This window comes from Bradyrhizobium sp. Y36 (genome assembly GCF_002531575.1).
Classification (GTDB): domain Bacteria; phylum Pseudomonadota; class Alphaproteobacteria; order Rhizobiales; family Xanthobacteraceae; genus Bradyrhizobium.
This window is the reverse complement of sequence record NZ_NWTI01000009.1, coordinates 114,512-171,653: the sequence shown is the minus strand read 5'-3', so window position 1 is coordinate 171,653 and position 57,142 is coordinate 114,512. Positions and strand designations below refer to the sequence as shown.

Genomic DNA, 57,142 nt, shown 5'->3' with positions numbered 1-57,142 from the left:
GACGTGCCCGCGGCGCGCTGCGACCATTCCCGGCGCCGGCGCCGTGCGCGGAAAGCGCAGCCAGTTGGACGCCAGATTCAATTCCGGCACGACGCGCCCGAACACGCGCAAGGACGCGCCGCAGCCGCAGAATGACGACGGGCAACCGGCCGGACGGCCGCCGACGATGCGCTCACCGGAGACGCTGATCGTGGTGGCGGCGCTGCCGCCATCGGTCACCGTCATCTGCATCGAGCGATAGGGCTGCAGCGAAGACCTCTGCAGCGAAGCCTGCCCCAATGATGCCTGCTGCAACGAAGCCCTGGGAGCCCGCTCACGACCCATCTGCGAATTCGAGAAATCGCAGGGCATGGTGACGTTGCATTCGGGCGCGTGGAGGATGCGATAGGGCCGCGCTTCGGAAACGGCGGAGGTGGCGACAACGAGGACGCACGCAGAAACAACCTGTTTGATCATTGCAGGACTCTGAGTTGGAGGGTCCTGCCCCGCTGCGGAGAAACCAATATTGATTGACCGAAATGGGCCTAAAGGGCGGCAAAAAAGGGCATCCGCTGCCGCCCTCGACCGGGTGACGCGTAGTATTTCGTGTAGTACGCGGCTCCCTAAACCGCCGCGCGCACCGCCGTCATTGCATGATCGCAGCCGCAATCTTCTCCGCCGACATCAGCACCGGGAAGTTCGTGTTGGCGCAGGGCACCACGGGGAAGATCGAGGCGTCGACGACACGCAGGCCCTGGATGCCTTTGACGCGGCCTTGATTGTCGACCACCGCCATCGGATCGTCGGGCCGGCCCATGCGACATGAGCACGAGGCGTGCCAGACGCCGATGGTCGCCTTGCGCACGAAGGCTTCCAGTGCCTCGTCGTCGTTCATCACCTGATCGAAGGTGAAGCCCTCCACCACGAAATTGTCGATCATGTAGTGACGCAGCGCCGCCGGTCCGTCCATCAGCGTCGCGGCGATCTTGGTCAGGATCTTGTTCCTGGTGTTGACGACGCCGATCTTTCGGACCTTGTCGGTGTAGGCGGCCGGGAACGGCTTGTCCGTCACCTTCTTCACGATGTCGCTCATCTGAATGGCCGCCATCTTGCGGAAGCCGCTCATCAGGCGATCGAGATCGCGCCGGTCGGACAGCAGATTGAACTCGACGATGGGCTCCGCCGAGGGATCGCGCGAGGCCAGCTTGACCTGTCCGGTCTCCGAATAGGTCTTGTTGACGAAAGTCAGGAGCGAACCGATCTGCTCGCCGACCGCGTGCCAGGCCGACTTGGAGAGCAGCACGACGAACATGTCGCCCTTCGGCACGCCCGCAAGGCCCGACGAGTAGCGCAGGCCGAGCTGCATGTGGCGCCTGGTGTGCTCGTTCATGCGCGCGCCGCGGCGGACAAAGGACGAGAGCGAGATCGAAGGATGGTCCATCAGACGCTGGCCGACCCCCGGCAATCCCATCAGCACGGGAATTCCCAGGTCCTTGAGATGGCCGACCGGGCCGATGCCGGCGCGCAACAGATGCGCCGGCGAGTGGATTGCGCCGCTGGAGAGGATGATCTCGCGGCCGCGGAATTCCTGCTCGCGCCCGTTCACCACGGCCTTCACGCCGACGCATTGCGTGCCTTCGAACAGCAGCTCGCGGACTTGCGTGTTGGTGGAGATGGTGAGATTGGCGCGCTTGCGGGTGTCGCGATCGAGATAGCCCATCGCGGCCGAAACACGCTGCTCGGCCTGGTTGGAATGCGTCACTGGGAAGAAGCCATCGACGAACTCGCCGTTCTGGTCCGGCAGGTACTGATGGCCGGCCTGCTGGAAGGCATCGGCGAAAGCCTGAGAGTGCCTGGTCCAGTGCTCCCGGGGAATGCGGCGGACCGGGATCCTGCCGTCCTTGCCATGATAAGGACCGTCGAAATCGAGGTCGCGCTCGACCTTCTTGAAAAACGGCAGCACGTCGTTCCAGCGCCAGCCCTCGGCACCGCGCGCGTCCCATTCGTCGTAATCGGTCGGCGCGCCGCGATTGGCCATTTGGCCGTTGATCGAGGAGCCGCCGCCGAGCACGCGCGCCTGCTCGTATTTGCGCAAGGGCGGACGGGCTTCGTTTGGATTGTTGTGGCTGACGACCTGTGTCGTGACCTTGAGCTCGGTCCAGTGGAAGCGCGGATCGAAATAGGCCGTGCCCGGATAGCTGTCCCTGATCTCGGCCGGCTCGTTGCCGGGCGGCGTGTCCTGCCCGGCTTCGCACAGCAGGACCTTGTTGGCGCTCCTGGCGGAGAGCCGGTGAGCCAGCACGGACCCCGCCGAGCCGCCGCCCACGATAATGAAGTCATACACGATTGGCGTTTCCTGTTGTTCTTGTTGGCGGAGCTTAACGCGAGACCGCTTGGTCACGGAAGTGTTTTGGATTGTCTCGGTATTCGTGTCCCGGACGCGCTGCAGCGTGAAACGCTGCTGCGCAGAGCCGGGACCCAGGAGACTCCGCATTCGCCGTTGGATGGGCCCCGGCTCTGCAGCGCACCGCTGAAGACGCGCTGCGCTGCGTCCGGGGCACGAGGACCTTCATGCCTCACGGCCTGATCGAAAAGTTCTCCGGTGGCCCCACCTTGCGCAGCGGCTCGGCCAGACGCGCGAACTCGCACAGCAGCGAGCGCGTCTTGCGGGGATCGATGATCTCCTCGACCCAGAACTTTTCGGCCGAGCGGAACGGCGAGCGCAGCTTGTTGAGGCGCTCCTGGATCTCCTCCAGCTTGCCCGCTTTGTCCTCGGCCGCCTCGATGTCGGCACGGTAGGCCGCCTCGATGCCGCCTTCGAGCGGCAGCGAGCCCCAATAGGCCGACGGCCAGGCGTAGCGGATCGAGAAACGGTCGGCCGGCTGATGCACGACACCGGCGACACCGAACGCGTTGCGCAGGATCACGGTGCACCAGGGCACCGTGGTCTGGTTCACCGCGGCCATGACGCGGACACCATGGCGGATGGTCGCCGCCTTCTCGGCATCGAGGCCGATCATGAAGCCGGGGCAATCCATCAGATAGACGATCGGCAGATGGAAGGTCTCGGCGAAGTCGACCCAGCGCACCACCTTCTGGCAGGCATCCGCGGTCCATGAGCCGCCATAGTGAAAGCTGTCGCTGGCGAGCACCAACACCGCCCTGCCCTCGAGCCGGGCGAGACCGACAATGATCGGCTTGCCGAAATTCCTGGCGACCTCGAAGAACGAACCCTTGTCGACGACCGACTCGATGATCGGGCGCACCTTGTAGACCTGCTTGCGGTTGCGCGGCACCGCGTTCATCAGCGCTTCGTCGCCACGTTCAGGATTGTCGGTGCAGGGCAAGGACGGCGGCAGCTCGTAGACCGACGACGGCAGGTAGGACAGGAAACGCCGCGCGCAGGCAAAGGCCTCTTCCTCGGTGTCGACGGCATGATCGACCGCGCCGGCACGGGTCTGGATGTCGGCGCCGCCAAGCTCCTCCTTCGACAGGTCCTGCCCGAGCGCCTTCACCACCGGGGGTCCCGCGACGAACATCGCGGACTTTCGGGTCATGATCGAATAATGGCTGGCGGCAAGGCGCGCGGCACCCAGGCCCGCGACCGAGCCGAGGCCAAGTGCGACCACCGGCACGCGCGACAAATTCTCGGTCGTGAAGCGATACCAGCGCGTGCCGCCAATGCCGCCAGGCAGATTGGCCGCGCCCTTGGTCTCGATCGTCTTCACCGAGCCGCCGCCGCCGGAGCCTTCGATGATGCGGACGATGGGCAGACGGAAGTCATGCGCCATCTCCTCCGCCATCAGGGGCTTCGCCGAGATCGACGCATCCGCCGAACCGCCGCGCACCGTAAAATCGTCGCCGACGACCACGACGGTGCGGCCGTCGACGCGGGCGCGGCCGAACACGCAGTTCGCCGGCGTCAGCTTCTTCAGATCGCCGCTGGAATCGTACTCACCGATGCCGGAGACCGCACCGATCTCGTGAAAGCTGCCCTTGTCGATCAGCTTGTCGATGCGCTCCCGAACAGTCAGCCGGCCCTGGTCATGCTGTCGCTTGACCTTGTCAACGCCGCCCATCTCCCGCGCGAAGGCTTCGCGCCGGGCGAGCTCGTCGAGTTCCGGCTTCCAGTTCATTCACTCCCTCCGAATTGATCGGCTTGTTATTGTTATGCACGGCCATTGCGACCGGTTTACGCGAAATGCGATTGGCGAAGGCGTCGCTTTCGGCGCCCTCCATCAGGCTGCCGAGCGAGCGGCCGAGCGCGAGCATCGGCGGAGCAACCTCGTCATGCAGACGCTGCTCGTCATACATCGCCGACAGAAGGCCGATCGTGATGACGACGAAGGTCTGGTACTGCGGCGACCAGATCGGCACCGCCAGGCCATTGATGTGCGGGCTCCACAGGCCACAGGCCGTGACATAGCCGCGCTCGCGCAGCGACTGCCGATTGGCTTCGATGCGGGGCCGCAGGATCTTTGCAGCCTCGGGCGCTTCCCGCTCCATGTCGTTGATGAAGGCATCGCCGACTTCGGGCGCCAGCGCCGCCGTGTAGGCCGCGCCGGCCGCGGTCGAGGCCATCGAGATGCGGCTGCCGGTGCCCTCGTGCAGGCCGAGCGCGGAAGCCGAGCGCGCGAACTGGAGATAGACGAGATGGAAGCGATCGGGAACGACGAAACCGACCGTGCCCGGAAGCTGCTCGGCGACTTCCTGCAGCCGCTGGCGAATCATGCTGCGCAGCTGCGCGCCCTTCATCATCGAAGCGCTCATCGCCACCGCGCTCGGGCCGATGCGATACTTCTGGTCGCGCGGCAGATAGACCAGCTGGCCCATGCGCGTCAGCGTGTGCGTGAGCCGCGACACTGTCGAGCGCGGCAGACCGCAGCGATTGGAAATCTCGAGATTGCCGAGCCTGGCCTCGTGGCCCTCGAAGCATCGCAACACGTCGAACGCGCGCGACACCACCTGGATGACATCTCCCTCACCGGCATCGCCAGCGAGCACGCCTTGCCTACTCAACCGCTCGGATCGTCGTCCCATGTTCCCTACCGTATGTTCCGCTCTGCGGAATTAAATTCCACTTGCAGACGACGCTACCTCAGGCATTTTGCGACGACAACAAAAAGGCGATGGCATGCCAGAAATTAAGATCGTCACGGAAGTCGCCGGACGCATCTGCGCAACTCCCGTGCAAGTTGGAGGAACCGTCGCGGATGGCGATGACGTTGTGGTGGTCGAAGCCATGAAGATGGAGATACCGGTGCCCTCGCCTGCGAACGGCACGATCACATCACTTCTCGTGAATCTCGACGACGTCGTTGCGGAGGGACAGGCGATCGCGATCGTCGCGAACTGACTGCATTCTCCGCTGTTTCCGCGACAATCTGTCAGCGTCATTCCTCCATGCGTGGTACGGCGTTGCCATCGCTTGATGGCGATGACATGATCTCTTGCAAACAAAACGTTGTTTCAAACAAAGAAAGAAAACCCTCGCGGCAAAGCGAGGATCATTGGAGGGAAACATGCTTCGTGGGCTGTTCATGCTCGCGCCTGCCCTGGTTGCGGGCATTTCTTTTGCGTCTACACGCTACGCATCCGCCGAAGACATCAAGCTGCCGGCGACGTTGACCTTCACCGCCTATGACACCGGCACCGCCGGCTTCAACATCGCGGTCGGCGTCGGCAAGATGATGAAGGACAAGTTTGGCACAGACGTGCGCGTGCTCCCCGCAGGCAACGACGTGGCCCGCCTCGCGCCGCTGCGTTCCAAACGCGCGGCATCCGCGGCGATGGGATCGGGCACCTACTTCGCGCAGGAAGGCGTGTTCGAATTCGGGGCCAAGGAGTGGGGCCCGCAGCCGCTCCAGATCATGCTCTCGACCGTCGACTGCAACTGCGGCTCGCTTGGCGTTGCCGCCGACACCGGCGTGAAGGAGCTGAAGGACCTGAAAGGCAAGCGCGTCGGCTTCGTGGTCGGCTCGCCCGCGCTGAACCAGAACTCGCTCGCAGTGCTCGCCTTCGCCGGGCTGACGCAGAAGGACGTCAAGGCCGTCGAATTCGCAAGCTATGGCGCGATGTGGAAGGGCCTGATCAACAACGACGTCGACGCCGCCTTCGGCACCACCATCACCGGCCCCGCCAAGGAAGCCGAGACCTCGCCGCGCGGCCTGATCTGGCCGCCGCTGCCGGCCAAAGACAAAGAGGGCTGGGCGCGGATGCAGAAGGTCGGATCGTTCTTCTTCCCGCAAACCGCAACCTGCGGCGCCGGCATCTCGCCGGAGAAGCCGGTCGAGCTCGGCAATTACCCCTACCCGATCTTCGTGACCTACGCCTCGCAACCCGCCGACCAGGTCTATGCGATGACCAAGGCGATGATCGTCAACTACGACGCCTATAAGGACTCCGCGCCCGGCGCGGGCGGGCTCGCCGCCGACCGCCAGACCAAGAACTGGGTGGTGCCCGTGCATCCCGGTGCGGTGAAGGCACTGAAGGAAGCCGGGCAATGGAGCGATGCCCAGGAGGCGCACAACACCAAGCTGATCAAGCGGCAAGAGGTGCTCGGCGCCGCATGGACGGAGTACGGCAAGTCCAATCCGCCGTCGGACGACAAGGCCTTCCTCGACGGCTGGATGAAGGCGCGCGCAGCGGCACTCGCGAAAGCCGACATGCCGAATGGATTTGAGGATTAGAGCGCAATGCTGTTGGGCTCGATCGCTGCCCCGCCGGAAGCGCGCCCCCTCTCCCGCAAGCGGGAGAGGTCAGAGAGCCCGCGGGCCGACCGCTTCAAACAAGTGCCGTTCGCCTAGTCTGCGTTCAACAGCCCACGTCCGGGGTCGACGATGTCTTCTGCTTCCACCTCCACCGCCCCTCAAGACGAGCCCAAGAGGGTCGTGTTCGACGACCCGCATGGTGCGGCCGGCAACATGCAGGAAGCCGAGGTCACGCGCGTGCGCGCACTTCGTGGCGGATGGCGGTGGCTGCTGGTGGCCGCGACCGCGGCGACCATCCTGCTCTGCATCAACCAGCAATTCTCGCTGCGCTTCTTCATCGGCTACACCCAGCTCAACACGGAGTACTTCTATCTCCTGATCGCCCTGATGCTGCCGTTCACCTTCCTGATCTTCCCGGGCACCGAGCGCGCGCCGCTCGACCGCATTCCCTGGTATGATCTCGTCCTGTTCGTCGTCACCTTCGCGGCGGCGCTGCTGTTGATGTCGAACGTACGGAAGGCTGCCGAGGCCGGCTGGGAATTCGGCGGCGCGCCGAACAACGTGATCGCGGCGGGCCTCGTGATGTGGGTGATGCTGATGGAGGCGCTGCGCCGCACCGGCGGCTGGAGCCTGCTGCTCAGCGTGCTCCCCTTCACCGTCTATCCGCTGTTCGCGGAGGCCGGCTGGCTCGGGCCGTTCCGCGGCACGCAGTCGACGCTGGAGCAGGCGACCGCCTATCACGTGCTGTCGGGCGAGAGCCTGCTCGGTATTCCGATCCAGGCCTTTGCCGACACCGTGATCGGCTTCCTGGTGTTCGGCACCGCGCTGATGATGACCGGCGCCGGAAAATTCTTCATCAACCTCTCCTTCGCGATGTGCGGCACCTTCCGCGGCGGCGCGGCCAAGGTCTGCATCTTCGCCAGCGGCCTGCTCGGCATGATGTCGGGCTCGATCATCTCCAACGTGCTGACCGCCGGCACCATGACCATCCCGGTGATGAAGAAGAGCGGCTTCCGCGCCTCCTATGCCGGCGCGATCGAGGCCTGCGCCTCGACCGGCGCCGTGCTGGCGCCGCCGGTGATGGGCGCCACCGCCTTCGTGATCGCGCAGTTCCTCAATGTCAGCTACGCCGAGGTCGCCGTCGCCGCGATCATTCCCGCCGCGCTCTACTACATCGGCCTGTTCATGCAGGTCGATTCCTATGCCGCGCGCCACGGGCTGAAGGGCATTCCGCGCGCCGAGCTGCCGCGGATCATGGATACGATCAAGGACGGCTGGTACTACGTCTTCGTCATCGCGCTGCTGATCGTGATGCTGCTCTACTTCAAGCGCGAGAGCCACGCGCCGTTCTACGCCACCGCCCTGCTGCTGGTTCTCAACCAGCTCTTCTCCAGGGACACGCGCTGGACGTTTGCGACGATCGGAAAATTCCTCGAGGTCAACGGCCGTACCTTCGTCGAGCTGGTCGGCATCCTCGCCGGCTGCGGCCTCCTGATCGGCGCGTTCTCGATGACCGGGGTGGTGTCGAGCCTTGCCAACGACCTCTTGCACATCGCCGGCGACAATCCGTTCCTGTTGCTCGGCATGTGCGCGCTTACCAGCCTGATCCTCGGCCTCGGGCTGACGACGACGGCCTGCTACATCTTCCTCGCCATCCTGGTCGCGCCCGCGCTGGAGAAGCTCGGGCTGAACAAGATGGCGGTGCACATGTTCATCTTCTACTGGGGCATGCTGTCGTCGATCACGCCGCCGGTGGCGATCGCCTCCTTCGCCGCCGCAGGCATCGCCGGCTCGCCGGCGATGAAGACCGGCTGGGAATCGATGTGGGTCGGCAGCATCATCTACTTCATCCCGTTCTTCTTCGTGCTCAACCCGGCGCTGGTGCTGCAGGGACCGAGCCCCTATTTCGCCGGCCTCGGCCTGATGGGGCTGGCGGCGTTCGGCACGCTGTTCATCTGCGGCGGCATCCAGGGCTACCAGCCCTTCGTCGGCGACCTCCGCGGCGCGGGCGGCCTGGAATGGCCGATCCGCGTGCTGCTGGTGATCGGCGGCTTCGTGGTGGCGACCCCCGGCGGCGGAATCATGCCGCTGTCGCAGCTGCAGGTGACGCTGCTGGGCCTTGCCATCCTCGTGCCAACGGTCGTGATCGCGCTGCTCCTGGTCCGGCGGCAGACCTTGGTGCCGGACGGGTTGCGCGCCCCCTGATTGCGTTGCAGAAGAGAGGCGATGACACCGCTCTCGCCTCTCGCCGCCGCCTGGACCCGTTCGAAACCGCCCTTGCTGCGGTTTCTGGACAATTGCCTGAACGAATTCTCGGCAGAGACATCGGGCCACGTCGCCGACTACATTCCGGAGCTGAGCAAGGCAGATCCTGCCTATTTTGGCATCAGCCTCGCAACACTGGATGGCCACGTCTACGAGGTCGGCGACTCCAGGGTCCCCTTCACCATCCAGTCGATGTCAAAGCCGTTCGTGTTTGCGCTGGCACTGGACCTCCTGGGCGCAGGCCGGGTCGAGAGCGCAATCGGCGTCGAGCCCTCGGGCGATCCCTTCAATTCCATCCGGCTCAACTCCGAGAACCATCCATTCAATCCGATGGTCGATGCCGGCGCCATCGCCTGCACTGGCTTGATCTACGACAGCAAGGGCACCGACGCCTTCGAGCAGATCCGCCTCGCGCTCAGCCGCTTTGCCGGGCGCGACCTCGGCGTGGACGAGGCCGTCTACGCCTCGGAAAGCCAGACCGGCGATCGCAACCGTGCCATCGGCTATCTGCTCAAGACCAACGCGGTGATCTCCGACAACGTCGCGGCCGTGCTCGACGTCTATTTCCGGCAATGCGCGGTGCTGGTCACCGCGCGCGACATCGCGGTGATGGCGGCAACGCTCGCCAATCGCGGCGTCAATCCGGTCACGGGCGAGCAGGTACTGAGCGCATATGCGATCTCGCGCACGCTCTCGGTGATGACCTCCTCGGGCATGTACGACTATGCCGGCGAATGGATCTACCGGATCGGCATTCCCGCCAAGAGCGGCGTCGGCGGCGGCATCCTGGCCGCGCTCCCTGCCCGGCTCGGGCTCGGCAGCTATTCGCCCAAGCTCGACAAGCATGGCAACAGCGTGCGCGGCATCAAGGTCTGCGAGGCGCTGTCCTCGCATTACGACCTGCACATGCTCAATCGCAGCGACGATGCCCGCAACGCCGTGATCGCCGATTACGACATCGGCAAGAGCCCGTCGCGCCGCGTGCGCCGGGCGCAGGAACGGGAGATTTTGGCCGCGCACGAGCAGGAGGTGCGGGTCATAGAGCTGGTCGGCACCTTATCGCTGTCGGCGGTGGACTACGTCTCGCGGCGGCTGGCCGGACGGCCGCGGCCGCAGATCGTGGTGTTCGACCTGCACCGCGTCACCTCCACCACCCGCGCAGGCGCCCGGCTGATCGCCGAAGCGTTCGAGGAGCTCGCCGCGCTGAACGTCACCGTCGTGATTTCAGGCGTCAGGCGTGCATCAAAGGAGTGGGACTCTTTGCGGGAATGGACCGCGGAGCTGAAGAACGTCCGCGACTTCTATCTGCTCGACACCGCGATCGAATGGGCCGAAGACCAGATCGTCTATCGCTATGGCGGCTCGATCGACTTTCACGAGACCACCGAGCTGGCCGAGCAGCCGCTGCTCGAGGGCATGAGCGACGAAGAGCTGACCGACCTCGCCTCGATCTGCACGATCAGGACCTTTCAGTCCGGCGAGAAGATCCTCACCAGCGGCGATCCCGCCGACGCCCTGTTCTTCCTGCGCAGCGGTGCGGTGCACGTCACCTTGCCCGACGGCGTACGCCTGGCAACGCTCACCGCCGGCATGGCCTTTGGCGAAATGGCGCTGCTGGAGTCGACGCGCTCAGCCGACGTGTTTGCAGACATGGCAGCGACCGCCTACGAAGTGCCGCTGAAGGCGTTCGATCGCTTTCGCAAGCAGCATCCACGCGCCAGCGAGCGCGTCATGCGCAACCTCGCGCAGCTCCTCGCCGACCGCCTGATCGTCGCCAATGCCAAGGTGGATATTCTGACGTCGACGTGAGCGCGTCAGCGGCTCGCCGCCTCGCTCAGCCGCCGCTTGATCTTCGCCGCGCTCTTGTCGAGCAGCTCTGACGGCTGCTGGCCGGTCGCCGCGCACAGGCAGGCCCAGTAGTAGACGACATCGCCGAGTTCGTCGACGAGGCCGGCCTTGTCGAGCCAGTCGTCGCGCAGCAGCTTCTTGATGTGCTCGGCGACCTCCCCGGCCTCACCGGCGAGGCCGAGCCCGAGATAGGACAGCCGCTCGTTGGACGGACGCTCGTCGACCTTGGCAATAGTTGCGGCCCAGGCCGCGTATTCGTCGATCGTCATCGGCATCCCTCGCCGTGTCTTTGCGGTCAGCCCACCACGTCGGTGACCGGTTGGAGATCGATCTCGAACGTCTCCAGGAATTTCGAGGTCATGATGTAGAAACCGACCGAGAGCTGCAGCTCGACCAGCGCGGCCGGTGTCAGCTTCGACGCGATCGCCTTGAAGGTCGCATCCGTCGGCTTCCTCAGCTTCACGATCTCGTCGGTGAAGGCGAGCGCGGCGCGCTGCACCTCGTTGAAGCAGGTCGCGGCCTGCCAGTTCTCGAGCGCCTCGTTCTGCGCGTCGGTGACGCCGACATTCTTGCCGATACGCTTGTGCGCGACGATCTCGTACGGGGCCTCGCATAAGATGCCGGTGCGCGTGATCGCGAGTTCGCGGACAACAGGATCGAGCTCACCCTTGTGGCGGATCGCACCGCCCAAGCGGCAGTACTGCTCGAAATAGCTCGGCGAGTGCGCCATCATCCGGAAGATGTTGGCGTTGCGGTTCTTGTCGAGAATTTCGCGGGTGCGGTCGGATGCCTTGGACGGGTCGCTGTAGTTGATGCGGGCCATGATCTTCCTGAAGTTTTCCCTGAATTTTTGATGCTTTTTATCGTCGTCCGCGCAAGTTCCCAAAGACTCTATTCGTGCGCGGACGCAGGAGCAACATCATCGAGTCAAATTGCCGCCGCATTGCTGATCGACCCTGAGACAGTCGATATTCGCCGCGTGGGGACAAATCGCGGTGAGTACTCGCAAATGGGGTGTTCCGAGTGAAAACAATTGGCCGTCGGGTGCGCTAGCCGCACCACGATGAGTCACGCCCAAGTCTAGGGAGATAAAGGCATGAAGGAAGCCACCAAGGGGGCGGCCTCGGGAGCGCTCGCGCATATGCTGGCGGTGACGGCGATGCTCGTCATCGCCAGCATCTTGTTCTACGGGCGTTAGTTGGAGTTCTAGAGTTTTCGTCATTCCGGGGTGGCCCTCGCACAGGCCAGGCCCAGAATACCCGTTCCAGGCTCGGTCCCATGACCGCCCCCGAATGACGAATCCCGTTACCTTTCCTTCGTGAAGAACGGCACGAGTTTCCCGGCAAACGGCTCGAAGCTCACGACAACCGAATCGCCGATGGCCAGATCGTTGCCGCCGTGGGCCATCATGCGGAACCCTTCCGCGCAATCGACCAGCAGGATGTTGTAAGGCACGTGCGCCCTTGTCTCGGGCGTGGCGGCGCGGCAGACCAGCGAGGTGGCGTAGACCTTGCCCTTGCCGCTGGCGCGCTGCTCGCGCGGATCCGATTCGCCGCAAGCCGCGCAGAACGCCCGGTGGAAATACTGCACGTGCCCGCACGCGGTGCAGCTCTGGTAGGTGATGGCCTCGTTGCCCTTGGTCCAGTCGGCCAGACGCTCGCTCATCGCACCCGCTCCAGGAACATGCTCACGTGGGACGACAGCACGCCGCCGTCGCCATGCAGCAACGCGATGGAGGCATCGCGAACCTGTCTATTCGCTGCCCGTCCCGTCATCTGCAAATGCGCCTCGACCAGATGCGCCATGGCGCCGCCGACGCCGCAATGGCCGTAGCTGAGCAGCCCGCCATGGGTGTTCAGCGGCATGGCGCCATCGCGGCCGAAATGCCCCGCACGCACACGCGCGGCCGCCTCGCCGCGACCGGCGAGCCCGAGGTCTTCGAGCAGCATCGCGAGCGTGATGGTGAAGCTGTCGTAGATCGCGGCGTAGCGCACGTCGGAGATCGCAAGACCGGTCTGCTCCTTGGCGCGCGCGATGGAGATCTCGGCACCGAGCTCGCTCAAGCTCGGCGCGGCCGTGACGTGCTGATGGGTGTGGGCCTGCGCACAGCCGAGGATGCGGACGCCTGTCTCGCCGATCCGCTCGCGGCTGATGACGAAGGCCGCGCCGCCGTCGGACACCGGACAGCAGTCGAGCAGCTTCAGCGGCATCGCCACCGGCTTTGAGGCCATGACGTCGGCAATGCTGATAGGCTCGTGGAATTGCGCGCCGGGATGGCTACAGGCGTGCTCGCGCATCAGCACCGCGAACGCGGCGAGATCTTCTTCATTCACGCCGTATTCGTGCATGTAGCGCGTGGCGACGAGGCCGTAATAGGCGGGAATGGTCGGACCCAGCGGCACCTCGTAATCGGGATGGCCGACCTGCGCCAGCGCCTGGATCGAGGCGTCCCGGCTCTGCCCGGTCAGGCGGTTCTCGCCGGCGACGACGAGCATGTTGCGGCAGACGCCCGATACGACGAGATGATGGGCCAGCATCGTCATCGCAAGGCCCGTGGCGCCGCCGACCTGTACGGCATGGGCGTAGGACGGACGAATGCCAAAATGCTCGGCGAAGACGGTGGCGAGCATGATGTGCGGCGAGACGGTGGAGTAGCCGCAGAGGATGCCGTCGACCTCGCTCCGCTCAAGTCCGGCATCGTCGAGCGCGGCTTGCGCCGCCTTGCTCATCAGGTCGAGCGAGGATGAGCCTTCGTGCTTGCCGAACGGCGTGAGGCCGACGCCGGTGATGAAGCTCATCGGAATATCTCTCCGTCGTCATTCCGGGGCGCGACGAAGTCGCGAGCCCGGAATCCATAACCACGATCGGGAGTGTGGATTCCGGGCTCGCGCCAATGGGCGCGCCCCGGAATGACGGATGCGAGAGACGTCTTCATGATTGCTCCCCCTCCTCTGGCGCTGGTCGCGTGACGCCGTCGCGGACCATGGCGGCGATATCGTCCACGGAATATCCGATCTCCTCCAGAATCTCCGCACCGTGCTCGTTGAGACGCGGTGCGAGCCGCACCGGCTCGGCCGCGGTCTCCGACCAGCTCGCCGTCACCTTCATGCTGCGGATCGGGCCTTCGGTGGGATGATCGACGACCGGGAAGAAGCCGGTCGCCTCCAGATGCTCGTCGTGCAGGATGGAGCCGAGATCATGCATCGGCATCACAGGCACGTCGGCCTTGGTGAGCAGCTCGATCCACTCCGCCGTGGTGCGCGTCTCGAAGATGCGCGCGAGCTCGGCATAGACGACGTCGATATTGGCGGCGCGGCCGGCGAAGGTCGCGAACTTCGGATCCGCGCGGAGATCGTCGCGGCTAGTTGCCTTGAAGAAGTTCTCCCACTGCTTGTCGTTGTAGACGATGACGCTGAGATAGCCGTCCGAGGTCTTGTAAGGCCTGCGGTCGCGCGAGAGGTGGCGGGCATAGCCGCCCTTGTCGAGCGGCGGCTCATAGGTGAGCCCGCCCATGTGGTCGCCCATGACGAAGCCGGCCATGGTCTCGAACATCGGGATGTCCAGACGCTGGCCGCGGCCGGTGCGGTCGCGATGAACGAGACTGGCGCAGATCGCGCCGACCGCGGTGAGACCGACGATACGGTCGACCAAGGCGTTGGGCACGTAGCGCGGCACGCCGTCGCCGGTCTGCGCCATCAGTGCGGGGAGCGCGGTGGCGCCCTGGATCAGGTCGTCATAGGCGGGCTTTGCTGCATAGGGCCCGTCCTGGCCGAACCCGAACACGCCGGCATAGACGAGGCGCGGATTGACGGCGGAGACGACGTCATAGCCGAGCTGAAGCCGCGCCATCGCCTGAGGGCGGACGTTGTAGACGAGCACGTCGGCGTCCTTCAGCAGACGCAGCACGGCCTCGCGCCCGGCAGGCTTCTTCAGGTCGAGGCAGATCGAGCGCTTGCTGCGGTTGGTGTTGAGAAACACCGGACCCATGCCGGCATGGCGCATCGGGCCGATCAGGCGGGTGACGTCGCCGTCGAGCGATTCCACCTTGATGACGTCCGCGCCGTAATCGCCGAGCATCTGGGTCGCATAGGGCCCCATCAGCACGGTGGTCATGTCGACGACCTTGATGCCCTTCAGCGGCCCCATCGTTCGCTCCCGATTGCGCGGATGGCCAAGGTGCGGCTCCGCGATTTCGGTCCAGCTAAGGGCAGTGACGCCGCGCGCGCAAGGGCGGCCGGCGTATGGCCGCATGCACCGCGCGGCGATATCGGCCGCTATTTCTTCTGGCGGGATTCGCGGATCTTGAGGAGCCGGTCGAGCTCTTCGTTCTGCTGGCTGATCCGGTCGGCGATACGCGACTCGTTCTGTTCGCCCGAAGCAGCCGCGGCCTGCTCGATGAGCTGGCGGATATTGTCCTCGAGGATCGCGATACGATCGTTGAGTGCGTCCATCGACAGCGAGTCTTCGTAGTCAGTGCTCATGATGCTTTTCCGCCAATCAATCAGGAGCGTTAAGGTGGGCCAAGCGAGGCGGGCCCACCATGATCTAACGCAAGGAAGACGGTGGGCACGGCACGTTAGCGCCTTTGCCCACCCCGCTAGGCCTACTTCAACGGCTCCAGCACGGAGACGTAGTTCGCAACCGCAGCACCGCCCATGTTGAAGATGCCACCGAGCTTGGCGTTCTTGAGCTGCATGCCCTCGGGCGCCTGGCCGGCGAGCTGCATCGCGGTCATCACGTGCATGGACACGCCGGTGGCGCCGATCGGATGGCCCTTGGCCTTGAGGCCGCCGGACGGATTGACCGGCAGCTTGCCGTCCTTGAGCGTCCAGCCCTCCTTGATGGCGCGGGCACCCTGCCCCCTCGGCGTCAGGCCCATCGCTTCGTACTCGATCAACTCGGCCACGGTGAAGCAGTCATGGGTCTCGACGAAGGACAGATCGGAAAGCGTCACACCCGCCTGCTCCAGCGCACGCTGCCAGGCGACGGTGCAGCCCTCGAATTGCAGGATGTCGCGCTTGGACATCGGCAGGAAGTCCTGGGCGTGTGCGGTGGCGCGGAAGCCGATCGACTTGGCCATGCCCTTGGCGGTTTCGGCATCGGCCAGCACCAAAGCCGCGGCGCCATCCGAGACCAGCGAGCAGTCGGTGCGCTTCAGGGGGCCGGCGACGTAAGGGTTCTTCTCGCTCTCGGCCCGGCAGAAGTCGAAGCCAAAATCCTTGCGCATCTGGGCGAAGGGATTGGCGACGCCGTTCTTGTGGTTCTTGGCCGCGATCAGCGCCAGCGCATCGGACTGGTCGCCGTATTTCTGGAAATAGGAACTGGCGATCTTGCCGAACACGCCAGCAAAGCCGCCGACCGTGTCGCCATCCTCGGGAAGGTACGAGGCCTTGAGCAGGTTCTTGCCGATCTCGGGACCGGGGGTGCGGGTCATCTGCTCGACGCCGACGACCAGCACGATCTTGGCCGCTCCCGCGGCGATCGCGCGCAGGCCCTGGTGAACGGCGGCGGAGCCGGTGGCACAGGCGTTCTCGACCCGGGTGGCGGGCTTGAAGCGCAGCTTCGGGTCGGCCTGGAGCACCAGGGAGGCGGTAAAATCCTGCGGCGAGAAGCCGGCATTGAAATGGCCGAGCACGATCTCGTCGACATCGGACGCCGAAATGCCGGCATCGGCCATCGCCTCATTGGCGACGCGGGTGACGAGGCTTTCGACGGTTTCGGTGTCGAACTTGCCGAACGGCGTATGCGCCCATCCGACGATGCTGGCGGTCATGGTGATGTCTCCCTGGGGTCTTGTCCTGAGCTAAGTCTTAGCGCAGGGATGGCAAGACTTCACGCAGGTTTAAGGGCCTGAAGCGTGCGCTGGCAGATGGCAGTTATGCCGGCCCAGTTCCCGGCCCTGATCTCCGCCGTCGGGCACAGCCAGGAACCGCCAACCGCGACCACGTTGGGTTCGGCGAGCCAGGTTGCCGCATTGGCCTCGCCAACGCCGCCGGTCGGGCAGAACCGCACGTTCGGGAACGGCCCGCCCAGCGAGCGCAGGCCCTTGATGCCGCCGGCCTGCTCGGCCGGGAAGAATTTTGCCACGTCGAAGCCGTGGGACAGCGCCGTCATCAGCTCGGAGGCCGTGGCGATGCCCGGCGCGAACGGTAGGGAGCTATGCGCTGCGGCCTTCAGGAGATCGGGCGTCAGGCCCGGGCTGATGCCGAACGCGACGCCGAGCTTCTCGACCCGGGTGAAGTCGGCCGGATTGAGGATCGTGCCGATGCCGACGACCGCCTCGGGGACTTCGGCCATCACTGCCCTCGCCGCCTCGATCGCAACGGGGGTGCGCAGGGTCACCTCCAGCGTGCGGACACCGCCGGCGACCAGCGCGCGCGCCAGCGGCACGGCATCCTGGATGCGCTCGATGGTGAGGACCGGGATGACGGTCGCAGCCTTGAACAGCGCGACGAGGTGATTCTGTTGGGCGGCTGTGGGCATCTCGGGAATCTTTTCGTTTCAGTGCGTCGCTTGACTTGGTCGCTTCACTTGGTCGCCTGACGCGTCGGCGCCGACCGGTGCCGCTTCTTCGGCGGCATGGCATAGCCCGGAATGATGGCGCCAGCATAGCAGATCACGACGCTGGCGAGGCGATGCCCGGCCTGGGCCGCTTCGACCGGATCGGAGCCGGCGAGCCGGGCGGCGATATAGGCTGCGGCAAAGCTGTCGCCGGCCGCCGTGGTGTCGACGACGGGGTTGGTCATGGGTTCGGCGCGGACCTCGTGGGCCCCCCCGGGGAAGCGCAGCAGGCTCACGGGCTCGGCAAGGCGGAACACCAACTCCGGGGTCGGGATGCGCGCCATCAGCTGCTCGTGGCTCTCGCCGGGATAGAGCGCGAGCAGATCCTCGGTCGAGGTCAGCACGATGTCGGCGGCCGCAAAGGCCGCGGCGAACACCTCACGGGCGACGTCGCGATCCGGCCAGCCGCGTGCGCGAAAATTAGTATCGAACACGAAGCGGGTGCCGAGCAGGCGCGCGCGCTTGATCGCTGCGAACAGGCGATCGCGGCCGGCCTGATCGTAGATCGAGAGCGTGATCGCGGAGAGATAGACGATGTCGTAGCTCATCAGCGAGTTGAGTAGCTCGTCAGTCTCCGGCAGGCTCATCAGCTGCCGCGCCGCCGCGCTGTCGCGCCAGTGGAAGAACTGGCGCTCGCCCTTCGCATCCGTCTGGATCATGTAGAGGCCGGGCAGCTTGCCCGCGAGCCGCGCGACGCGCCGTGTACCGACGTTCTCCGCGTTCCAGGCGGCGATCATCTCATCGCTCAGGGCATCGTCCCCGAGCGCGGTGAGATAGTCGACCTTGACCTCGAGCCGCGCCAGATACACGGCGGTGTTGAGGGTGTCGCCGCCGAATCCACGCGAGTACAGCCCGCCCCCCTGCCCGGCAGACGCACCGCCTTGCGCCTGCCGAAGCTCGACCATGCACTCGCCGATGCAAGCAACGCTCGCCATCACCAGGGTCCGCTCTGCCGGAGATCAGGCGACGAAATTGCCGCCGAGCTCGTCTTCGATGTGAATGCGGATGATGTCGTCGAAGGTCTTCTCGGCGGTGGTGAAGCCGAGCTCGAGCGACCGCTTGGCGTTGAAATTGCGAGGCCAGCCGCCGACGATGCCGACGATGAAAGGATCAGGCTCGCGCTTGATGCGAGCCGCGACCTTCTCGCCCGCAACGCGCGTCAAGGCGGCGATCTGCTCGCCGACCGTCGCCGACAGGCCCGGCATGGTCAGGTTGCGGCGCGGGCCGACCTTTTCGAGGTCCATGGTGCCGGCATGGAGCAGGAAGCCGACCGCCGAGCGCGGCGTGGCGTGCCAGTGGCGAACGTCCTCCGACACCGGAAGGATCGCTTCCTTGCCGGCCAGCGGCTCGCGCAGGATGTTGGAGAAGAAGCCCGATGCCGCCTTATTGGGCAGGCCGGGACGGATGCAGATGGTCGGCAGACGGATGCCAATGCCGTCGAGGAAGCCGCGGCGGGAATAGTCGGCCAGCAGCAATTCGCCGATCGCCTTCTGCGTGCCGTAGCTGAGCAGCGGGGTGTGGAAGAACTCGTCGCCGATCGCATCCGGGAACGGCGCGCCGAACACCGCGATCGAGGACGTGAACACCACGCGCGGCTTGTAACCGCCGCCAACCAGACGGATGGCGTCGAGCAGCATCCGCGTGCCGTCGAGATTGATGCGGTAGCCCTTGTCGAAATCGAGCTCGGCTTCGCCCGAGACGATCGCGGCGAGATGGAAGATCACGTCGGGCCGACCGGCGATCAGCTTTTCGGCCGCGCCGGGGACTGCGAAATCGCCCGACACGGTCTCGACCGCGAAACCGGCCTTCTCCGGCTTCTTCGGCTCGACCACGTCGTGCATGGTGAGCTTGGTGATGTCGCTCTTGCCGAGCCGGCCGTCGCGCAGCAGCCGTTCGCAGAGTTTGCGGCCGACCATGCCGGCGGCGCCCAGAACCAGAATGTGCAAGAGCTCAACTCCTTCTTATTGGCCGGAACGCGCAGCCTCGACACGTTCCTCGGGCGCGCTCCCGTGGCAGCGCCCGCGACTATTCCTTCACGGCGCCTGTCATCGCGGACACATAATGCTCCACGAAGAAGGCGTAAAGGATGACGAGCGGCAGCGAGCCGGCCAGGGCTCCGGCCATCAGCGAGCCCCAGCGGTAGATGTCACCGTCCACGAACTCGTTGACGATCGCGACCGGCACCGTCTTGTTGCTGGTCGACTGCAGGAACGTCAACGCGTAGATGAACTCGTTCCAGCACAGCGTGAAGCAGAAGATGAAGGCCGAGATCAGCCCGGGGATCGCGAGCGGCAGCACGATCTTGATCAGGATCTGCCAGCGGCTCGCCCCGTCGATCAGCGCGCATTCCTCGAGCTCGAACGGGATGGTCTTGAAATAGCCCATCAAGAGCCAGGTCGAGAACGGGATCAGGATGGTCGGATAGGTCAGGATCAAGGCCAGCGGCGAGTCGAACAGGCCGTACTGGAACACGACGGTGGCGAGCGGGATGAACAGGATCGACGGCGGCACCAGATAGGCGAGGAAGATCAGCCCGCCGACGAGATTGGCCCCCTTGTAGCGCAAGCGCACGATGGCGTAGGCAGCCAACACCGACGCGATGATCGAGAGGATCGTGGCGCAGATCGCCACATACATCGTGTTCCAGAGCCAGTGCGGATAGTAGCTTTCGAACAGCAGCTTGTGGAAATGCTTGAAGGTCGGATTCCAGGTCCAGAACGGGTTGAACCTGTCGAGATCGAGCAACTGGTCGTCCGGCTTCACGGAGGTCAGCGCCATCCAGTAGAACGGAAACAGAAGGACGACGACGATGATCGTGAGCGGCAGGTAAAGGGTCACGAGCCGGCGCGGCACCGACTGCAGATAGCTCATGCCCTCGCTGTTATCGACGCGCGCTGACGTCGACAGGACAGCCTTGAGATCGACCTTCGAGGCAGGAAGATCAGTCATTGTTCTCTCCCTGTTGCCATTTCCGTCGCTGCAGGCCGAACCAGGACACCATGATCGCAGCGAGCAGGAACGGAATCATGGCACTGGATATCGCCGCGCCCTCCCCGAGTTGCCCGGCGATGATCGCACGCTGGTAGGACAGCGTCGCCATCAAATGGGTGGCGTTGACGGGGCCGCCGCGCGTCATCGCCCAGATCAGCTGGAAGTCGGTGAAGGTGAACAGCACCGAGAAGGTCATCACGACGGCGATGATCGGCGTCAGCAGCGGATAGGTGATGAAGCGGAAATTCTGCCAGCGCGTGGCGCCGTCGAGCGTTGCCGCTTCATAGAGCGAGGGCGACACCGTCTGCAGGCCCGCGAGCAGCGTGATCGCCACGAACGGCACGCCGCGCCAGATGTTGGCGAAGATCACGCAAATGCGCGCCCAGGTCGTGTCGCCGAGAAAGTTGATGTTCTGATTGATCAGGCCGAGATGCTTCAGCGACCAGGAGATGATGGAGAATTGCGAATCGAAGATCCACCAGAACGCCAGCGCCGAGAGCACCGTCGGCACGATGAAGGGGATCAGGACCATCGCGCGCAGCATCGCCTTGAACGGCATGTTCTCGTTCAGCAGCAGCGCGAGATAGAGTCCGATCGCGAATTTCAGGGCGCTGGCGACGAAGGTGTAGAGCAGCGTGTTGAACACCGACAGCCAGAAGATGGAATCGTCCCACAGCCACTCATAGTTCTCGGTGGCGACGAAGTGCCCGACCCTGCCGATGCGGGTGTCCGTGAAGGACAGCCAGATGCCGAGCCCCAGCGGATAGGCCAGGAAGAAGATCAGGAAGGCCATGGCCGGCACCATGAACCAGAAACCGAGCCAGTTACGATTGTGTTTGAGCCGGGTCCAGGCGTTATCCTCGCTCATCTGAGGCTTGGCCCGGGGAATTGCGACATCAGCCATGCCCGATATCCCTGATCGAAATGTTGGAGAGCGGGCGGCGGTACGGCCGCCCGCTCCGTGACGCTCAGCGATAGATGCGCTTCAGCTGGCGCTCGGCTTCCGCCATCGCGCCCTTCGCATCCTTGGTGCCGGTGCAGTAGTTGGCGAACATGTCGACGACGATGAAGTCGGCGATCGCAGTTGCCGCCTTTTCGCCGACCGTTCCGATACCGGCCGCCGGCAACGTACGCTTGGAGGCCTGAGAGAAGACCTCGTTCTTGGGATCGGCCTTCCAGATCGGCGCCGATTCATAGGCGTTCAGGGTCTGCGTCAGATAGCCCTGCGCGCCGTCCAGCCACTTCTCGTAGTTCTCCTTCTCCAGCATGAAGGCAATGAAGGCCTTTGCCGCATTCGGATATTTGGTGAAGTTGAAGGCGAGGATGGGCAGCGCCAGCTGCAGCTCGGTCGGCTTGCCGACCGGGCCGACCGGCCAGAGGGCGTGATAGGTGTCCTCGGCCAGCTCTTTCTTGCTGGCATCGGTCTTGGCGGCGACGTAGATCGAGATGCCGTTCGCCGTGCAATAGAGCTCACCGGCGAGGAAGGCCTTGTTGTTGGAGGAATCGTTCCAGGACGCGGTGCCCGGAATGAAGCTGTCGTACAGCGCCTTGCAATATTCCAGCGCCTTCGCCGTCTCCGGCGAGTTGATGATGATCTTGTCGTTCTGGTCGACCGTGTAGGCGCCGTGGCCCCACAGCACCCAGTGCAGCCACGAATTGCCGTCGCCCGAGGCATGACCGAGCGCGAAGCCGGCCGGCGTGTTGTTCGCCTTCAGGGCCTTGCACATCTCGAGGAAGCCGGGGAAATCCTTCGGGAATTCCTTGAACCCCGCCTTGTCGAGCGCCGACTTGCGGTACGTCATGTAACCGCCGTTGGTGGCGACGGGAATTCCGAGCCAGTCGTCGCCCTGCTTGCAGGTCTTGGCGGCCGCATCGGTCCAGCCGCCGTACTTCTTGCCGAGATAATCGGCAACGTCGTTCATCTTCAGCACTTTGGTCGGGAACAGCTGCGGCAGCGTGTGCAAGCCCCATGCGAGATCGAGTCCGGAGCCGGTGTTGGCCGCAACCGAGGCCTTCGGCTGCACGTCCTCGAAGGATTCGCTGAACACGTTCATCTCGGTGCCGGTGGCGGCCTTGAACGCGGCGACCATGGCGTTGAACGCATCGTCCTCGGCCGGCACGAAGCGCTTCCAGCGCATCACGGTCAGCTTGGCGCCGGGCTCCGCCTTCCAGGGCGAACTCTGTGCCCAGGCTTTGGCGAAATCGAACAGCGCCGGCCCGGTGAGCATGCCGGTCGCAGCCAATGCCGTGCCGCCTTGAAGCAGAGTCCGGCGGGTAAAGTCTTGCATGGTGTCCTCCCTGTGATGCTTTTTTATTGTCTTGACTTGGTCTTACGCTACGCGTTCAGGCGCTTTCCCGTCGTCTCGTCGAACAGATGCACCAGTGACGGCTCGGGCTTCAGCCGGATCTTTTCGCCCGGATTGAACTGGTGACGCTCGCGGAACACCGCGACGACCTGCTCGCCGCCGATCTTGGCGAACACTTGCGTCTCCGAGCCGGTCGGCTCCACCACGACGATCTCGGCTTCGGCGCCGTCGTCGGCGATGGTGAAATGCTCGGGCCGCACGCCGTAGACCGCGGGACGGCCGTCGGAGGCCGCAGGCGCGGTCTTGAGCGGCAGCTTGACGCCGTTCGGCCCCTCGAAGGTCGCAACGCCGTTGACCCGCACATGCCCCTTCAGGAAGTTCATCGCGGGCGAGCCGATGAAGCCGGCGACAAACTGGTTGTCGGGCTTGTCATAGAGCTCGAGCGGCGTGCCCATCTGCTCGACGATGCCGTCATGCATGACGACGATCTTGTCGGCCATGGTCATGGCTTCGATCTGATCGTGGGTGACGTAGACGGTCGTCGTCTTCAGCCGCTGGTGCAGCTCCTTGATCTCGGTGCGCATGGCGACGCGCAGCTTGGCGTCGAGGTTGGACAACGGCTCGTCGAAAAGGAACACTTGCGGGTCGCGCACGATGGCGCGGCCCATCGCGACGCGCTGGCGCTGACCGCCGGAGAGCTGGCGCGGATAGCGATCGAGCAGCGGCCCCAGCGCGAGAATCTCGGCGGCGCGCTTGACGCGCTTGTTGATTTCGTCGGCGCCCGCATTCCGCAGCTTCAGCGAAAAGCCCATGTTGTCGGCGACCGTCATGTGCGGATAGAGCGCGTAGTTCTGAAACACCATCGCAATGTCCCGCTCCTTGGGCTGGACATTGTTGACGACGCGGTCGCCGATCGAGATCGTGCCGGAGGTGATGTTCTCGAGACCAGCCAGCATGCGCAAAAGCGTCGACTTGCCGCAGCCGGAGGGGCCGACCAGGACGACGAACTGTCCATCCTCGATCGGTACGGTCACGCCGTGCAGGACTTCAAAATTGCCGAACGATTTCCGCACGTCGCGGATTTGCACAGACGACATCTAGCTCCCTCCTCGAAAGTCCACGGCGCCCCGAGCGCCGCGACCGTCTTGTTTTTTCAGACTTCGCCGAACGAAGCCCGATCTTAGCGGGCGCCATTGTCGGCAGTTTGTGCGGTTTTGGCAATTTGTCTTTGGTTAGTCGTTGCTGGTAGCGCTGTCAACGTTCCTTTGTTTGCGAGACTGACTGTGTTAAGAGCAACAAATGGGTCGAAAACGCACCAAGTCAGGCAAAATCCGGTTGGCGGAAGTCGCCGAGCTTGCCGGCGTCAGCCCGATCACGGCGTCCCGCTTCTTCCGCAATCCCGAGGCGCTTTCAGTCGCCAAGCGGACGCGGGTCGAGAGTGCGGCGAAAGAGCTCGGGTATGTGCCGAATCTTGCGGCACGCGCGCTGGCCTCGCAACGCACCGAGGTCATCGGTGTCCTGATCCCCTCTCTCACCAACAACGTGTTCTCGGACGTGCTGCGCGGCATCTACGACGCGTCCGAAGGCAGCCGCTACTCGATCCAGTTGTCCAACACGCGCTACAGCATTCTGCAGGAAGAAAAGCTGCTGCGGCTGTTTCTCGCGCAGAAGCCGGCGGGGCTGATCGTCACCGGCATCGACCAGACCGCGGAGTCGCGCGCGATGCTGGAGGCCGCCGACTGCCCGATCGTGCAGATCATGGAGATCGGCCCCGATCCGGTCGACATGATGATCGGCTTTTCGCACCATGATGCGGCCCGCGCAGCGGTTGCGCACCTGTTCGAACAGGGGCGCCGCAAGATCGGATTCGTCGGCGCGCGAATGGACCCGCGGGTGCAGCGGCGGCTGGACGGATATGTCTCCGCCATGAAGGACGCCGGACTGTTCGAGCAGCGCCTCGTCGTCACGACGGCGACGCCGACCTCGGTGACGCTCGGCGGCGCCCTGTTCACCGATCTCCTGGCGCGAGAGCCCGGCCTCGATGCGGTGTTCTGCGCCAATGACGACCTCGCGCTCGGCGTCCTGTTCGAATGCCGGCGCCGCGAGATCGCGGTCCCCGACCAGATCGCGATCGTCGGATTCAACGACCTCGAATTCATGGCCTCCGCCGTCCCCACCCTCACCAGCGTGCGCACCAACCGCTACGAGATGGGCAGGACGGCCGCCACCATGCTGATCGAGGCGATCGACGGACGGCGCCCCGAGCAGGCGGTGCTCGATCTCGGCTTCAAGGTGATCGAGCGGCAGAGCTCGACCTCGCGCCATTCGGACAGCAGGCCGTCCATTTCGGGCGCGGCCGCGGCGAACAAAATGGTAGCGTTACCAAGTAGCCATGACTAATATCGGGTTTGTGAGGAAACGACCCGCCAGCGGGCCAGCGATCCATCATTCGCGCCGTTCGGCATCGCACAAGCCGACGCCCCAGGACTGATGTAAGTGGACGGATGCCAGTGCGTTTGCATTGCAGGAGAAACCAATGACAAAAAAGCCAACCAATGGGCATGCCCCCGCCGGCAACGGCTCCCGCCGCCACCTTCGTTCGCAGGAATGGTTCAACAATCCGCATAATCCGGGCATGACCGCGCTCTACATGGAGCGCTACCTGAATTACGGCCTCACCCGCGCCGAGCTGCAGTCCGGCAAGCCGATCATCGGCATCGCCCAGACCGGCAACGACCTTTCTCCCTGCAACCGCCACCATCTCGAGCTCGCTCACCGCGTTCGCGAGGGCATCCGCGAAGCCGGCGGCATCGCCATGGAATTCCCGACCCATCCGATCCAGGAGACCGGCAAGCGCCCGACCGCGGCGCTCGACCGCAACCTCGCCTATCTCGGCCTGGTCGAGATCCTCTACGGCTATCCGCTCGACGGCGTCGTGCTCACCACCGGCTGCGACAAGACCACGCCGGCCTGCATGATGGCGGCGGCGACCGTCAACCTGCCCGCGATCGTGCTGTCGGGCGGCCCGATGCTGAACGGCTGGCACAATGGCGAGCGCACCGGCTCCGGCACCATCGTCTGGAAGTCGCGCGAGCGGCTTGCCGCGGGCGAGATCGACTATGAAGAGTTCATGGAGATCGTGGCCTCCTCGGCGCCCTCGGTCGGCCATTGCAACACAATGGGCACGGCCTCGACGATGAACGGGCTTGCCGAGGCGCTCGGCTTCTCGCTGCCGGGCTGCGCGGCGATCCCCGCGCCCTATCGCGAGCGCGGCCAGATCGCCTACGAGACGGGAAAGCGCATCGTCGAGATGGTGTGGGAAGACCTCAAGCCCTCGGACATCCTGACCCGCAAGGCGTTCGAGAACTGCATCGTGATCAATTCGGCGATCGGCGGCTCGACCAATGCGCCGATCCACATCAATGCCCTGGCCCGCCATATCGGCGTCGAGCTCTCGATCGAGGACTGGCAGAAGGTCGGCCACGACGTGCCGCTGCTGGTGAACATGCAGCCGGCGGGCTTCTATCTCGGCGAGGAATTCCACCGCGCCGGCGGCGTGCCGGCCGTGGTGCGCGAATTGATGAAGCACAAGCGCATCCATGAAGACGCCGTCACCGTCAATGGCCGCGGCATCGGCGAGAACTGCAAGGACGCGCCGGCCCCCGACAACGACGTGATCTGGACCTACGACAAGCCGCTGGTGAAGGACGCCGGCTTCCTGGTGCTGAAGGGCAATCTGTTCGATTCCGCGATCATGAAGACCTCGGTGATCTCCAAGGAATTCCGCGACCGCTATCTCAGCAACCCCAAGGACCTCAACGCCTTCGAGGGCCGCGCCATCGTGTTCGAGGGCCCGGAGGACTATCACGAGCGGATCGACGATGCCTCCCTCGACATCGACGAGCGCTGCGTGCTGTTCATTCGCGGCACCGGCCCGATCGGTTATCCCGGTGGCGCCGAGGTCGTGAACATGCAGCCGCCGGCGGCGCTGATCAAACGCGGCATCCTGTCCCTGCCCTGCATCGGCGACGGCCGCCAGTCCGGCACCTCGGGGTCGCCCTCGATCCTGAACGCCTCGCCGGAAGCGGCCGCCAATGGCGGTCTCGCGATCCTCAAGACCGGCGACAGGGTCCGCATCGACCTCAACAAGGGCAGCGCCAACATTCTGATCTCGGACGAGGAGCTGAAGAAGCGTCACGCCGAGCTGAAGGCCAGCGGCGGCTTCAAGCATCCCGAAAACCAGACGCCGTGGCAGGAGATCTACCGCAACACCGTCGGCCAGCAATCGACCGGCGCCTGCATGGAGCTCGCCACGCGCTACCAGAACGTCGCCGGCACGTTTGGCGTGGCGCGGGACAATCACTGATACTGTCATTCCGGGGTGCGACGAAGTCGCGAGCCCGGAATCCATTCATCAACCGACGCTGTGGCCCGATGGATTCCGGGTTCGCGCCAAGAGGCGCGCCCCGGAATGACGGGAGAAAATTCAAAGGAGAAACGACATGGCAAACCGCCTCAAGGGCAAACGCGCCGTGGTCACGGCGGCGGCCGCCGGCATCGGGCGCGCATGCGCCCTCGCATTCGCGCGTGAAGGCGCAACCGTCATCGCCACCGACATCAACGAAGCCGGCATCGCGGTCCTGACCAAGGAAGGCATCGCCGAGGTCGCCAAGCTCGACGTCCGCAACACCGCCGACGTCAACGCCTTCGCCAAGCGCGTCGGCAAGATCGACATCCTGCTCAACGCGGCCGGCTTCGTGCACCACGGCACCATCCTGGAGTGCTCGGAAGAGGACTTTGATTTCTCGTTCGACCTCAACGTCAAGTCGATGCACCGGACCATCAAGGCCTTCCTGCCCGACATGATCGCTGGCGGCGGCGGCAGCATCGTCAATATCTCGTCCTGCGCGGCCTTGAGGCCGCCGGCGAACCGCTACGTCTACAGCTCGTCGAAGGCGGCGGTGTCGCTGCTGTCACGTGCGGTCGCGCTCGACTTCATCACCAAGGGCATCCGCTGCAACTCGATCTGCCCCGGCACCGTCGAGACGCCCTCGATGCTCGACCGCGCCGCCGCGCAGGGGCCCCAGGGCAAGGACATGTTCATCTCCCGCCAGAAGATGGGCCGGCTCGGCACCGCCGAGGAGATTGCCGCCATGGCGGTCTATCTCGGCAGCGACGAAAGCGCCTTCACCACCGGCGTCGACCTCGTCGTCGACGGCGGCTACATGCTCTGACGCCAGGGACACCCGGCATGAACAAGATCGATCTCAACGGCCGCGTCGCCATCGTCACCGGCGGCGCGCAGGGCTTTGGCCGCGCCATCACCGAGCGCCTCACCGCCTCCGGCGCCAAGGTCGCGATCTGGGATTTTGACGCCGCGCTGGCCGAGAAGACGGCGAAGGAGATCGGCGGCGAGACCAAGGTCTTCAAGGTCGACGTCACCGACACCGCGGCCGTCGAAGAGGCCCGCGACGCGACGCTCAAGGCCTTCGGCAAGATCGACATCCTCGTCAACAATGCCGGCATCGCCGGCGTCAACAAGCCGGTCTGGGAGACCGACCTCGAGGAATGGCGGAAGGTTCTGCGCATCAATCTCGATGGTCCCTTCATCGTCTGCAAGGCCATCGTGCCCGCGATGCTCAAGCAGAAATACGGGCGGATCGTGAACATCGCCTCGATCGCCGGCAAGGAAGGCAATCCGAACGCGGCGCACTATTCGGCCTCCAAGGCCGGCCTGATCGCGCTGACGAAATCGCTCGGCAAGGAGCTCGCCGCGCATGACATCCTCGTCAACGCGGTGACGCCGGCGGCCGCCAAGACCGCGATCTTCGACCAGATGACGCAGCAGCATATCGACTTCATGCTGTCGAAGATCCCGAAGGGTCGCTTCGTCCTCGTCGAGGAGCTCGCCGCGATGGTGGCCTGGCTTGCGTCCGAGGACTGCGCCTTCTCGACCGGCGCGGTGTTCGACATCTCGGGCGGACGCGCAACCTATTGAGGACAGCATGATCCGGGAAGGTGGATGCCTGTGCGGCGCGGTGCGCTTCAAGGCGGAGGGCGAGCCGCTCAACGTCCGCGTCTGCCATTGCCGCCTCTGTCAGAAGGCGATGGGCTCGCCCTTCTTCGCCCGCGCGCAGTTCGACCAGCGCGCGCTGACCGTCGAAGGCGACACCGAGCGCTATGCCTCGTCCGAGGCGATCGACCGCGTGTTCTGCAAGCGCTGCGGCACGCGCCTGTTCGCGTGGCGGCGCAATGGCACGCTGGCGGGCGTGTCCCTCTCCGTTTTCGACGATCGCAACGCCTTCGCGCCGACCGAGCACATCTGGGTTTCGGAAAAGCCCGCCTGGCTGAAGCTCGACGACGGCCTGCCGCAGCATCAGGGGACGATCCCGGCGTGACGCCGGGCGCCGCGCGCCATTGCTCGCCGGTCGCCGGCAAATTGGCATTTCGGAACCCGCGACATTATCTAGCCCGGAAGCGTTGCTGCACCGCCGGTTGGCTGGGACGGCTGCAAGGCCGCAGACAAACCGGGACGGACGAGCCGTGAACATCTCCCTCTATGACGTTTCCATCTGGGTGCTGCCGCTGGTGCTCGCCATCACCCTTCATGAGGCAGCGCACGCCTTCGTCGCGGACCGGCTCGGGGACGACACGGCCTCGCAGCTCGGCCGCGTCAGTTTCAACCCCATCAGGCATATCGACCCGTTCGGCACCCTGATCCTGCCGGCGATGCTGCTGTTCGCACACTCGCCGTTCCTGTTCGGGTATGCCAAGCCGGTGCCGGTGAACTTCCGCAAGCTGAACAACCCCAAGCTCGACATGGTCTGGGTGGCGCTGGCGGGCCCCGTCACCAACATCCTGCTGGCGCTGGCGGCGGCCCTCGCCTTCCACGCGCTGCCGCTTGTCCCGGCAAGCTCGGCGAAATGGGTGGCCGACAACCTCAAGAATGCGCTCATCATCAACGCCATCCTGGCCGTCTTCAACATGATGCCGATTCCGCCGCTCGATGGCGGCCGCGTCGCGGTCGGGCTGCTGCCCCGCGCCGTCGCCATGCCGCTGGCCCGGCTCGAGCCGTTCGGGATGCTGATTCTGATCGGCCTGTTGATCCTGCTGCCCCTTGCAGGTTCCCAGTTCGGTCTAAATCTTGATGTTATTTCAGTAATACTGCGAACGTTGACCGGATATGTGATTCAGGCTGTTCTCTTCCTGACCGGCAATGCGTAGTTGAACAGAACACCCGAAGACACGCCGAAGGGCCAGAGGCCGACTTGGTCAAAGCTGCCGATATGCTCATCGCGCGACGCGCCGACACCCGCGCCCGCGCCGATTTTGCCACCTGGAAGATGATGGCCAAACTCAACGGGGCGTCCGCATTGCCCCCGGAATCCCAGGAATTCCTGGCGAGCTACCAGAACCTGCTGGCGCAGATGAGCGAAGGCGAGGCCACCGAGGCGACCATCGGCGCGATCTACAAGGCCTACTATGCCGAGATGGGCGGCGCTGGAACCCCGCCCGACGTCCGCCCCCGCCCGGCAGAGCCGGCAGCGGACAATGTTACCGCCTTCCGCCGCCCGGCACCGGCGCCAAAGAAGTCCGCCTCCTTCGGGGCGGCGGCATTCGCCGGATCCCAGAAACGGCCCCTGCCCGTGGCGTTGATCTTCGCCTGTCTGGTCGTGGTCTATGTCGGGATCAGGCTCTACTGGCGCTGAGCCGTCTTCTTCTTTTTCGCATCCGGCGGCGTGAAGATGATGTCGACGGTCCGCTCGAACCGGTCCTCGGTCAGTCCCGCGGGCGGCTGCGGGATGGGATCGGACTTGCGGACGATCGAGACCGCGGCCGCATCGTAGGCGGTGTCCCCTGAGGACTCCACGACATCCACCGACAGCACGTTGCCCTTCCGGTTGATCGCGAAGCTCACCTTGACCTTCTGGTTATTGGGCTGCTTGCCTTCCGGATTGACCTTGTGGGCCGCAAGGTGCGCGCTGATCTTGCGATTCCAGTCGGCTGTAATTCTCAGGATGTCCTTACCGAGCCCAATGACCGGCGCCAGGGCCTTCTCGGCCTCGCGCGCGTCTTCATCGAGCGTCTGCCGGGCCGTCGCAACCGACTTCGGCGATGCCTCGGCCGCGGGCGTTTCGATCGCCGCGATCTTGGGATCCTCGTCCTGCGGCTTCTTGGAGGTGTTCTCGGTGACCACCCGATCGGGATCCTCGACCTGCTGCGACTGATCCTTCGGCAGCTCGGTTTCCTTGGTCTCGGCCTTTTGCTCGGGGAGCGCCTGCTGCTCCTGCATCGCTTCGCTGTCGGGCCCCGGCGGCAGATCGGTATCCGGCGCCTTGGGCGACGCCATTTCCACGGCGAATTCGGCGCCGGCCGCACCCAGGCCGTCGCCGTCGTCGTCGGCCCGCAAATGAGCCAGCGCGAGCGCAGCCCCACCCAGATGCAGCACCAGCGCCGCAACCGCCGCGAGGATCCAGAGCTTCCGGGATGGTCTGAGTTCGTCCGACATAGCGTGCCTTCTCAAGGCTGAGCGGCGCCGGCCGCGGGCGTCCCCGGAGCGCCTTCCAGCGCCACCAGCTTCACCCGCGTATAGCCGCCCGAGCGCAGCAGCTCCATGACGCCCATCAATTCCCCATAAGGTACCGACTTGTCGGCACGCAGGAACACATATTTGTCCTTGCTCATGTCCGACAGGCCGTCGAGCGTCCCGATCAACTCGGCCCGGTGCACCGGGTTTTCCCCGAGGGCAAGCGTCAGATCGGGCTTGATGCTGAGATAGGTCGGCTTGTCCGGCTTCTTCTGCGGAGTCGCGCTCGACGTCGGCAGGTCAATCGGCAGATCGACCGTGGAGAGCGGGGCTGCGACCATGAAGATGATCAGCAGGACGAGGATGACGTCGATGAACGGCGTGACGTTGATGTCATGCGTTTCCGAGAAATCGTCGTCGTCGTCATTGTCTGCGAGCGAAACGGCCATGGTTCACTCCGCTGCGCGCGAATGCACGCTGCCGTGGCTGCGGTCGAGATCGCGCGAGAGCAACCGCCCCGCGGCACCCGAGGCGCGGCTGACGAGTTCGAGATAGCCCTTCGTCACGCGCGAGAAGTGGTTGTAGATGATGACGGCGGGAATGGCGGCGACGAGGCCGATCGCGGTGGCGAGCAGCGCCTCGGCGATGCCGGGCGCGACGACGGCGAGGTTCGTGGTCTGCGACTTCGAGATCCCGATGAAGCTGTTCATGATGCCCCAGACCGTGCCGAACAGGCCGACGAAGGGCGACGTGGAGCCGATGGTCGCAAGCACGCCCATGCCGATCCGGATGCGCCGCGCCTCGGCGCGCACGATCTCGGAAAAGCTGGAGGCCGCGCGCTCCTTGATGCCGGCGTCACTGGACAGGCCGGCCGACATGCGCGCCTCGCGCAGGGCCGCCGCCAGGAAGGACGGCAGGATGCCCTCCTTGGCGCCGAGTGCCATTTGCGCTTCGGCAAGCGAGCGCGTCTCCGCGACCTTCTTCAGAGCCGAACGAAGCCTGGTGGATGCGACCGACAGCTCGATCGACTTGGCGATGAAGACGGTCCAGGTCATCAGCGATGCGAAGGCGAGCCCAATCATCACCGCCTTCACGATGACGTCGGCCGACATGAACATCACCCAGGGCGACAATTCCTTCATGGCCGGCGCGACGCCGGTGGCCGCCTCGGTCTTTGCGGCCGCCGGGGCTGCGGACGGTGACGACGCAGGCGCGGTCGCGGTCGGGATCGCTGGCGACGTCGCCGAGGGAGCGGCTGCCGGAGCCGGGCTGGCCGCAGGCGGCGGAGCCACTTGCTGCGTCGCAGCCGCGGGCGGGTTTTCTGTCTGGGCCGAAACGGGGGATGCGAGCCAGGCGGCCGCCAGCATCGCGGCGGCGGCAAGGCTTGCTCTAGAGGTCATGGTCTTCATACTTCGGCCCAGTAGCGAATGAGATTGTGATAGATACCCGTCAATTTGACCGTTTCGGGATCGTCACGCCCGAGCCGGTCCACCAGCGCCTGTATCGCGGTGTCGAGGTCGAAGATCATGCTCCGGGCTTGATCGTCCCGTATCATGCTCTGCAGCCAGAAGAAAGACGCAACCCTCGTTCCCCTCGTCACGGGGGTGACGAGATGGAGGCTTGTCGAGGGATAAAGCACGCAGTCGCCGGCCGGCAACTTGACCTCGTGCGAGCCGTAGGTGTCCTCGATCACAAGTTCGCCACCATCGTACGCTTCCGGCTCGGCGAGGAACAGCGTCACCGACAGGTCTGTGCGGATGCGAAGACCGGTCAGCCGGTCGCCGCGGATCGCATTGTCGACATGCAGGCCGAAATGATGGCCACTGCTCGCCGCATAGCGGTTGAACAGCGGCGGGAAAATCTGCAGCGGGACCGCCGCCGCGATGAAGCGCGGGTTCGACGTCAGCGCCGAGATGATCCGGTTGCCGAGCTTTCGCGCGACCTCGCCGTCGGGCGGCAATTGCTCGTTGCGCTTGACCATGGCCGACTGCGCGCCGGCGGTGGAGCGGCCATCCTCCCATTCGCTGGCGTCCATGATGCGGCGGAAATCCGCCACATCGTCTTTGCTCAGGATGCCAGGCAGACACGTCAACATGATCAGAACTTCGCCGTCGTGACGATGTAGAAGGCCCGGCCCGGAGCGACCGCCACGAACGGCACTGCGCTGCGATAGAGCGTATCGTAGTACAGCTTGTTGGTGAGGTTCTGGGCGTAGAACTTCATGCTCCAGTTCTTGTCGATCTTCTTCTCCACGAACGCATCGAAGCGCCAATAACTCGGCAGTTCGTTGCCGGTATTGGCCGCGAAGGTGCCGCCATAGACCTTCGAGCGATACACCGCCTGCCCGCCGATCTCCCAGCCGTCGTCGAACTTGTACTTGGACAGCATGCTGAACGACTGATGGGCGACGTTGGCGAGCTGCAGGCCGATGTTGGAGGCGATGCCGCTTTGCGTGACCTTCGACTGCATCAGCACCAGGCCGCCGAAGATGCTCCAGCGATCCGTGATCTTGCCTTCGGCCTCGATGTCGATGCCCTGGATGCGGTAGGCCGCGCCCGAGGTGAGCAGGTTATTGACGGTCTCTCGCGCATTATCCTTGGTGGTCTGGAACAGCGCAGCGCTGACCAGCAGGTGACGGTCAGCCAGCTCCCATTTGGTGCCGATCTCTGCCGCCTTGTTGCGCTCGGGCCCGAGCAGGATCGTCGAGTTGGCGGGAACGCCACCGTAATCGGTGCCGGTAGCGTCGAGCTCCGAACCGAACGGATTGGCGGAGGTCGCATAAGCGGCATAGACACTGCCGATCGACATCGGCTTGTAGACGAGGCCGACGTTGTAATTGACGAGATCGGAGCTTTGCTTGAGGTAGGCCGAATTGGTGGATGAGCTCTGGCTGTAGCCATCGTAGCGCACGCCGCCGTTGAGGATGACCGTGTCCTGCCAATTCGCGGTATCCATCACATACACGCTGCTGGTGTTGACGCCATAGCGCGTCGGATTTCCAACCAGCGACGGCGTGCCGAACGGAATGTTGGTGTATTGCGGGGAGTAGAGAAGGACCCCCGTCACGGCACCGGAACTCGTGAAGGGGCTACCGGCCAGCTCCGACGCGAGGCCGGCATAGCGGTCGATCGAAATGTTCTCGTTCGAATATTCGACGCCGAACACAGCGGTGTGCTTGACCCCGCCGGTGTCGAGCTTGAACGTGGCCTCGTTCTGGTTGGCCCACACGTCCACGTTCTGGTACCGGCTCTGCGCGCTCGCCGTCGTGGTCCAGAGCATCGGGTCGGCGAAACTCGTGTTCGGGTTCTGCGGCAACGTGCCGATATAGTTGAGCAGCGAATGCTCGCCGCGCACCTTGCTGGTCAGCGTGATGGCCTCGTTGACCTTGTACTCGATCGTACCGGTGCCGAAATCCTGCCGCGCCGTCTGGAAGTCGCGGTTGAGGAAGCCATACCAGTTCTGACGCGGAATGCCGGCTGAGGTCACGGGCACGTTGCCCTGCTTGTAATAGGGCACGCCGAAATCAGGATAGCCGCTGAGGTCGGTGTGGACGTAGTTGGTCGTGATCTTGATGTCGCTGGTCGGGGTGTATTTGGTCGAGATGAAGCTGCCCCAGCGATTGTCGGTCACGTAATTGCGTCCGGCGACGTTGGCGTCCTGGAACAGACCGCCGGTGCGAACCGAGAAGGTGGGATCGATGACCTGGTTGACGTCGAGCGTGACGCGCTTTGTGTAGTCGGTCCCGAACTCGGTATCCATGCGCTGGAAATTGCGATCGCCGGCCTGCTTGGTGACGATGTTGATGGCGCCGCCGGCGGTGCCGCGGCCGGCATAGGAAGACGCGGGACCGCGCAGAATCTCGATCTGCTCGGTGAAGAAGTTCTCGCGGATGGAGACGGCGGGATCGCGGATGCCGTCGATGAACACGTCGTTGCGCGCGTCGAAGCCGCGAATGAAGAAGCGGTCGCCGAACGCGTTGCCGCCCTCGCCCGAGCCCAGTGTCACGCCCGCGGTCGAGCGTCCGATCTCCTTCAGCGTCGTGGCGTTCTTGTCCTCAAGCACTTCCTTGCTGAGCACCGTGATGGTCTTGGGCGTGTTCAGCATCTTCTCGGGAAACTTGCCCGAGGCCTGGACGTGATCGACCTTGTAGGGCGCGGCCGGATCGGCATAGGGGCTGCCGTCGGGAGCACCTGACGGCGTGGTCGGTGCCGCCTGCTGCGCCGCCTGATCACGCTGCGCGGCACGACGAATCGCGTTGCGGGCGCGGACCTGCTCCGGCGAAGGCTTCGATGCTGTCGGACGCGGCCGCTCGACAGGCGCGTCGACCGTCACCGGCGGCAGGTTCGACTGCTGCGCCTGCGCGCCGCTCGACACCGACGCCACCGCCATCAAGCCCGCAACTGCAGACGCCTTCTTGCCGGAAACGCCCGCGAACTTTTCATCCAACAGATCGAATGCTGCGACCGAACGCAACGACTTCGGTGCGACCACCTGCCCCATTACCAAACGCCCCATCTTTATGTTCGCTCATTCCCTTCGGCGAACGATGAGATGTTGGTATCGGCGGCAAAATAATGGGTCAATGCGAGCAGCTCGCAAGAACCCTTGAATCGATCCAGATCAAAACAATTCTAAACTGTAGTTTGAAACCGTTCTAAACTTAGATTGGACTCGTTCTAAAACAACACCGCGCAAGCGATGCAATCGCAGCCCACCTCGCAGCTTCAATCGCTGCTCGGCGGCTTCATCAACGAAAACAATTCATCGACGGTTTTCTGCGCGATGGCGCGCACGCGATCGGTCGAGTCCATGCCGGCGATGTTGACGCCGTTCACCACGGCTTTGATCTCGTCTCGAAAGTCGGTGAGGAAGCGCAAGGGATCGCGTTGCTCGTTGGCCACGCGCGCGATCAATCCCGTGATCAGAATCTGACACGCGATCAGCTTGCCGTTCAATTCGTCCATCCTGCGCTCCCTGTGTGGCGGCGCCGATATGAACGATGCGGAAATTCCTGACAACCGAAACAGCCTCCACGCAATTTAGAACCATTCTTCACACCGGCACCGGACGGCGGTTCGGCACGGCTGCGGGCGGGCCGAGCTCACCGTCTGCGAGTGCCGCACAAGACTTGCGCGCCGGTCGCATCGCCGGGAAAATGCAGCACTGCACACCGCCGCGTCACGACATTGCCCAGGCGGTGCAAAGCTTTCCAATTGTTTAGGATTCTCAACGGATAGTGCTGTTTACACTGGAACTTGGCGTGTATTATACAAACGCGCTGGAACCCCGCGATTGCCCTGATAATTCGTGATGCGAGGGCACAAGAGCCGACACGAGACAACATGAAAAAGTCCCGGCCGATCCTCTGGCTTCTGACCGTCGCGGCCGTGGCCACGGCGGGTTACTATGGGTGGCAGACATTCGGGCATGGCGCGGGCAAAGCCCAGACCGCCCAGAAAGGCCCGACCCGGCCGGCCGCCGTCCCGGTGAGCGTTTCGCCGGTCCAGAAGGTCGACTTTCCGGTCTACCTGACCGGTCTCGGCACGGTTCAAGGTTTCAACACCGTACAAGTCCGGACCCGCGTGGACGGCCAGATCGACAAGCTCGCCTTCAAGGAAGGCCAGATCGTCCAGCAGGGCGAGCTTCTGGTCTCGATCGATCCCCGTCCCTATCAAGCCGCGCTCGACCAGGCCAAGGCCAAGAAGGCGCAGGACGAGGCCAGTCTCGCCAACGCCAATCTCGAACTCCAGCGCGCCATGAAGCTCGGCGAATTCGCGACCGCACAGCGGGTCGATACCCAGCGCTCGACCGTCGCCCAGCTGACCGCCCAGATCGCCGCCGACGAGGCCGCGATCGCCAACGCCCAGACCCAGCTCGACTACACGCAGATCAAGGCGCCGATCACCGGCGTCGCGGGGCTTCGGCAGGTCGACGTCGGCAACATCGTCAACGCCTCGACGCAGACCGGCATCGTGACGATCTCGCAGGTCGAGCCGATCGCCGTGATCTTCACGGCGCCGGAAGATCAGCTTCCCTATATCAGCGAAGGCCAGAAGAGCGGCGCGCTCAAGGTGATCGCTTTCACCACCGACGGCAAGAAGACGCTGGCCGAGGGCAAGCTCGCGGTCATCAACAACCAGGTCGACACGAGCAGCGGGACGATCCGGCTGAAAGCGGTGTTCGACAACAAGGAGCACACGCTGTGGCCGGGTCAATCGGTCTCGACGCGGCTTCTGGTGCGGACGCTGAAGGACGCGACTGTGGTTCCCGATGACGCCGTCCAGCATTCCACCAACGGCCTCTACGCCTATACCGTCAATCAGGACAACAAGGCCGAGGTGCACAAGGTCAAGGTCAGCTACGCCATCGATGGACATTCGGTTATCGAAGAAGGGCTGAGCCCCGGTCAGCAGGTGATCACCGGCGGCCAGTTCAAGGTGCAACCCGGAAGCCTCGTCTCGACGGCGGTGGCAAGCTCCAACCCGGCCCAGAACAAGGTACGACAGGAATGACCGAGGGCGGGATTTCGGCACCTTTCATCCGTTATCCCATCGGCACCTCGCTGCTGATGGCCGGCATCCTTTTCGTCGGTCTCGTCGCCTATCCCCTGCTCCCGGTCGCACCGCTGCCGCAGGTCGACTTCCCGACCATCCAGATCACCGCCAATCTGCCAGGCGGCAGCCCCGAGACGATGGCCTCGTCCGTGGCCCAGCCGCTGGAGCGCCAGTTCGCCCAGATTCCCGGCATCGCCCAGATGACCTCGACGAGCTATCTCGGCACCGCCTCGATCACCATCCAGTTCGACCTCAACCGCAGCATCGACGGCGCCGCCAACGACGTGCAGGGCGCCATCAACGCCGCCAGCGGCCAGTTGCCGAAGAATCTGCCTTCGCCGCCGACCTATCGCAAGGTCAACCCCGCCGACGCGCCGATCCTGTTGCTGTCGGCGACATCGGAGACACTGCCTTTGACCAGCGTCAGCGACGCGGTCGACGCCCAGCTTGCCCAGCAGATCAGCCAGCTGTCCGGTGTGGCGCAGGTCTTCATCGGCGGCCAGCAGAAGCCCTCCATTCGCGTCCAGGTCGATCCGGCGAAACTGGTCGCCAAGGGCCTGTCGATGGAGGACGTCCGCAGCCAGATCGCGATCACCACGGTCGACAGTCCCAAGGGCAATATCGACGGCGAGAAGCGCGCCTACACGATCTACGCCAACGACCAGCTCACGCACGCAAAGGACTGGAACGACGTCATCATCGCCTATCGCAACGGCGCTCCGTTGCGAATCCGCGACATCGGCCAGGCGGTGAGCGCCGCTGAGGATGCCAAGCAGGCCGCCTGGGCCAACGGCAAGCGCGGCGTGTTCCTGGTGATCTTCAAGCAACCAGGCGCCAACGTCATCGAGACCGTCGACAGGATCAAGGCGACCCTGCCACGCCTGGTGGCGGCGATCCCGCCCGCGATCAAGATCGAGCTCATCAGCGACCGCACCACGACGATCCGCGCCGCGGTCGAGGACGTCCAGTTCACGCTGCTTTTGACCATCGCCCTCGTGGTCATGGTCATCTTCATCTTCCTGCGCAGCTTCTGGGCCACCGTCATTCCCACCATCACGGTTCCGCTGGCGCTATTGGGCGCCTGCGCCCTGATGTGGGTCGCCGGCTATTCGCTCGACAATCTGTCGCTGATGGCACTCACCATCGCGGTCGGATTTGTCGTCGACGACGCCATCGTGATGCTCGAGAACATCACGCGCTACATCGAGGAAGGCGAGGCGCCGATGGCGGCGGCCTTCCGCGGCTCGAAGGAGATCGGCTTCACCATCGTGTCGATCAGCATCTCGCTGGTTGCGGTGCTGATCCCGCTCCTGTTGATGGGCGGCATCATCGGACGCCTGTTCCGCGAATTCGCCGTCGTGCTGGCGATGACCATCTTCGTCTCGATGTTCGTGTCGCTGACCCTGACGCCGATGATGGCCTCGCGCTTCCTGCGCGCCCATGGCGAGGTCAACCACGGCAGGTTCTACCAGTGGAGCGAGCGCGCCTTCGATGGAATGCTGCGCGGCTATGAATACGTTCTGGATCATGCCCTGGCCTGGCGGCGCACCACGCTTACGATCTTCTTCGCCACGCTCGGACTGTCGATCTACCTGTTCGTCCTGATCCCGAAGGGCTTCTTCCCGCAGCAGGACGTCGGCCTGATCACGGCGACTTCGGAAGCCTCGCAGGACATTTCGTTCAAGGAGATGACCCGGCGTCAGGAACAGCTCGGCAAGATCATCCTCGCCGATCCCGACGTTGCCAGCGTTGCCATGTCGATCGGCGGCAGCGGCCGCGCCGGCAACAACGGCAACATCTTCATCACGCTGAAGCCGCGCGACAAGCGCGAGGCCTCCGCCCAGCAGATCATCGCGCGACTGCGTCCCCAGTTCGACAAGGTCGAGGGCGCCCGCCTCTACATGCAGGCGGCCCAGGACGTGCGGCTCGGCGGCCGGCCGACGCGCACGCAGTTCGAATTCACGCTGCAGGACGCCAATCTGGAAGAGCTCAACGAATGGGCTCCCAAGATCCTCGCCAAGATGCAGACGCTGCCGGAGCTGCGCGACGTCGCGACCGACCAGCAGACCCAGGGCACCACCGTCCAGCTCAAGATCAACCGCGATACCGCCTCGCGCTACGGCATCCAGCCGCAGCTGATCGACGACACCCTGTATGACGCCTTCGGACAGCGGCAGGTCACGCAGTATTTCACCCAACTCAACACCTACAAGGTGATCCTCGAGATCCTGCCGGAGATGCAGGGCAATCTCGACAGCCTCAACAAGCTCTATCTCAAATCGCCGCTGACGGGCGATCAGGTGCCGCTGTCGACGTTCGCGACCTGGACCACCGATCCGGTCCGCCCGCTCTCGATCAGCCATCAGGGCCAGTTCCCGGCGATCACGATCAGCTTCAACCTCGGCCAGGGTGTCGCGCTCGGCCAGGCGACCGAGGCCGTGCAGAAGGCGATGGCCGATTTGGGCGCGCCGCCGACGCTGAACTCGAGCTTCCAGGGCACCGCGCAGGCGTTCCAGCAGTCGCTCGGCACCGTGCCGCTGCTGATCCTCGCCGCGCTCGTCGTGGTCTACCTGATCCTCGGCATCCTCTACGAGAGCTACATCCATCCGATCACGATTCTGTCGACGCTGCCCTCGGCCGGCGTCGGCGCGCTTCTGATCCTGATGGCGGCCGGCTTCGACTTCAGCCTGATTGCGCTGATCGGCATCATCCTGTTGATCGGCATCGTGAAGAAGAACGGCATCATGATGGTCGACTTCGCCATCGCCGCCGAACGCGACGAGCACAAGACGCCGGCGGAATCGATCCGCCAGGCCGCGCTGTTGCGCTTCCGGCCGATCATGATGACGACGATGGCCGCGCTGCTCGGCGGCGTGCCGCTGATGCTCGGTCACGGCACCGGCGCCGAGATCCGCCAGCCGCTCGGCTACGCCATGGTCGGCGGCCTGATCGTCAGCCAGGCGCTGACCCTGTTCACCACGCCCGTCGTCTATCTCTATCTCGACGAGCTCAACAACTGGTTCTCGGGCTGGGGCCGATCGGATGACGGCGAAGGCGGCGAGGCCGTCGAGCACGGCGGCGTCAAGCAAGCCGCCGAGTAAGCTTGCACCGCGCCTCCCGCAACGCTACAGCGGGACCCCGGTTCATGCCAACGCGGTTTCGCCATGCTCATGCAATCCAGACTTGTCGCCCTCGCCGCTGCCCTCCTGTTATCCTTGGGCGCCGCGCATGCCCAGCAGGGCGCCAAGAAGAACGCCGCCCCTGCCCCGGCAGCACAACCCGCGCCGGCCCCGACGCAGCCACAGGCTGACGGCGCGCAGGCGCATCAGCCCGGCTGGGTCGTCCGCTGCACCAGCGTGAGCCGCGATGCGCCGCTCGAATGCGCGATGGAGCAGAATGCGGTGCTGACCAAGACCGGCCAGACCGTCGTCCTGATCAACATCCGCATCGCGCCCGACACCCGCACGCCGATCGCGCTGTTGCAATTGCCGCTCGGCCTCAACCTTCCCGTCGGCGCCAAGCTTCAGGTCGACGAGGGCAAGACGGTCGACCTGCAGATCCAGACCTGCGAGAATCGCGGCTGCTACGCCTCGACACCGATCGCGGCGGACCTGCTCGGTGCCTTGCGCTCGGGCAAGCAGCTGAAGGTCTCCTTCCAGAACATGGCCAAGGAGACGATTGCGATCCCGATGCCGCTCGGCGATTTCGCGGCGGCCTACGACAAGATCAAGTAACAGGCACACTGTCATCGCCCGCCTTTTGCGCAATTGCGCACGGGGCGGGCGATCCTGTAGTCCAGAGGCGGCGGTGATTGGACCGAGAGGCCGCGGCGTACTGGATGCCGCGCCTTCCGCTACTGCCGCGCCATCTGCGCGTTGCCGACGGCCTCGCCGTCGAGCTTCTGATCGCTGTGCATGGTGACAGTCACGCGCCGCAGCTTTCCCCTGAACTCGAACGGCGCCTCGTAATGTGACACGGGACTGCCGCGGTCGCGGCCGATGTCGAGACCGGACCACGAGATCAGCGTGTGGAAGCCGAGCTGGGTCTGCAGCGACCCCGCCCGCTCGCCATCGATCAGCAGCGTGTACTCGGAAACGCCGGTGCGCGCGCCCTTGGCCGGCGGCTCCTTGCGCACGAGACGTTCGACATGCACGCCGAGCCGGCGCGCACCGGAGGGCACCTTGCGGTCCGACCGCACGACCTGATGGCTGCCGCCGATGTTGAGATCGTGGACGAGATGGCCGTCCTTGACATAGAGGCTGTAACCCGAGGTCGCATCGCCATGCGAGATCAGCACGCCGTCTGCGCCCTCCTCGTCGATCTCGACATCCGCCTCGATCGTATAGCTGCGGCTGCGCACGTCGGGCGCGACGTCGGTCGGCACATGGCCCATGCCGGCGTGGAAAACGAAGCGGTGCCGCGCACCGTGGAAGCGCGCGGCATTCTCGGCAAAGCGCGGCCCGAAGCGGTCGTCGAGCGGCAGTACCTTGTGCTTCTCGGCCTCGTCCCACCACATCGCGATCATCCGGCCAAGGCGCTCCGGCTCCGTGGCCGCAAGGTCGTTGGTCTCGGAGAAATCCGCGTCCAGATGGAACAGCTCCCATTTGTCGTTCTCGAACGGCGTCCCCGACGGATGAAAGGCGACCGCCTTCCACCCGGCGTGCCAGAGACCGCGATGGCCGAACATCTCGAAATATTGCGGCGAGCCTTTTGACGGCGCGGCCGCATCCGGGATCGAGCGCGCAAAGCTCTCGCCTTCGAGCGGCATCTGCGCACAGCCCGCAATCGTGCCCGGAGGCTCGATGCCGATCAATTCGAGCAGCGTCGGCGTGAGATCGCAGGCATGCACGAACTGGTGCCGCAACTCGCCCTTGGCCGCGATGCGCCTCGGCCAGTTGATGACGAAGGGATCGCGGATGCCGCCGCCATGGGTGTTCTGCTTGTAGCGCCGCAGCGGCGTGTTCGAGGCCATCGCCCAGCCATGCGGGAAATTGCTGTGGGTGTCGGGGCCGCCGATGTCGTCGATGCGGGCGAGCTTTTCGGCGATCGGCTCCGGCTTGAAATTGAACGGCCCCATCGCATTGACGAAGCCGAGCGGCCCGCCCTCCTGGCTCGCGCCATTGTCGGACATGACGATGATCACCGTGTTGTCGCGGATCCCGGCGGTGTCGAGGAAGGCAACGAGACGCGCCAGATGGCGGTCGGAATGGTCGAGCATGCCGGCGAAGGCCGCCTGCAGGCGTGTGAACACACGGCGCTCGTCGGCCGAGTGCTCCTCCCAGGCCTTCACGCCATCGTTGCGTGCGGGCATCCGTGTGTCCTGCGGCACCAGGCCCGTCGCCTTCTGGCGCGCAAGGCGCTGCTCCCGCTCGACATCCCAGCCGTGCGCGAAGGCGGCGTCATAGCTCCTGATGATCTCGGCCGGCGCCTGATGCGGCGCGTGGCAGGCGCCCAGCGCGACCCAGGTCAGCCAGGGCACGTCAGGCCGATCGGCAAGGTGATCGCCGATGAAGCGGATCGACTGGTCGATCAGATCCTCGGTGAGGTGATAGCCGTCGGCATAGGTCCCGGGGGGATCAACATGCGTGTTGTCCGAGACGAGCTCGGGCGCGTACTGGTCGGTCTCGGCGTCGAGGAAGCCGTAGAAGCGATCGAAGCCGCGCCCGAGCGGCCAGCCGTCGAACGGACCGGTGGCGCCGCTCTCAGTCAGCGGCGTGACGTGCCATTTGCCGACCATGTAGTTGCGATAGCCATGCCCGCGCAGCATCTCGGCCAGCGTCCCCGCCTCGCGCGCGATCTTGCCGCGATAGCCGGGGTAACCGGAATCGAAATTGGCAAGACACCCGACCCCGACGGAATGATGGTTGCGCCCCGTGAGCAGCGCGGCGCGCGTCGTCGAGCACATTGCGGTGGTGTGGAAACCGGAATAGCGCAGGCCTTCCGCGGCGAGCTTGTCGATGGTCGGCGTCCTGATCGCCGAGCCGTAGCAGCCGAAATCGGAGAAGCCGACGTCGTCGAACAGCACGATGAGGACGTTCGGCGCGCCCGCGGGCGGCGTCGGCGCCTCCGGCCACCAGGGTTTTGACTGCGCAACCGTCTTGCCGATGCTGCCGCCGAACGGCATGGCGCTGCCTGCGCTCATCTGATCCTCCCTGCCGGACCCCATGCTTGTTTCGGCGCCCGCGGTTGACCCGTGGCGCGTCCGGCTCTAAATTATAATCAGAATTATGATTATGATTTTTGGCGGATGCAAGCCCAGATGCGCCCACCGTCCCACCCGCCGGAGCTTCGCGATTTCGATCTGCCGGGCGTCGCCCCGTCCCGGCAAAAGCGTAGCCGGGAAACGACGCTGGCGCTGCTGCGCGCCGGCGCGGAAATGCTGCGAACGCGCAGCCTTGCGGAGCTCTCGATCGAGGCGCTGTGCACTGAAGTCGGCGCCACCGTCGGCGCCTTCTACAGCCGCTTCGAGAGCAAGGAGACCTATTTCAACGCGCTGATGGCGCTGGCCGCGCGTGATGGCGAGCAGCGGCTGGACGCGATCAGGCGACCGTCAGGAGATGCAAGCCTCGACCAGCTCTGCCCTATCATCGTCGGCGGCATCATCGCCTGGATGCGCAGCCACGAGGGCGTGCTGCGCGCCGCGCTTCAGCACGACGACACCCGCCCGGACAAATGGACGCCGTTCAAGGCGCTCGCGCAGGCCACCACCGCGCGCGCCACCCCTCTCCTGCTCCCGGCCATGGGCAAGGGCCGCAAGGCGGCAAAGACCCGCACCATCGCCTTCGGCTTCCAGATCGTGCTGGGCACGCTGGTGAACGCGATTCTCAACGATCCCGGTCCGCTACAGCTTTCGTCGAAAGAGATGGAGACGCGGCTCGCCGGCTGCCTGTTGCTGCTGCTGAAGGCCGAGCTATGACAGACCTTCCTCGCGAAGGATCTGCTCCGCTTCCGCGTCTCCGAGTGCAGCGGCTTTTCTGACCCAAAAGATGGCGCGTTCGCTGTCTTTCGGGGCTCCGTTGAAGCCATGAAGACAATTCACGATCATCTCGCGGATGGTCGCCAAATGGCCCGCCTCTGCGGCTCGTTCCTTCAGAGCCAAGGATCTGAAATATCTCTCCTTGGCCGTCCCGGCCCCGAGCCCCCTTCGTAAGGCTCCGGCAAGGAAGAGCAGTGTCTCGAAATCGTCCGCGGCAATCGATGCCTCGGCTCGTTCCATCCACGCCAGGCTGGAGGCCGAATCCCCCTTATCATCAAGATGTTCAGCCATCTCGATCATGGCCATGACCGAGCCCTTCCCGATGAACTGCTCAAGATAGGCGACGCCCTCGCTCTCCTCACCCTGCTTCAAAAGACATCTGGCAGTCCCGACATCGAAGCCGAGCGCGTCTGAGAACACGATGCAGTCTCCTAGTCGCCTCGCGAGCTGCGCAAGCTATCATTATTCGCTGCCGCCTGTCGCTGTTGTTCCAGTGGAAGATCGTTCGGCCCGCGCGAGATGCCGGCCGACCGAACGCCTCGTGCATGAATCAATTGCTGTCAGTCAACGACATCGCTCGCCCGCAGCAGCGTCGTGAAGCCGCCATAGATCATGCGCTTGCCGTCGAACGGCACGCCCTCCATCTTCAGCCGCGGGTCCGCCATCACCTTCTTGTTGACGGCATCGCGGGTCGCCCGGTCGGGGTAGACGATCCAGGAGAACACCACGACCTCGTTCTCCCCAGCCATCACCGCGCGCGGAAACGAGGTCAGTTCGCCATAGGGAACGTCGTCGGCGATACACTCGACGTAATCGAGCGCGCCGTGCTCCATCCAGAGCGCGCAGGCGGTCTTCGCAAGCGTCTTGTAGGCCTCGACCTTGTCCTTCGGCACGGCCAGCACGAAACCATCGACATAGGGCATCACGGATCTCCTTGGGTTGCATGGCCCAAGGACGATGAGGAGCGCGGCGATCCGACGGCGGGATGCAAATTTCGGATGAGGCAAACCGTCGCGCGGCGGCGGCGCAGCGCCATACGGCGCGCCTCAGTTGCGCTGAACAATTTGACACGCCTGCGGTGCAAGTGCATGCTGACTTTTTTTATTGGTTGTTCGGAGAATTGCGCATGGTCCGTATTGCTCATGCATTGCGCTTGCTGATCACCACCATTCTTCTGTCGGTCGCGGTTCCCGGGCTGGCGGTCGCACAAGCTCCCGGCGAGATCTTCACCTATCGCGGCGCTTGCGACGGCTCGGCAGCGGTCGCACTCGACCAGGATCGTTTCGTCGTTGCTGACGACGACAGCAATGTTCTCAACATCTTCCAGATCGGAAAGCCGGACGCCCGGGCACTCAATCTCGATCAGTTTCTCGAAGCGCCGCTCAAGAAGAAACAACCCGGAACCGACGGCCAACCGGCCTTCAAGGAGGCCGACATCGAGGGAGCGGCGCGGATTGACGATCGCATCTATTGGATCGGCTCGCATGGCCGCGATTCCGACGGGGATGCCGAGCCGGGCCGTGCGCGGCTGTTCGCAACACGGATTCTGTCGGATGCGGCGGGGCCTCGCCTCGAGCCGGTCAATTCCGTCGCCTACAAGAGCCTGCGCGAGGACATGCTCGGTGACGAGAACCTGAAGCCCTTGAAGCTCGCCGAAGCCTATGCGCCAGACAAGAAAAAGAACGGGCCGCCTCCGGAATCAGACAACGGGTTCAACATCGAGGGGCTGGCCGCTACGCCGGACGGACGTCTCCTGATAGGATTCCGCAATCCGCGCCCCGCCAACAACGCTTTAGTGATCCGGCTCGACAATCCGGCCGAGGTGGTGGACGGCAAGAAGCCCGTCTTCGGCAAGACCTGGCAGTTGGAAACTCTCGAGGGGCGCGGCATCCGCAGCATCGACCGGATCAACAGCACCTACGTCATCGTCGCCGGACCGCATCTCGACGCCGAGGATTCGAATATCAAGCCGCCATTCGCGCTCTACACCTGGAGTGGCCAGGAAGGCGACAACAAGCCGGCCAGGATGAAGGACGTGGTTCTCCCCGCCGGTTTCAACCCGGAAGCGGTGTTCGCGATTGCGGGCAACGTGATGCTGCTGTCCGACGACGGCAGCAAGGCGTGCAAGAAGGCGGACAGGTCCGGGAAATCCTTCCGGGCCATCACCCTTCCGGCGCCCAAATAGCAACTCGCCGTGGCCGCGCCGCCGCTCGCGCGGCGGACGACATCACCACCGCCATTGAATCGCGACCGCCAATGATCTGACAAGGGAGCGTCAAATGCCAATCGTGGGAACGGGGTGGGAGCTTCATCTCAAGCGCCTTGGGATGCACAAGAGCGGATCGAAACAACGCACCTATGGCAGTTACCAGGTCTATATCGACGGCGAAGCTCAGCCGTCCCTGGCAGGTTTCATCTGCGAAAGATTGGGGCCCGGCGACAACACGACCGCGAGCAACGGCAAGCGCATCGAGGCAAAGACCTATCCGCTATGGACGCAGTTCGGTCACTACCGTTCGATCGGCTATTCCACGAGTGAGGACGTGGCCGGCAAACCGCCGATGCCCGCCATCCTGCTGCTGGGGACCGGCGCGCGAACGGGCATTCTGATTCATCCCGCGCATCCGCCGAACCTCTATTTGTCGAGCATAGGCTGCCTCAATCCGACCAGCGCCGTCGGCCCCAAGGACCTCATCGACTTCTGGGATTCACGCCGCCGCGTGATCGCCCTGTTGGAGAGCCTGAAGGCCCACGCACCCGCCGCTTTCGCACACGAGGTCACCACCCGGATCAAGGACGCCTCGATCGTCATCGACGGCGAACCGACCAAGCAGCTCACTGCGACGCCCACTCCTGCTTTCGAAGCCGTATCGGCGGAGACGGCGCTGCTACTACCGATCTCCAAGGCGTCGGCGCTGATCTGCGCCAGATGGCTGATGCAGAATTTCGGCGACAAGCTTACGAACGCCTGCGCCGGCAAGGCCTACAAGCCCAAACATCTCTGCGCGATCGTGTGCCAGGAAACCGCCTATAAATGGATTCCCTGGATCGGCACCCAGTCGGTTCAGACCATCGTCGAGCGGGCAGTGTTCGATGCGAGCGGCGACTACCCCGGCACAACGCGCACAGCCTTTCCAGTGAACACCAAGGCGTTCCGCGACAAATACGGAAAGCCATTCACCGACATGCTGATCGCGGAGGCGAACAAGACCCGCCAGCTCCAGGGCTGGGGTGACAAGCCCTGGGTCTACAAGGGCTACGGCCTGTTTCAATACGACTTGCAGCACGTCAAAACCGCTGAAGATTTTTTCAAAAACAGGGAATGGTACAGTTTCGACAATTGCCTGCGCCGCGTCGTCGAGGAGCTCGACAGCAAACTGAGCGCTCAGGGCGGAAACCTCTGGAAGGCCATCAAGGCCTACAACGGCTCAGGCGCAGCCGCCGAGCGATACATGCAAAACGTCAAGGTGTTTACGGATTATTGCGAGGAGGTCACCGGACCTTGAGGACAGGCCGACATATCTGTGGCGCCGAACATGGTGGCAGACCTGCAGGGCCGCTCCGGCGGCGACGACCAATCCTCGTCGGGCGACTGGCTGGGGAACCTGGATTCGAACCAAGACAAACAGAGTCAGAGTCTGTTGTGCTACCGTTACACCATTCCCCAACGGAATAGTCGAACAAATTCAATGACTTGATTATTTGTTCGACCGTCGCCGGAAGCGCGTTTGGCGCAAATCACGGCTCAGGCGTGGCAGGGTTCTACCCGCTCGTCCCCGGGCTGGCAAGCGTTGCGGTGGACGGGGCGTCTCTCCTCAACAGGAGGAGCGGGACCCGACCATTCACGCGCATCGCCAGCCGAACGTCGCCGTGGCTTTGCCGCCTAGTCGAGCTTGATATTGGCGGCCTCGATCACCTTCTTCCAGCGCGCCGTCTCGGCGGCGATGTAGGCCGCGAACGGCTCGGAATCCACGGCGACCGCGGTGGCACCGAGTTCGGCCAGCTTCTGCACCGTCTCCGGCTGCTGCATGAAGGCGCGGATCTCGGCCGACAGCTTTTCGACGATCGGCTTCGGCGTACCTGACGGCACGAAGAAGCCGTGCCAGGCCACCGCCTCGAACCCGGGCAGGAATTCGGCAACGGCCGGCGCCTGCGGATCGAAGTCGGCGCGCTTGGGCGTTGCGGTCGCGAGCAGCGCCAATTGGCCAGTCTTCACCTGCGGCAGCAGCAGCGGCACGTTGTCGAAGGCCAGATCGATCTGGCCGCTGAGGAGGTCCGTCAGCATCTGGCTCGAGCCCTTGTAGGGCACGTGCACCATCTTGGTGCCGGTCATCTGCTGGAACAGCTCGCCGGCAAGATGCTGGGACGTGCCGACGCCGGCCGAGCCGAACGAGACCTTGTCCGGATTCGCCTTCAGATAGGCGATCAGCTCCGGCACGGTGCGCGCCTTGATCTTGTTGGGATTGACGACGAGCACGTTGGGCACGACGCTGATCTGGGCGACCGGCACCAGATCCTTGTCCGGCTGGTAGCTGAGCTTCGGTCCGTAGAGCGACGGGTTGATCGCAAGCGCGGACGTGCTCGCAAGGCCGAGCGTGATGCCGTCAGGCGCCGACTTCGCCAGCCGTGTCACGCCGAGGATCGAGCCGGCACCGGCGACATTCTCGACCACGAACGGCTTGCCGAACTTCGTCTGCAGATGATTCGAGACCATGCGCGCGAAGATGTCGGCCGTGCCGCCGGCGGCGAAGGGAACGATCACCGTCACCTGCTTGGACGGATAAGCATCCTGCGCCTTCACAGGTGACGTCGCCAGCAGCACTGCCGACACAAAACCAAGCCACATCGATCTCATCGAAGCTTCCTCTACCTTTACGTGTTGTTGATTGGGTGCCGCGCGCGACAGAAGCGTCAGAACGCGACTTCGTACATGTTCAGGATCGCATCCCGGCTCAGATCGCGCGGATTGTTGTCGAGCAAGCGGCGGATGGCGTGCGCCTCATCCGCCATCACGCCGAGGTCGTTCCTGGGCACGCCGAGCGCGGACAGCCGCATCTCGATGCCGAAGTTCTTGCAGAACCCGAAAGTGGCGTCGAATGCGAGCTTCGGATCGGTGCGTTCCGGCAAGCCCAGCGCACCCAGCACAGCGACCGTTTTCGTCTCCACGGCCGGCATGTTGAAGGCCAGCGTGTGCGGGAAAATCACCGCGCAGGCGAGTCCATGTGCCACGTGGTGACGCGTGCCGAGCGGATAGGCCACCGCGTGGCCGGCGGTCGTGTTCACCGGTCCCAGGCAATAGCCGCCATAGAGCGAGGCCAGCGAAAGACCCGCGCGCGCCTCGCGGTCGCTGCCATCGGCCACCGCGCGCTTGAGATAACGTCCGACCAGCCGCGCGCCCTCGAGCGCATAGAGGTCGATGGCCGGATGCGCCTTGCGGCTGGTATAGGCCTCGACGCAATGCGCCAGCGCATCGACGCCGGTCGCCGCGGTGACCTCCTTCGGCACGGTCATCGTCAGGTCCGGATCGACGATGGCGATGTCGGCCAGCATGAACCGGCTCTGCACCGCCTGCTTGTTCCGGCTGACGGGATCGGTCACCAGCGCACGGGTGCCGGCCTCGCTGCCGGTGCCTGACGTCGTCGGGATCTGCATCAGCGCAACGCTGCGGCCCGCCACCTTCTCCGGCCCGACGATGTCGGCAAAGGGCACGTCGGACGTGCACATCACCGCGACCAGCTTGGCGAGATCCATCGCACTGCCGCCGCCGAAGCCGATGACGAGATCGGGCTTGGTGTCCTTCGCCATCGCCACGGCCCTCTCGAGATTGGGCAGGTCCGGCTCGGGCTTGACCTCGCCGAACACCTTGACGGCCCCCGGCAGCGCCAGCGTGTCGACGCGAGCAGCATTGAAGGGATCGGAGATCACCAGCGGCCGCTTGGCGCCGATCCGCTCGGCAAAGCGCGCTGCGGCAATGATCGTGCCGTTGCCGAACTCCAGGATGGTGGGACGTTGGATTTCGATGGGCGTGAAGGCGTTGGTCATAGGCTCGATCTCACGTCGTCGATGCGGAAGCGCCGGCGGCCAGCCGCTCGGCATAGTCGATGGCCTCGATCAGGCTGTGCTCGTTGGCGATGCCCTTGCCGGCGATGTCGAAGGCGGTGCCGTGATCGACAGAGGTGCGAATGATCGGCAGGCCCAGCGTGATGTTGACGCCCGAAAGCTCCTGCCAACGGCCGGTCGCGGGATCGACCTGGAAGCCGAGCAGCTTGACCGGGATATGGCCCTGATCGTGATACATCGCGACCGCTGCATCGTACTGGCCGGCGCGCAGCTTGACGAAGATGGTGTCGCCGGGCACGGGACCGACGACGTCGAGGCCATCCGCAACCGCCTTTGCGATCGTCGGCGCCGACACGTCGATATCCTGCCGGCCGAACAGACCGCCCTCGCCGGCATGCGGATTGAGCGCGGCAATCGCGATCTTCGGCTTGGCGATGCCGAGACGCAGCAAGGCATCGTTGGTGAGGTCGATCACCATGCGCAGACGTTCCGGCGTCAGACGCTTCGGCACGTCCTCCAGGGCGACATGGGTTGAGACATGGCTGACACGCATGTTGCCATGGGCAAGAAGCATCACCGACCCGCGCACGCCGGTGAGATGCGCGAGCATCTCGGTATGGCCGGGGAAATGATAGCCCGCCTTGTTGAGCGCTTCCTTGTTGAGCGGCGCGGTGACGATCGCCGCGGTCCGGCCGGCCTGCGTCAGGCGCACGCCCTGCTCGATCGCCTTGTAGGCAAAGCGGCCGCCATCGGCGCTGAGCACGCCGGGCCTGATCGGATCCCCCTCGATGTCGGCCTGGAGATAACAGAGATTGGGCCATTCGCGATCGTCGGCCATGACCTGCGGGATGGCGACGTCGGCGCCGAGTGCGGCCTTCGCGCCTTCGAGCGCCGCGCCGCTGCCGATCACGAGCAGGCGCAGATCCCCCTTCGCGATCCGCTCCTTCAGCCCGATGCAGGCCTTGACGATGATCTCCGGCCCGATCCCGGCCGGATCGCCCATGGTGATGGCAAGATGACGAGAGGTCATGTCGGACCCTCCATTCTGAGCAGATGATTGTTCCGGAGCAGGTCACGCCACAGCTCGCTGGAACCGAATGCGCCGGATTTCGAGATGACGTCAACACCGGCCCAGCGCCCGCCTTGCAGGATCGAGCGCGGCAATCCCGGGACGATACGTCCCGTCACCTGGAGGGCATGGGCATCAAGACCAACACACGCAGCCTTCAAGGTCTCGCCGCCGGCCACGATCAACGTGCCGGGCGGATCGATCGTCGCAATCAGCGTGGTCAGTTCGCGCGCGATCCGCCGTGCCGCTTCAGAGCGCGTCAGTCCTTCGGCGAGCGAGAACTTGACCATCGCCACGCGATCGTCGACCAGCTTGCGCCGAACGCGGTCTGCGCCCTCGCCTTCCGCAAGCGCAATCGTCGCCTCGCCGCACGCAGCGAGCTGAGAGGCGGTGGCGGGCTGATCGGAGCCGAACAGCCCCAGCACGGGCAGCTTCAATTGGCCTGGCGCATCGGCGCGGTGACTGCGCGCGAGCGCACCGGCCAGTCCGCCGCTTCCGCACCACAGCACGGGACCCGGCATGCGCCGTCCGATCTCGACGACGCGGTCGAGGTCGATGTCGCTCTCGGCGTCGAAGACCTGAACACCGCCCTGCGATGGCGTATCGGAGCTGCCCTGCCGCGCCTCGAGGCCCTCGCGTTGCAGCTGGGTCAGGAGATCGTCGCCGACCCGATGCCACTCGCCCTGCACCGTACGTGCGAATTGCTGCCCGCCTATGGTGCGGCGTCCCTGATAATCGAATGCCGGCGCAACCACGCAGGATGCAAAGTGACCGCCCTTCAGGCAGGCGCCAAGCTCTGCGACCCACGCTCCGCGCAACAGGCTATCGACCTTCTTGTAGGCGATTGTCGCACCCAGCAGATGGGGCGCCAAGCGTCCGACGATCCCGACGCTGTCGTCCTTCGCGCGCTCGCGGGTGCCGCTATCGATTGCCAGGCTCCCGGAATCCCGCGGCGTAAACTCTTCCGGCCAGATGACATCGAACGGTCCGCACAGGCCCACGAACTCCGCCGCGGTGTCGAGTGCACCGGTGAGGTCATCAGCAAGCAGCCGGACGCTCGTCATCGTCATTTAGCTCCCGCGCCGAAGATCTTGCCGGGGTTCATCAGCCCGTGCGGGTCGAGCAATCGCTTGATATCGCGCATCAGATCGATGTCGAGCGGATCGGCGACGCGGGCAAGCCTGCCGCGATTGGTGATGCCGATGCCGTGCTCGGCGCTGATCGCCCCGCCCTGCGCCGCGGTCTCGTCATCGACGATCTCGTTGATTTGCGCCACCAGCCTGGCCGTCGCTTCCGGATCCTGGCAATGCACCCGATCGATCAGCGCCACGACATGAATGTTGCCGTCGCCAATATGGCCGTGCATCACGACGTTGGCATGCGGGACGGCCGCCTTGATGCGGGCTTCGACATTGTCGACGAAAACCGCCTGACGCTCCAGCGGCACCACGCTGTCATGCGACACCACATAGCCGCTGCGCTTGTTGCCTTCGGAGACGCTGTGCCTGACGGCCCAGATCGCCTTCGCCTGACCCAGATTGGTGGCCAATATGGCGTCCTCGGCCAGCCCTGCTTCCATCGCATCCGCGAGGACGGCGGCCAGGGGCTCGTTGAGATCGACACCTGCGAGCGTATCGGTCAGCTCGACGATCAGATACCAGGGCGTGGTCAGCTCGAACGGGATGGTGACATGCGGAACGGTCGCGGCGATCGCCTCGACCTGCGACCGCGACATGATCTCGAGGCTGCCGAGCCGGTCGCCGACCGCGCCGCGCAGGCGCTGCATGATCTCGAGCACCTGCTCGACGCTCTGCAATTTCAACAGCGCCGTGGCCGAGCTGCGCGGCGGCGCGAACAGTTTCAGCACGGCCGCCGTGACGATGCCGAGCGTGCCCTCCGCGCCGATGAAGAGCTGCTTGAGCGCGTAACCGGTATTGTCCTTGCGCAACGCGCGCAGGGCGTTAAAGACGCGCCCGTCGGGCAGCACGACCTCGAGACCGAGTACGAGGTCGCGCGTCGGACCGTAACGCAGCACCGCGGTGCCGCCCGCATTGGTCGAGATATTGCCGCCGATCTGGCAGGAGCCCTCGGCACCCAGACTCAAGGGAAAGTAGCGATCGACGTCCCGCGCCGCGGCCTGCACCTCCGCGAGGATGCAGCCGGCCTCTACGGTGATCGTGTTGGCGAGCGGGCTGACGTCGCGCACAGTGCGCATGCGGTCGAGCCGGATCACGACATTGCCGGCGCGATCGTCTGGCGTCGCCGCCCCGCACATGCCGGTGTTGCCGCCCTGCGGCACGATCGCGAGGCGCCTCTCGGCGCAGAACCTCACGACGGCGGCGACCTCGGCTGTCGAGCCCGGCTTCACCACCGCGACCGCGCGGCCGCGATAGCGCCCGCGCCAGTCCACCACGTAAGGCTCCTGGTCGGCCCCGGATGCGATGACGTGCTTGTCGCCGACGATTGCGGCGAGCCCAGCCAGCGCATCCTGGAAAGAGTCGGACATCGGTTCGCCTCGTCGCCGGTCCAGGTCTAGACGGTGGCAGCAGCGAATGCCGCGGCATCCGCAAGCAGCTCTTTCACTTGGGCCGGCGGCAAGGACTCCAGCGGCGGCCGCAGGCGTTGCCATCCGGCATGACCGGTGCGCTCGGCAACGATCGCCTTCAGCGACGGCATCTGCGGGAAGCGCGAAACCAGCTCGCGCGCCTTCACGATGCGCGCCTGCGCCGCCTTGAGCGCCGCGTCATCGTCGCTGTCGCGAAAATGCTTGTAGACATAGGCCAGGTCGCGCGCGACCAGATTGGACGTCGCGGTGATGCACCCCGCCCCGCCCTTGCGCAGCAGCGGCAGCAGCAACGGATCTGCCCCGACCAGAACCGAAAAGCCGGGGAAGCGATCGATCATCGCGGTCATGTTGGCAAAATCGCCGGAGGAATCCTTGATGCCGGTGAAGGTGGCCGGATGGGCCTTGCGCAATCGCTCGATCAGCGCATGCGAGATCGGCTGCGCCGACATCTGCGGGATGTGATAGAGCACGATCCTGAGCCTGGCATCACCGATGCGCTGCACGATTTCGCTGTAGGATGCGTAGATGCCGTCGTCGCTGACGCCCTTGTAGTAGAACGGCGGAAGCATCACCACGGTGTCGACGCCGACCGAAAGCGCATGACGCGTCAGCGCAACGGTCTCGGTGAGCGCGGCAACGCCGGTTCCGGGAAGCAGCCGCTGCGGCGCGATGCCCGCAGCCACCGCCGCCTCGAGCAGCGCCATGCGCTCGGCCGCGGAAAAGGAGTTCGCCTCTCCGGTGGTCCCCAGCAGGGCGATGCCGTCGCAACCTTCGTCCAGCAAGTAACGGCAATGCGCGACGAAGCGCGCGTGATCGGGTGCCAGCTCGGCGTCGAGCGGGGTCAGTGCGGCGGAGAACACGCCATGGGGGTGCAGCGATGGTGTCGACAAACTTCCTCCGATCGTCAAATCGATATTGTTCGGATTGCGAACATTTGTTATTGAGTTGCCCTGTCGTAAAATCAGCTTGCCGCCACGTCAAGAGCGCTGGCTGTCGTGGCAAGGTATCGAGCATGGCGAGGGGCGAGAAGAAGGCCGCGAAACGCAAGGCGGAAACGCCCCCGAAGAATCCAAAGAACTACGTTGCTTCCGTCGGGAAGGCCTTTGCCGTGCTCCGGAGCTTCAGCAGCGAGGCCTTCGAGCTGACCCTGAGTGAGATTGCCGCACGGGCCGATCTCGACCGTGGAACGGCGTTTCGCCTGATCCAGACCCTGGTCGAACTCGGCTATCTCCAGGCGGTGCCGCAGAGCCGGCGGTTCCGCCTCGGAGTTGCCTGCCTCGACCTCGGCTACACCGTGCTGACGCGGGGATCGCTGCGGCCGATGGTCGAGCCGTTGCTGCGCAACCTCGTGCCCGAGGTCGGCGATGCGGCTTCGCTCGGCATCCTGGACGACGGCGACGTGGTCTATCTCGCGCGAGTCGGCGCCGGTCTCGACCGCCACAAGATGGACCGCCGGCCGGGAACGCGCATTCCCGCCTACAGCGCCGCGCTCGGCCACGTCATGCTGGCACAGCTGACGCGGGACGAGCAGATCGCGCGGCTGGAATCACGCCCTCGCGTCAAGCTGTCGGAACGGACGCTGACCGATCTCGATGCCCTGCTCGCCCGGCTCGACCTCGTGAAGAAGAAGGGCTACGCCGTCTCCGACGGAGAGAACGCCTATGGCCTGCGCACGCTGGCAACACCGGTCTTCGACGCGCAGGATGTGGTGATCGGAGGATTGAGCGTCACCATCGATGCGGTGCGCATGGACATGGCAGCGTTCCGCGACCAGGCGCTGCCGCGGCTGATGCAGCTGACAGCCCAGGTGCAGGATCTCGCGATCAAGTCGGGATTGACGAGCTGAGCACGGGCGGGCGCGACTAGACCACGATGTGATCGAAATCGGCGGCGATCTCAGTGTTCGGAAAAATCCTCACCGCCTCGGCCAGGATCTCGGCGTCCTCGTAACGTCCGGACATATGGGTCAGCACGAGCTGGCGGACGCCGTTCGCGGCTGCAAAGGACGCAGCCTCTGCCGCGGTGAGATGGCCGTAATCCCGCGCGGTTGCGGCGTCGCGATCGAGGAAGGTTGCCTCGATCACCAGCAAATCGGCGCCAGCGACGTCATTCGACAGACCGTCGGTGGTCTCGAGGTCACCGATCACCACGAGCTTCTTGCCGCCGCTCGGCGGCCCCAGGACGTCTTCCGGATCGATCGTTCGATCGCCCTCGATCACGATGGCTCGGCCCGCGGCCAACTCGCCGCGCAGGGGACCGTCAGGAACGCCCAGCGCCGCGAGCCGATCCGGCCGAAGGTGACGGCGTGAGGGGCTTTGGAACACGAACCCAAAACTGTCGGTGTCGCGATGGCGGACCGGAAAGCAATCGATGACGAAGTCGCCGGCATCGATGAGGCGTCCCGCGGCCAAGGCGACGAATTCCACCGGAAGCGGCGCTCTGCCCGCGCCCCACAAGCCTGCCAGCATCTGGATGACGGTGTCGAGCGTGGCCGGGCCGCCGTGAACCGTCATCACCTCGGCGCCCTGCCGCAAGCGCAGCGTCGAGAACAGGCCGGGGATGCCGAGCACGTGGTCGAGATGGGCATGCGTCAGCAGGATGCGGTCGAGCCGTCGAAAGCCGGCGCCACTGCGCAGCAGCTGGCGCTGCGTGCCCTCGCCGCAATCGACCAGCATGCGCTGGCCGGCCGCCTCGATCAGCAGGGCTGGATGGTTGCGTTCCGCCGAAGGA

General features: G+C 64.7%; 52 protein-coding genes and 1 tRNA gene (2 of these 53 cut by a window edge). 18 read left to right on the top strand and 35 right to left on the bottom strand.

Going from position 1 to position 57,142, the window contains the following annotated elements; translation table 11 throughout:
* From CO669_RS36000 to CO669_RS17845, 4 genes are all read right to left on the bottom strand, one after another.
* Window positions 1–456: the 5' portion of a hypothetical protein gene (locus tag CO669_RS36000; protein WP_198964081.1), read on the bottom strand. It extends 126 nt beyond the left edge of the window; only the first 456 of its 582 coding nucleotides appear in the window; the start codon lies at window positions 454–456; the stop codon falls past the left edge of the window.
* A 169-nt stretch (window positions 457–625) separates the two neighbouring features.
* Window positions 626–2,323 carry a GMC family oxidoreductase gene (locus CO669_RS17855; protein WP_097661146.1) on the bottom strand — a complete coding sequence of 566 codons (1,698 nt, stop codon included), beginning with the start codon at window positions 2,321–2,323 and terminating at the stop codon, window positions 626–628.
* 232 nt (window positions 2,324–2,555) lie between these two features.
* Complete coding sequence (locus CO669_RS17850; RefSeq protein ID WP_097661145.1) at window positions 2,556–4,115, bottom strand: acyl-CoA carboxylase subunit beta; 1,560 nt, start codon at window positions 4,113–4,115, stop codon at window positions 2,556–2,558.
* Window positions 4,045–5,019, bottom strand: a complete 975-nt coding sequence (locus CO669_RS17845; RefSeq protein WP_097661144.1) for an IclR family transcriptional regulator — start codon at window positions 5,017–5,019, stop codon at window positions 4,045–4,047. The genes CO669_RS17850 and CO669_RS17845 overlap by 71 nt, the downstream gene beginning before the upstream one ends.
* A gap of 94 nt (window positions 5,020–5,113) precedes the next feature.
* On the opposite strand from CO669_RS17845, the gene CO669_RS17840 reads away from it, so the two are divergent.
* From CO669_RS17840 to glsA, 4 genes are all read left to right on the top strand, one after another.
* Window positions 5,114–5,335, top strand: a complete 222-nt coding sequence (locus CO669_RS17840) for a biotin/lipoyl-containing protein (RefSeq protein WP_097661143.1) — start codon at window positions 5,114–5,116, stop codon at window positions 5,333–5,335.
* 166 nt (window positions 5,336–5,501) lie between these two features.
* Complete coding sequence (locus tag CO669_RS17835; RefSeq protein WP_097661142.1) at window positions 5,502–6,668, top strand: TAXI family TRAP transporter solute-binding subunit; 1,167 nt, start codon at window positions 5,502–5,504, stop codon at window positions 6,666–6,668.
* 150 nt (window positions 6,669–6,818) lie between these two features.
* Window positions 6,819–8,894: a TRAP transporter permease gene (locus tag CO669_RS17830; RefSeq protein ID WP_097661141.1), complete on the top strand. Its 2,076-nt coding sequence runs from the start codon at window positions 6,819–6,821 to the stop codon at window positions 8,892–8,894.
* Window positions 8,895–8,915: 21 nt separating this feature from the next.
* Window positions 8,916–10,763: a glutaminase A gene (gene glsA / locus CO669_RS17825; protein WP_097661140.1), complete on the top strand. Its 1,848-nt coding sequence runs from the start codon at window positions 8,916–8,918 to the stop codon at window positions 10,761–10,763.
* A gap of 5 nt (window positions 10,764–10,768) precedes the next feature.
* On the opposite strand, the gene CO669_RS17820 is transcribed toward glsA, so the two are convergent.
* From CO669_RS17820 to CO669_RS17755, 14 genes are all read right to left on the bottom strand, one after another.
* Window positions 10,769–11,071 carry a nucleoside triphosphate pyrophosphohydrolase family protein gene (locus tag CO669_RS17820; RefSeq protein WP_198964080.1) on the bottom strand — a complete coding sequence of 101 codons (303 nt, stop codon included), beginning with the start codon at window positions 11,069–11,071 and terminating at the stop codon, window positions 10,769–10,771.
* A gap of 26 nt (window positions 11,072–11,097) precedes the next feature.
* Window positions 11,098–11,625: a carboxymuconolactone decarboxylase family protein gene (locus CO669_RS17815; RefSeq protein ID WP_097661138.1), complete on the bottom strand. Its 528-nt coding sequence runs from the start codon at window positions 11,623–11,625 to the stop codon at window positions 11,098–11,100.
* A gap of 482 nt (window positions 11,626–12,107) precedes the next feature.
* Window positions 12,108–12,467, bottom strand: a complete 360-nt coding sequence (locus CO669_RS17810) for a Zn-ribbon domain-containing OB-fold protein (protein ID WP_097661137.1) — start codon at window positions 12,465–12,467, stop codon at window positions 12,108–12,110.
* On the bottom strand, window positions 12,464–13,600 hold the full coding sequence (locus CO669_RS17805) for a thiolase family protein (protein ID WP_097661136.1): 1,137 nt from the start codon (window positions 13,598–13,600) through the stop codon (window positions 12,464–12,466). The genes CO669_RS17810 and CO669_RS17805 overlap by 4 nt, the downstream gene beginning before the upstream one ends.
* Window positions 13,601–13,733: 133 nt before the next feature.
* Window positions 13,734–14,948, bottom strand: coding sequence for a CaiB/BaiF CoA transferase family protein (locus CO669_RS17800; protein WP_097661135.1), 1,215 nt, complete (start codon window positions 14,946–14,948; stop codon window positions 13,734–13,736).
* Between the two features lie 128 nt (window positions 14,949–15,076).
* Window positions 15,077–15,283, bottom strand: coding sequence for a hypothetical protein (locus tag CO669_RS17795; protein WP_035674530.1), 207 nt, complete (start codon window positions 15,281–15,283; stop codon window positions 15,077–15,079).
* Window positions 15,284–15,405: 122 nt separating this feature from the next.
* Window positions 15,406–16,575 (bottom strand): acetyl-CoA acetyltransferase, encoded by a 1,170-nt coding sequence (locus CO669_RS17790; protein WP_097661134.1) that lies wholly within the window; start codon window positions 16,573–16,575, stop codon window positions 15,406–15,408.
* 59 nt (window positions 16,576–16,634) lie between these two features.
* Window positions 16,635–17,285: a bifunctional 4-hydroxy-2-oxoglutarate aldolase/2-dehydro-3-deoxy-phosphogluconate aldolase gene (eda, locus tag CO669_RS17785; protein WP_097661132.1), complete on the bottom strand. Its 651-nt coding sequence runs from the start codon at window positions 17,283–17,285 to the stop codon at window positions 16,635–16,637.
* A 44-nt stretch (window positions 17,286–17,329) separates the two neighbouring features.
* A complete protein-coding gene (locus CO669_RS17780; protein ID WP_097661130.1) occupies window positions 17,330–18,298 on the bottom strand; it encodes a sugar kinase in 969 nt (322 codons plus the stop codon).
* Window positions 18,299–18,322: 24 nt separating this feature from the next.
* Entirely contained in the window at window positions 18,323–19,309 is a 987-nt protein-coding gene (gene denD, locus CO669_RS17775; RefSeq protein WP_097661128.1) for a D-erythronate dehydrogenase, read from the bottom strand.
* A gap of 79 nt (window positions 19,310–19,388) precedes the next feature.
* On the bottom strand, window positions 19,389–20,312 hold the full coding sequence (locus CO669_RS17770; RefSeq protein WP_097661126.1) for a carbohydrate ABC transporter permease: 924 nt from the start codon (window positions 20,310–20,312) through the stop codon (window positions 19,389–19,391).
* On the bottom strand, window positions 20,305–21,258 hold the full coding sequence (locus CO669_RS17765; protein ID WP_097661125.1) for a carbohydrate ABC transporter permease: 954 nt from the start codon (window positions 21,256–21,258) through the stop codon (window positions 20,305–20,307). The genes CO669_RS17770 and CO669_RS17765 overlap by 8 nt, the downstream gene beginning before the upstream one ends.
* 64 nt (window positions 21,259–21,322) lie before the next feature.
* Complete coding sequence (locus CO669_RS17760; protein ID WP_097661124.1) at window positions 21,323–22,642, bottom strand: ABC transporter substrate-binding protein; 1,320 nt, start codon at window positions 22,640–22,642, stop codon at window positions 21,323–21,325.
* Between the two features lie 47 nt (window positions 22,643–22,689).
* Complete coding sequence (locus tag CO669_RS17755) at window positions 22,690–23,757, bottom strand: ABC transporter ATP-binding protein (RefSeq protein ID WP_097661123.1); 1,068 nt, start codon at window positions 23,755–23,757, stop codon at window positions 22,690–22,692.
* A 202-nt stretch (window positions 23,758–23,959) separates the two neighbouring features.
* Here CO669_RS17755 and gntR point away from each other — a divergent pair, with 202 nt between their 5' ends.
* From gntR to CO669_RS17720, 7 genes are all read left to right on the top strand, one after another.
* The gene (gntR, locus tag CO669_RS17750) at window positions 23,960–25,060 is read left to right on the top strand and encodes an HTH-type transcriptional regulator GntR (RefSeq protein WP_097661122.1); all 1,101 of its coding nucleotides are present in this window, start codon (window positions 23,960–23,962) and stop codon (window positions 25,058–25,060) included.
* Window positions 25,061–25,196: 136 nt separating this feature from the next.
* Window positions 25,197–27,026, top strand: a complete 1,830-nt coding sequence (locus tag CO669_RS17745; RefSeq protein ID WP_097661121.1) for an IlvD/Edd family dehydratase — start codon at window positions 25,197–25,199, stop codon at window positions 27,024–27,026.
* A 136-nt stretch (window positions 27,027–27,162) separates the two neighbouring features.
* The gene (locus CO669_RS17740) at window positions 27,163–27,894 is read left to right on the top strand and encodes an SDR family oxidoreductase (protein ID WP_097661120.1); all 732 of its coding nucleotides are present in this window, start codon (window positions 27,163–27,165) and stop codon (window positions 27,892–27,894) included.
* Window positions 27,895–27,911: 17 nt separating this feature from the next.
* Window positions 27,912–28,658 carry an SDR family NAD(P)-dependent oxidoreductase gene (locus CO669_RS17735; RefSeq protein ID WP_097661119.1) on the top strand — a complete coding sequence of 249 codons (747 nt, stop codon included), beginning with the start codon at window positions 27,912–27,914 and terminating at the stop codon, window positions 28,656–28,658.
* A 7-nt stretch (window positions 28,659–28,665) separates the two neighbouring features.
* Window positions 28,666–29,058, top strand: coding sequence for a GFA family protein (locus CO669_RS17730; protein ID WP_097661118.1), 393 nt, complete (start codon window positions 28,666–28,668; stop codon window positions 29,056–29,058).
* Between the two features lie 145 nt (window positions 29,059–29,203).
* Window positions 29,204–29,884, top strand: a complete 681-nt coding sequence (locus tag CO669_RS17725) for a site-2 protease family protein (RefSeq protein WP_097661117.1) — start codon at window positions 29,204–29,206, stop codon at window positions 29,882–29,884.
* Window positions 29,885–29,946: 62 nt separating this feature from the next.
* Entirely contained in the window at window positions 29,947–30,369 is a 423-nt protein-coding gene (locus tag CO669_RS17720; protein ID WP_097661210.1) for a hypothetical protein, read from the top strand.
* On the opposite strand, the gene CO669_RS17715 is transcribed toward CO669_RS17720, so the two are convergent.
* From CO669_RS17715 to CO669_RS17690, 6 genes are all read right to left on the bottom strand, one after another.
* Window positions 30,357–31,169, bottom strand: coding sequence for an energy transducer TonB family protein (locus CO669_RS17715; protein WP_097661116.1), 813 nt, complete (start codon window positions 31,167–31,169; stop codon window positions 30,357–30,359). The genes CO669_RS17720 and CO669_RS17715 overlap by 13 nt on opposite strands.
* 11 nt (window positions 31,170–31,180) lie before the next feature.
* On the bottom strand, window positions 31,181–31,636 hold the full coding sequence (exbD, locus tag CO669_RS17710) for a TonB system transport protein ExbD (protein ID WP_097661115.1): 456 nt from the start codon (window positions 31,634–31,636) through the stop codon (window positions 31,181–31,183).
* Between the two features lie 3 nt (window positions 31,637–31,639).
* Window positions 31,640–32,596 carry a tonB-system energizer ExbB gene (gene exbB / locus CO669_RS17705; protein WP_097661114.1) on the bottom strand — a complete coding sequence of 319 codons (957 nt, stop codon included), beginning with the start codon at window positions 32,594–32,596 and terminating at the stop codon, window positions 31,640–31,642.
* Window positions 32,593–33,282, bottom strand: a complete 690-nt coding sequence (locus CO669_RS17700; protein WP_097661113.1) for a Fe2+-dependent dioxygenase — start codon at window positions 33,280–33,282, stop codon at window positions 32,593–32,595. Before CO669_RS17700 ends, exbB begins: the two co-directional genes overlap by 4 nt.
* A 2-nt stretch (window positions 33,283–33,284) precedes the next feature.
* Entirely contained in the window at window positions 33,285–35,687 is a 2,403-nt protein-coding gene (locus CO669_RS17695) for a TonB-dependent receptor (protein ID WP_097661112.1), read from the bottom strand.
* 224 nt (window positions 35,688–35,911) lie between these two features.
* On the bottom strand, window positions 35,912–36,151 hold the full coding sequence (locus CO669_RS17690) for a hypothetical protein (protein WP_097661111.1): 240 nt from the start codon (window positions 36,149–36,151) through the stop codon (window positions 35,912–35,914).
* 378 nt (window positions 36,152–36,529) lie between these two features.
* Between CO669_RS17690 and CO669_RS17685 the strand changes: the two genes are divergently transcribed.
* From CO669_RS17685 to CO669_RS17675, 3 genes are all read left to right on the top strand, one after another.
* Window positions 36,530–37,699, top strand: coding sequence for an efflux RND transporter periplasmic adaptor subunit (locus CO669_RS17685; protein ID WP_097661110.1), 1,170 nt, complete (start codon window positions 36,530–36,532; stop codon window positions 37,697–37,699).
* Entirely contained in the window at window positions 37,696–40,842 is a 3,147-nt protein-coding gene (locus CO669_RS17680) for a multidrug efflux RND transporter permease subunit (RefSeq protein ID WP_097661109.1), read from the top strand. Before CO669_RS17685 ends, CO669_RS17680 begins: the two co-directional genes overlap by 4 nt.
* A 63-nt stretch (window positions 40,843–40,905) precedes the next feature.
* The gene (locus tag CO669_RS17675) at window positions 40,906–41,475 is read left to right on the top strand and encodes an invasion associated locus B family protein (RefSeq protein WP_198964079.1); all 570 of its coding nucleotides are present in this window, start codon (window positions 40,906–40,908) and stop codon (window positions 41,473–41,475) included.
* A gap of 119 nt (window positions 41,476–41,594) precedes the next feature.
* Here the strand turns inward: CO669_RS17675 and CO669_RS17670 are convergent, their stop codons facing one another.
* Entirely contained in the window at window positions 41,595–43,883 is a 2,289-nt protein-coding gene (locus CO669_RS17670) for an arylsulfatase (RefSeq protein ID WP_097661108.1), read from the bottom strand.
* Between the two features lie 105 nt (window positions 43,884–43,988).
* Between CO669_RS17670 and CO669_RS17665 the strand changes: the two genes are divergently transcribed.
* On the top strand, window positions 43,989–44,657 hold the full coding sequence (locus CO669_RS17665; protein WP_097661107.1) for a TetR/AcrR family transcriptional regulator: 669 nt from the start codon (window positions 43,989–43,991) through the stop codon (window positions 44,655–44,657).
* Here CO669_RS17665 and CO669_RS17660 read toward each other — a convergent pair.
* Together CO669_RS17660 and CO669_RS17655 are read right to left on the bottom strand one after the other, a co-directional pair.
* Window positions 44,652–45,137, bottom strand: coding sequence for an SEL1-like repeat protein (locus tag CO669_RS17660; RefSeq protein ID WP_143278684.1), 486 nt, complete (start codon window positions 45,135–45,137; stop codon window positions 44,652–44,654). The genes CO669_RS17665 and CO669_RS17660 overlap by 6 nt on opposite strands.
* A gap of 140 nt (window positions 45,138–45,277) precedes the next feature.
* Window positions 45,278–45,640, bottom strand: coding sequence for a DUF1428 domain-containing protein (locus tag CO669_RS17655; RefSeq protein ID WP_198964077.1), 363 nt, complete (start codon window positions 45,638–45,640; stop codon window positions 45,278–45,280).
* Between the two features lie 62 nt (window positions 45,641–45,702).
* Between CO669_RS17655 and CO669_RS17650 the strand changes: the two genes are divergently transcribed.
* Both CO669_RS17650 and CO669_RS17645 read left to right on the top strand, forming a co-directional pair.
* On the top strand, window positions 45,703–46,902 hold the full coding sequence (locus tag CO669_RS17650; RefSeq protein WP_097661104.1) for a DUF3616 domain-containing protein: 1,200 nt from the start codon (window positions 45,703–45,705) through the stop codon (window positions 46,900–46,902).
* A gap of 94 nt (window positions 46,903–46,996) precedes the next feature.
* Entirely contained in the window at window positions 46,997–48,223 is a 1,227-nt protein-coding gene (locus tag CO669_RS17645; protein WP_097661103.1) for a peptidase S8/S53 subtilisin kexin sedolisin, read from the top strand.
* Window positions 48,224–48,310: 87 nt separating this feature from the next.
* Here CO669_RS17645 and CO669_RS17640 read toward each other — a convergent pair.
* The 7 genes from CO669_RS17640 to CO669_RS17610 form a co-directional block, all read right to left on the bottom strand.
* A tRNA-Gln gene (locus CO669_RS17640) sits at window positions 48,311–48,384 on the bottom strand.
* 216 nt (window positions 48,385–48,600) lie between these two features.
* Window positions 48,601–49,572, bottom strand: coding sequence for a Bug family tripartite tricarboxylate transporter substrate binding protein (locus CO669_RS17635; protein ID WP_097661102.1), 972 nt, complete (start codon window positions 49,570–49,572; stop codon window positions 48,601–48,603).
* A 56-nt stretch (window positions 49,573–49,628) separates the two neighbouring features.
* Window positions 49,629–50,759 carry an iron-containing alcohol dehydrogenase gene (locus tag CO669_RS17630; RefSeq protein ID WP_245444340.1) on the bottom strand — a complete coding sequence of 377 codons (1,131 nt, stop codon included), beginning with the start codon at window positions 50,757–50,759 and terminating at the stop codon, window positions 49,629–49,631.
* 10 nt (window positions 50,760–50,769) lie between these two features.
* Window positions 50,770–51,807, bottom strand: coding sequence for a 4-hydroxythreonine-4-phosphate dehydrogenase PdxA (pdxA, locus tag CO669_RS17625; RefSeq protein ID WP_097661099.1), 1,038 nt, complete (start codon window positions 51,805–51,807; stop codon window positions 50,770–50,772).
* Window positions 51,804–52,910 carry a four-carbon acid sugar kinase family protein gene (locus CO669_RS17620; RefSeq protein WP_097661208.1) on the bottom strand — a complete coding sequence of 369 codons (1,107 nt, stop codon included), beginning with the start codon at window positions 52,908–52,910 and terminating at the stop codon, window positions 51,804–51,806. The genes pdxA and CO669_RS17620 overlap by 4 nt, the downstream gene beginning before the upstream one ends.
* A gap of 2 nt (window positions 52,911–52,912) precedes the next feature.
* Complete coding sequence (locus tag CO669_RS17615) at window positions 52,913–54,352, bottom strand: FAD-binding oxidoreductase (RefSeq protein ID WP_097661098.1); 1,440 nt, start codon at window positions 54,350–54,352, stop codon at window positions 52,913–52,915.
* 26 nt (window positions 54,353–54,378) lie between these two features.
* Window positions 54,379–55,302 carry a dihydrodipicolinate synthase family protein gene (locus CO669_RS17610; RefSeq protein ID WP_198964076.1) on the bottom strand — a complete coding sequence of 308 codons (924 nt, stop codon included), beginning with the start codon at window positions 55,300–55,302 and terminating at the stop codon, window positions 54,379–54,381.
* Window positions 55,303–55,424: 122 nt separating this feature from the next.
* Here CO669_RS17610 and CO669_RS17605 point away from each other — a divergent pair, with 122 nt between their 5' ends.
* Window positions 55,425–56,258 (top strand): IclR family transcriptional regulator, encoded by an 834-nt coding sequence (locus tag CO669_RS17605; RefSeq protein ID WP_097661096.1) that lies wholly within the window; start codon window positions 55,425–55,427, stop codon window positions 56,256–56,258.
* Between the two features lie 16 nt (window positions 56,259–56,274).
* Here the strand turns inward: CO669_RS17605 and CO669_RS17600 are convergent, their stop codons facing one another.
* Window positions 56,275–57,142, bottom strand: the 3' portion of a protein-coding gene (locus tag CO669_RS17600; protein WP_097661095.1) for a ribonuclease Z. The gene runs 38 nt beyond the window's last position; 868 of the gene's 906 nt are visible here — the last part of the coding sequence; its start codon lies beyond the right edge, outside the window; it ends in the stop codon at window positions 56,275–56,277.

Bases quoted from the DNA above. Each gene is read 5' to 3' on its own strand.
- CO669_RS17850 (WP_097661145.1), bottom strand. From the start codon at position 4,115: ATGAACTGGAAGCCGGAACTCGACGAGCTCGCCCGGCGCGAAGCCTTC.
- CO669_RS17845 (WP_097661144.1), bottom strand. From the start codon at position 5,019: ATGGGACGACGATCCGAGCGGTTGAGTAGGCAAGGCGTGCTCGCTGGC.
- CO669_RS17840 (WP_097661143.1), top strand. From the start codon at position 5,114: ATGCCAGAAATTAAGATCGTCACGGAAGTCGCCGGACGCATCTGCGCA.
- CO669_RS17835 (WP_097661142.1), top strand. From the start codon at position 5,502: ATGCTTCGTGGGCTGTTCATGCTCGCGCCTGCCCTGGTTGCGGGCATT.
- CO669_RS17830 (WP_097661141.1), top strand. From the start codon at position 6,819: ATGTCTTCTGCTTCCACCTCCACCGCCCCTCAAGACGAGCCCAAGAGG.
- glsA (WP_097661140.1), top strand. From the start codon at position 8,916: ATGACACCGCTCTCGCCTCTCGCCGCCGCCTGGACCCGTTCGAAACCG.
- CO669_RS17820 (WP_198964080.1), bottom strand. From the start codon at position 11,071: ATGACGATCGACGAATACGCGGCCTGGGCCGCAACTATTGCCAAGGTC.
- CO669_RS17815 (WP_097661138.1), bottom strand. From the start codon at position 11,625: ATGGCCCGCATCAACTACAGCGACCCGTCCAAGGCATCCGACCGCACC.
- CO669_RS17810 (WP_097661137.1), bottom strand. From the start codon at position 12,467: ATGAGCGAGCGTCTGGCCGACTGGACCAAGGGCAACGAGGCCATCACC.
- CO669_RS17805 (WP_097661136.1), bottom strand. From the start codon at position 13,600: ATGAGCTTCATCACCGGCGTCGGCCTCACGCCGTTCGGCAAGCACGAA.
- CO669_RS17800 (WP_097661135.1), bottom strand. From the start codon at position 14,948: ATGGGGCCGCTGAAGGGCATCAAGGTCGTCGACATGACCACCGTGCTG.
- CO669_RS17795 (WP_035674530.1), bottom strand. From the start codon at position 15,283: ATGAGCACTGACTACGAAGACTCGCTGTCGATGGACGCACTCAACGAT.
- CO669_RS17790 (WP_097661134.1), bottom strand. From the start codon at position 16,575: ATGACCGCCAGCATCGTCGGATGGGCGCATACGCCGTTCGGCAAGTTC.
- eda (WP_097661132.1), bottom strand. From the start codon at position 17,285: ATGCCCACAGCCGCCCAACAGAATCACCTCGTCGCGCTGTTCAAGGCT.
- CO669_RS17780 (WP_097661130.1), bottom strand. From the start codon at position 18,298: ATGGCGAGCGTTGCTTGCATCGGCGAGTGCATGGTCGAGCTTCGGCAG.
- CO669_RS17770 (WP_097661126.1), bottom strand. From the start codon at position 20,312: ATGACTGATCTTCCTGCCTCGAAGGTCGATCTCAAGGCTGTCCTGTCG.
- CO669_RS17765 (WP_097661125.1), bottom strand. From the start codon at position 21,258: ATGGCTGATGTCGCAATTCCCCGGGCCAAGCCTCAGATGAGCGAGGAT.
- CO669_RS17760 (WP_097661124.1), bottom strand. From the start codon at position 22,642: ATGCAAGACTTTACCCGCCGGACTCTGCTTCAAGGCGGCACGGCATTG.
- CO669_RS17755 (WP_097661123.1), bottom strand. From the start codon at position 23,757: ATGTCGTCTGTGCAAATCCGCGACGTGCGGAAATCGTTCGGCAATTTT.
- gntR (WP_097661122.1), top strand. From the start codon at position 23,960: ATGGGTCGAAAACGCACCAAGTCAGGCAAAATCCGGTTGGCGGAAGTC.
- CO669_RS17745 (WP_097661121.1), top strand. From the start codon at position 25,197: ATGACAAAAAAGCCAACCAATGGGCATGCCCCCGCCGGCAACGGCTCC.
- CO669_RS17740 (WP_097661120.1), top strand. From the start codon at position 27,163: ATGGCAAACCGCCTCAAGGGCAAACGCGCCGTGGTCACGGCGGCGGCC.
- CO669_RS17735 (WP_097661119.1), top strand. From the start codon at position 27,912: ATGAACAAGATCGATCTCAACGGCCGCGTCGCCATCGTCACCGGCGGC.
- CO669_RS17730 (WP_097661118.1), top strand. From the start codon at position 28,666: ATGATCCGGGAAGGTGGATGCCTGTGCGGCGCGGTGCGCTTCAAGGCG.
- CO669_RS17720 (WP_097661210.1), top strand. From the start codon at position 29,947: ATGCTCATCGCGCGACGCGCCGACACCCGCGCCCGCGCCGATTTTGCC.
- CO669_RS17715 (WP_097661116.1), bottom strand. From the start codon at position 31,169: ATGTCGGACGAACTCAGACCATCCCGGAAGCTCTGGATCCTCGCGGCG.
- exbD (WP_097661115.1), bottom strand. From the start codon at position 31,636: ATGGCCGTTTCGCTCGCAGACAATGACGACGACGACGATTTCTCGGAA.
- exbB (WP_097661114.1), bottom strand. From the start codon at position 32,596: ATGAAGACCATGACCTCTAGAGCAAGCCTTGCCGCCGCCGCGATGCTG.
- CO669_RS17700 (WP_097661113.1), bottom strand. From the start codon at position 33,282: ATGTTGACGTGTCTGCCTGGCATCCTGAGCAAAGACGATGTGGCGGAT.
- CO669_RS17695 (WP_097661112.1), bottom strand. From the start codon at position 35,687: ATGGGGCAGGTGGTCGCACCGAAGTCGTTGCGTTCGGTCGCAGCATTC.
- CO669_RS17690 (WP_097661111.1), bottom strand. From the start codon at position 36,151: ATGGACGAATTGAACGGCAAGCTGATCGCGTGTCAGATTCTGATCACG.
- CO669_RS17685 (WP_097661110.1), top strand. From the start codon at position 36,530: ATGAAAAAGTCCCGGCCGATCCTCTGGCTTCTGACCGTCGCGGCCGTG.
- CO669_RS17680 (WP_097661109.1), top strand. From the start codon at position 37,696: ATGACCGAGGGCGGGATTTCGGCACCTTTCATCCGTTATCCCATCGGC.
- CO669_RS17675 (WP_198964079.1), top strand. From the start codon at position 40,906: ATGCTCATGCAATCCAGACTTGTCGCCCTCGCCGCTGCCCTCCTGTTA.
- CO669_RS17670 (WP_097661108.1), bottom strand. From the start codon at position 43,883: ATGAGCGCAGGCAGCGCCATGCCGTTCGGCGGCAGCATCGGCAAGACG.
- CO669_RS17665 (WP_097661107.1), top strand. From the start codon at position 43,989: ATGCAAGCCCAGATGCGCCCACCGTCCCACCCGCCGGAGCTTCGCGAT.
- CO669_RS17655 (WP_198964077.1), bottom strand. From the start codon at position 45,640: ATGCCCTATGTCGATGGTTTCGTGCTGGCCGTGCCGAAGGACAAGGTC.
- CO669_RS17650 (WP_097661104.1), top strand. From the start codon at position 45,703: ATGCAAATTTCGGATGAGGCAAACCGTCGCGCGGCGGCGGCGCAGCGC.
- CO669_RS17645 (WP_097661103.1), top strand. From the start codon at position 46,997: ATGCCAATCGTGGGAACGGGGTGGGAGCTTCATCTCAAGCGCCTTGGG.
- CO669_RS17635 (WP_097661102.1), bottom strand. From the start codon at position 49,572: ATGAGATCGATGTGGCTTGGTTTTGTGTCGGCAGTGCTGCTGGCGACG.
- CO669_RS17630 (WP_245444340.1), bottom strand. From the start codon at position 50,759: ATGACCAACGCCTTCACGCCCATCGAAATCCAACGTCCCACCATCCTG.
- pdxA (WP_097661099.1), bottom strand. From the start codon at position 51,807: ATGACCTCTCGTCATCTTGCCATCACCATGGGCGATCCGGCCGGGATC.
- CO669_RS17620 (WP_097661208.1), bottom strand. From the start codon at position 52,910: ATGACGAGCGTCCGGCTGCTTGCTGATGACCTCACCGGTGCACTCGAC.
- CO669_RS17615 (WP_097661098.1), bottom strand. From the start codon at position 54,352: ATGTCCGACTCTTTCCAGGATGCGCTGGCTGGGCTCGCCGCAATCGTC.
- CO669_RS17605 (WP_097661096.1), top strand. From the start codon at position 55,425: ATGGCGAGGGGCGAGAAGAAGGCCGCGAAACGCAAGGCGGAAACGCCC.